51 protein-coding genes and 2 tRNA genes (2 of these 53 only partly in view) are annotated in these 57,671 nt (G+C 61.7%); 20 read left to right on the top strand and 33 right to left on the bottom strand.

Annotated elements, in window-relative coordinates; translation table 11 throughout:
- From glmS to GFJ39_RS01070, 4 genes are all read left to right on the top strand, one after another.
- Nucleotides 1-161 carry the 3' end of a glutamine--fructose-6-phosphate transaminase (isomerizing) gene (gene glmS / locus GFJ39_RS01085; RefSeq protein WP_153429163.1) on the top strand. The gene continues 1,666 nt to the left of window position 1, outside the view, so 161 of the gene's 1,827 nt are visible here — the last part of the coding sequence; its start codon lies beyond the left edge, outside the window; it ends in the stop codon at nucleotides 159-161.
- A 160-nt stretch (nucleotides 162-321) separates the two neighbouring features.
- Complete coding sequence (locus GFJ39_RS01080) at nucleotides 322-3,216, top strand: FAD-binding and (Fe-S)-binding domain-containing protein (RefSeq protein WP_325062768.1); 2,895 nt, start codon at nucleotides 322-324, stop codon at nucleotides 3,214-3,216.
- A gap of 116 nt (nucleotides 3,217-3,332) precedes the next feature.
- Nucleotides 3,333-3,953, top strand: a complete 621-nt coding sequence (locus tag GFJ39_RS01075) for a thiamine phosphate synthase (RefSeq protein WP_153429208.1) — start codon at nucleotides 3,333-3,335, stop codon at nucleotides 3,951-3,953.
- A gap of 49 nt (nucleotides 3,954-4,002) precedes the next feature.
- Nucleotides 4,003-6,579, top strand: a complete 2,577-nt coding sequence (locus GFJ39_RS01070; protein WP_153429161.1) for a cation:proton antiporter — start codon at nucleotides 4,003-4,005, stop codon at nucleotides 6,577-6,579.
- Between the two features lie 11 nt (nucleotides 6,580-6,590).
- Here GFJ39_RS01070 and GFJ39_RS01065 read toward each other — a convergent pair whose 3' ends face one another.
- Entirely contained in the window at nucleotides 6,591-8,018 is a 1,428-nt protein-coding gene (locus GFJ39_RS01065) for a peptide MFS transporter (RefSeq protein ID WP_153429160.1), read from the bottom strand.
- A gap of 586 nt (nucleotides 8,019-8,604) precedes the next feature.
- On the opposite strand from GFJ39_RS01065, the gene GFJ39_RS01060 reads away from it, so the two are divergent.
- A complete protein-coding gene (locus GFJ39_RS01060) occupies nucleotides 8,605-10,230 on the top strand; it encodes a porin (RefSeq protein WP_153429207.1) in 1,626 nt (541 codons plus the stop codon).
- A 526-nt stretch (nucleotides 10,231-10,756) separates the two neighbouring features.
- On the opposite strand, the gene GFJ39_RS01055 is transcribed toward GFJ39_RS01060, so the two are convergent.
- Genes GFJ39_RS01055 through GFJ39_RS01020 form a run of 8 tightly spaced genes read right to left on the bottom strand, consistent with a single transcriptional unit; the run spans nucleotide 10,757 to nucleotide 18,557 of the window.
- A complete protein-coding gene (locus GFJ39_RS01055) occupies nucleotides 10,757-11,554 on the bottom strand; it encodes an MBL fold metallo-hydrolase (RefSeq protein WP_325062767.1) in 798 nt (265 codons plus the stop codon).
- Nucleotides 11,551-12,336, bottom strand: a complete 786-nt coding sequence (locus GFJ39_RS01050) for a TatD family hydrolase (protein WP_153429159.1) — start codon at nucleotides 12,334-12,336, stop codon at nucleotides 11,551-11,553. Before GFJ39_RS01050 ends, GFJ39_RS01055 begins: the two co-directional genes overlap by 4 nt.
- Entirely contained in the window at nucleotides 12,333-13,868 is a 1,536-nt protein-coding gene (gene metG / locus GFJ39_RS01045; RefSeq protein ID WP_153429158.1) for a methionine--tRNA ligase, read from the bottom strand. Before metG ends, GFJ39_RS01050 begins: the two co-directional genes overlap by 4 nt.
- A gap of 30 nt (nucleotides 13,869-13,898) precedes the next feature.
- A complete protein-coding gene (locus GFJ39_RS01040; protein ID WP_325062766.1) occupies nucleotides 13,899-14,822 on the bottom strand; it encodes a DNA polymerase III subunit delta' in 924 nt (307 codons plus the stop codon).
- Nucleotides 14,819-15,463 (bottom strand): dTMP kinase, encoded by a 645-nt coding sequence (gene tmk, locus GFJ39_RS01035; protein ID WP_153429204.1) that lies wholly within the window; start codon nucleotides 15,461-15,463, stop codon nucleotides 14,819-14,821. The genes GFJ39_RS01040 and tmk overlap by 4 nt, the downstream gene beginning before the upstream one ends.
- A gap of 4 nt (nucleotides 15,464-15,467) precedes the next feature.
- On the bottom strand, nucleotides 15,468-16,742 hold the full coding sequence (locus tag GFJ39_RS01030) for a D-alanyl-D-alanine carboxypeptidase family protein (protein ID WP_153429157.1): 1,275 nt from the start codon (nucleotides 16,740-16,742) through the stop codon (nucleotides 15,468-15,470).
- Nucleotides 16,739-17,587, bottom strand: coding sequence for a septal ring lytic transglycosylase RlpA family protein (locus GFJ39_RS01025; protein ID WP_228391725.1), 849 nt, complete (start codon nucleotides 17,585-17,587; stop codon nucleotides 16,739-16,741). Before GFJ39_RS01025 ends, GFJ39_RS01030 begins: the two co-directional genes overlap by 4 nt.
- Nucleotides 17,574-18,557, bottom strand: a complete 984-nt coding sequence (locus GFJ39_RS01020) for a lytic murein transglycosylase (RefSeq protein ID WP_325062765.1) — start codon at nucleotides 18,555-18,557, stop codon at nucleotides 17,574-17,576. The genes GFJ39_RS01025 and GFJ39_RS01020 overlap by 14 nt, the downstream gene beginning before the upstream one ends.
- Before the next feature lie 182 nt (nucleotides 18,558-18,739).
- Here GFJ39_RS01020 and GFJ39_RS01015 point away from each other — a divergent pair, with 182 nt between their 5' ends.
- Both GFJ39_RS01015 and GFJ39_RS01010 read left to right on the top strand, forming a co-directional pair.
- A complete protein-coding gene (locus GFJ39_RS01015) occupies nucleotides 18,740-19,306 on the top strand; it encodes a DedA family protein (RefSeq protein WP_325062771.1) in 567 nt (188 codons plus the stop codon).
- Nucleotides 19,307-19,311: 5 nt separating this feature from the next.
- Nucleotides 19,312-20,376 carry an ATP-grasp domain-containing protein gene (locus GFJ39_RS01010; protein ID WP_153429155.1) on the top strand — a complete coding sequence of 355 codons (1,065 nt, stop codon included), beginning with the start codon at nucleotides 19,312-19,314 and terminating at the stop codon, nucleotides 20,374-20,376.
- Nucleotides 20,377-20,397: 21 nt separating this feature from the next.
- Here the strand turns inward: GFJ39_RS01010 and GFJ39_RS01005 are convergent, their stop codons facing one another.
- Nucleotides 20,398-20,862: an MlaD family protein gene (locus GFJ39_RS01005; RefSeq protein WP_153429154.1), complete on the bottom strand. Its 465-nt coding sequence runs from the start codon at nucleotides 20,860-20,862 to the stop codon at nucleotides 20,398-20,400.
- Nucleotides 20,863-21,035: 173 nt separating this feature from the next.
- On the opposite strand from GFJ39_RS01005, the gene GFJ39_RS01000 reads away from it, so the two are divergent.
- On the top strand, nucleotides 21,036-21,878 hold the full coding sequence (locus tag GFJ39_RS01000) for an undecaprenyl-diphosphate phosphatase (RefSeq protein ID WP_153429153.1): 843 nt from the start codon (nucleotides 21,036-21,038) through the stop codon (nucleotides 21,876-21,878).
- A 38-nt stretch (nucleotides 21,879-21,916) separates the two neighbouring features.
- Nucleotides 21,917-23,458, top strand: coding sequence for an amino acid permease (locus tag GFJ39_RS00995; RefSeq protein WP_153429152.1), 1,542 nt, complete (start codon nucleotides 21,917-21,919; stop codon nucleotides 23,456-23,458).
- Nucleotides 23,459-23,464: 6 nt separating this feature from the next.
- Here the strand turns inward: GFJ39_RS00995 and GFJ39_RS00990 are convergent, their stop codons facing one another.
- Entirely contained in the window at nucleotides 23,465-24,670 is a 1,206-nt protein-coding gene (locus tag GFJ39_RS00990) for a mechanosensitive ion channel family protein (RefSeq protein WP_325062764.1), read from the bottom strand.
- 214 nt (nucleotides 24,671-24,884) lie between these two features.
- Here GFJ39_RS00990 and GFJ39_RS00985 point away from each other — a divergent pair.
- A tRNA-Met gene (locus tag GFJ39_RS00985) sits at nucleotides 24,885-24,959 on the top strand.
- Between the two features lie 75 nt (nucleotides 24,960-25,034).
- Nucleotides 25,035-25,904 (top strand): glycosyltransferase family 2 protein, encoded by an 870-nt coding sequence (locus GFJ39_RS00980; RefSeq protein ID WP_153429151.1) that lies wholly within the window; start codon nucleotides 25,035-25,037, stop codon nucleotides 25,902-25,904.
- 57 nt (nucleotides 25,905-25,961) lie between these two features.
- On the opposite strand, the gene GFJ39_RS00975 is transcribed toward GFJ39_RS00980, so the two are convergent.
- Together GFJ39_RS00975 and prmC are read right to left on the bottom strand one after the other, a co-directional pair.
- Nucleotides 25,962-26,420 carry a DUF4167 domain-containing protein gene (locus GFJ39_RS00975; protein WP_228391729.1) on the bottom strand — a complete coding sequence of 153 codons (459 nt, stop codon included), beginning with the start codon at nucleotides 26,418-26,420 and terminating at the stop codon, nucleotides 25,962-25,964.
- Nucleotides 26,421-26,661: 241 nt separating this feature from the next.
- Nucleotides 26,662-27,543, bottom strand: a complete 882-nt coding sequence (gene prmC / locus GFJ39_RS00970) for a peptide chain release factor N(5)-glutamine methyltransferase (RefSeq protein ID WP_153429200.1) — start codon at nucleotides 27,541-27,543, stop codon at nucleotides 26,662-26,664.
- A gap of 30 nt (nucleotides 27,544-27,573) precedes the next feature.
- Here prmC and GFJ39_RS00965 point away from each other — a divergent pair, with 30 nt between their 5' ends.
- Nucleotides 27,574-28,044, top strand: a complete 471-nt coding sequence (locus GFJ39_RS00965) for a hypothetical protein (protein ID WP_153429149.1) — start codon at nucleotides 27,574-27,576, stop codon at nucleotides 28,042-28,044.
- A gap of 3 nt (nucleotides 28,045-28,047) precedes the next feature.
- On the opposite strand, the gene prfA is transcribed toward GFJ39_RS00965, so the two are convergent.
- The 6 genes from prfA to GFJ39_RS00935 form a co-directional block, all read right to left on the bottom strand.
- Nucleotides 28,048-29,109: a peptide chain release factor 1 gene (prfA, locus tag GFJ39_RS00960; RefSeq protein ID WP_153429148.1), complete on the bottom strand. Its 1,062-nt coding sequence runs from the start codon at nucleotides 29,107-29,109 to the stop codon at nucleotides 28,048-28,050.
- Nucleotides 29,110-29,113: 4 nt separating this feature from the next.
- Nucleotides 29,114-30,361, bottom strand: a complete 1,248-nt coding sequence (gene hisS, locus GFJ39_RS00955) for a histidine--tRNA ligase (protein WP_153429147.1) — start codon at nucleotides 30,359-30,361, stop codon at nucleotides 29,114-29,116.
- A complete protein-coding gene (ispG, locus tag GFJ39_RS00950; protein WP_153429146.1) occupies nucleotides 30,361-31,506 on the bottom strand; it encodes a flavodoxin-dependent (E)-4-hydroxy-3-methylbut-2-enyl-diphosphate synthase in 1,146 nt (381 codons plus the stop codon). The genes hisS and ispG overlap by 1 nt, the downstream gene beginning before the upstream one ends.
- A gap of 92 nt (nucleotides 31,507-31,598) precedes the next feature.
- A complete protein-coding gene (locus GFJ39_RS00945) occupies nucleotides 31,599-32,867 on the bottom strand; it encodes a helix-turn-helix domain-containing protein (RefSeq protein WP_153429145.1) in 1,269 nt (422 codons plus the stop codon).
- Between the two features lie 14 nt (nucleotides 32,868-32,881).
- Nucleotides 32,882-33,949 carry an NAD(P)H-dependent flavin oxidoreductase gene (locus GFJ39_RS00940; RefSeq protein WP_325062763.1) on the bottom strand — a complete coding sequence of 356 codons (1,068 nt, stop codon included), beginning with the start codon at nucleotides 33,947-33,949 and terminating at the stop codon, nucleotides 32,882-32,884.
- The gene (locus tag GFJ39_RS00935; RefSeq protein ID WP_153429144.1) at nucleotides 33,946-35,271 is read right to left on the bottom strand and encodes an aspartate kinase; all 1,326 of its coding nucleotides are present in this window, start codon (nucleotides 35,269-35,271) and stop codon (nucleotides 33,946-33,948) included. The genes GFJ39_RS00940 and GFJ39_RS00935 overlap by 4 nt, the downstream gene beginning before the upstream one ends.
- A 174-nt stretch (nucleotides 35,272-35,445) precedes the next feature.
- Between GFJ39_RS00935 and ubiG the strand changes: the two genes are divergently transcribed.
- Entirely contained in the window at nucleotides 35,446-36,201 is a 756-nt protein-coding gene (gene ubiG, locus GFJ39_RS00930; RefSeq protein WP_153429143.1) for a bifunctional 2-polyprenyl-6-hydroxyphenol methylase/3-demethylubiquinol 3-O-methyltransferase UbiG, read from the top strand.
- Nucleotides 36,202-36,264: 63 nt separating this feature from the next.
- Here the strand turns inward: ubiG and GFJ39_RS00925 are convergent, their stop codons facing one another.
- The 8 genes from GFJ39_RS00925 to GFJ39_RS00890 form a co-directional block, all read right to left on the bottom strand.
- Nucleotides 36,265-37,536, bottom strand: a complete 1,272-nt coding sequence (locus GFJ39_RS00925) for a lactonase family protein (RefSeq protein ID WP_153429142.1) — start codon at nucleotides 37,534-37,536, stop codon at nucleotides 36,265-36,267.
- 94 nt (nucleotides 37,537-37,630) lie between these two features.
- Nucleotides 37,631-38,119 carry a DUF2147 domain-containing protein gene (locus GFJ39_RS00920; protein ID WP_153429141.1) on the bottom strand — a complete coding sequence of 163 codons (489 nt, stop codon included), beginning with the start codon at nucleotides 38,117-38,119 and terminating at the stop codon, nucleotides 37,631-37,633.
- Complete coding sequence (gene grxC / locus GFJ39_RS00915) at nucleotides 38,120-38,377, bottom strand: glutaredoxin 3 (protein WP_153429140.1); 258 nt, start codon at nucleotides 38,375-38,377, stop codon at nucleotides 38,120-38,122.
- Nucleotides 38,378-38,384: 7 nt separating this feature from the next.
- Nucleotides 38,385-39,155 carry a ComF family protein gene (locus tag GFJ39_RS00910; protein ID WP_325062762.1) on the bottom strand — a complete coding sequence of 257 codons (771 nt, stop codon included), beginning with the start codon at nucleotides 39,153-39,155 and terminating at the stop codon, nucleotides 38,385-38,387.
- On the bottom strand, nucleotides 39,152-39,346 hold the full coding sequence (locus tag GFJ39_RS00905; RefSeq protein ID WP_153429197.1) for a DUF3553 domain-containing protein: 195 nt from the start codon (nucleotides 39,344-39,346) through the stop codon (nucleotides 39,152-39,154). Before GFJ39_RS00905 ends, GFJ39_RS00910 begins: the two co-directional genes overlap by 4 nt.
- Nucleotides 39,337-39,783 carry a hypothetical protein gene (locus GFJ39_RS00900; protein ID WP_407645844.1) on the bottom strand — a complete coding sequence of 149 codons (447 nt, stop codon included), beginning with the start codon at nucleotides 39,781-39,783 and terminating at the stop codon, nucleotides 39,337-39,339. The genes GFJ39_RS00905 and GFJ39_RS00900 overlap by 10 nt, the downstream gene beginning before the upstream one ends.
- A 111-nt stretch (nucleotides 39,784-39,894) precedes the next feature.
- Nucleotides 39,895-40,779 carry a UTP--glucose-1-phosphate uridylyltransferase GalU gene (gene galU, locus GFJ39_RS00895; RefSeq protein ID WP_325062761.1) on the bottom strand — a complete coding sequence of 295 codons (885 nt, stop codon included), beginning with the start codon at nucleotides 40,777-40,779 and terminating at the stop codon, nucleotides 39,895-39,897.
- Nucleotides 40,780-40,986: 207 nt separating this feature from the next.
- Nucleotides 40,987-41,072: transfer RNA gene (locus tag GFJ39_RS00890), tRNA-Leu, on the bottom strand.
- A 59-nt stretch (nucleotides 41,073-41,131) separates the two neighbouring features.
- Between GFJ39_RS00890 and lipB the strand changes: the two genes are divergently transcribed.
- Complete coding sequence (gene lipB, locus GFJ39_RS00885; protein ID WP_194285244.1) at nucleotides 41,132-41,833, top strand: lipoyl(octanoyl) transferase LipB; 702 nt, start codon at nucleotides 41,132-41,134, stop codon at nucleotides 41,831-41,833.
- Here lipB and GFJ39_RS00880 read toward each other — a convergent pair.
- On the bottom strand, nucleotides 41,814-42,407 hold the full coding sequence (locus GFJ39_RS00880; protein ID WP_153429138.1) for a LolA family protein: 594 nt from the start codon (nucleotides 42,405-42,407) through the stop codon (nucleotides 41,814-41,816). The genes lipB and GFJ39_RS00880 overlap by 20 nt on opposite strands.
- Nucleotides 42,404-42,718 carry a BolA family protein gene (locus tag GFJ39_RS00875; RefSeq protein WP_153429137.1) on the bottom strand — a complete coding sequence of 105 codons (315 nt, stop codon included), beginning with the start codon at nucleotides 42,716-42,718 and terminating at the stop codon, nucleotides 42,404-42,406. Before GFJ39_RS00875 ends, GFJ39_RS00880 begins: the two co-directional genes overlap by 4 nt.
- Before the next feature lie 69 nt (nucleotides 42,719-42,787).
- On the opposite strand from GFJ39_RS00875, the gene GFJ39_RS00870 reads away from it, so the two are divergent.
- From GFJ39_RS00870 to GFJ39_RS00860, 3 genes are all read left to right on the top strand, one after another.
- Nucleotides 42,788-43,408 (top strand): DnaJ domain-containing protein, encoded by a 621-nt coding sequence (locus tag GFJ39_RS00870; protein ID WP_153429136.1) that lies wholly within the window; start codon nucleotides 42,788-42,790, stop codon nucleotides 43,406-43,408.
- 85 nt (nucleotides 43,409-43,493) lie between these two features.
- Nucleotides 43,494-44,510, top strand: coding sequence for a cobaltochelatase subunit CobS (gene cobS, locus GFJ39_RS00865; protein ID WP_153429135.1), 1,017 nt, complete (start codon nucleotides 43,494-43,496; stop codon nucleotides 44,508-44,510).
- Between the two features lie 4 nt (nucleotides 44,511-44,514).
- Nucleotides 44,515-46,389 carry a cobaltochelatase CobT-related protein gene (locus GFJ39_RS00860; RefSeq protein ID WP_153429134.1) on the top strand — a complete coding sequence of 625 codons (1,875 nt, stop codon included), beginning with the start codon at nucleotides 44,515-44,517 and terminating at the stop codon, nucleotides 46,387-46,389.
- On the opposite strand, the gene GFJ39_RS00855 is transcribed toward GFJ39_RS00860, so the two are convergent.
- The gene (locus GFJ39_RS00855) at nucleotides 46,343-47,770 is read right to left on the bottom strand and encodes a pyridoxal phosphate-dependent decarboxylase family protein (RefSeq protein WP_153429133.1); all 1,428 of its coding nucleotides are present in this window, start codon (nucleotides 47,768-47,770) and stop codon (nucleotides 46,343-46,345) included. The genes GFJ39_RS00860 and GFJ39_RS00855 overlap by 47 nt on opposite strands.
- A gap of 78 nt (nucleotides 47,771-47,848) precedes the next feature.
- A complete protein-coding gene (locus GFJ39_RS00850; RefSeq protein ID WP_325062760.1) occupies nucleotides 47,849-48,670 on the bottom strand; it encodes a DUF1217 domain-containing protein in 822 nt (273 codons plus the stop codon).
- Between the two features lie 101 nt (nucleotides 48,671-48,771).
- On the opposite strand from GFJ39_RS00850, the gene GFJ39_RS00845 reads away from it, so the two are divergent.
- Complete coding sequence (locus GFJ39_RS00845) at nucleotides 48,772-49,635, top strand: DUF2125 domain-containing protein (protein WP_153429132.1); 864 nt, start codon at nucleotides 48,772-48,774, stop codon at nucleotides 49,633-49,635.
- Here the strand turns inward: GFJ39_RS00845 and mfd are convergent.
- Nucleotides 49,624-53,145, bottom strand: coding sequence for a transcription-repair coupling factor (mfd, locus tag GFJ39_RS00840; protein WP_153429194.1), 3,522 nt, complete (start codon nucleotides 53,143-53,145; stop codon nucleotides 49,624-49,626). The genes GFJ39_RS00845 and mfd overlap by 12 nt on opposite strands.
- Before the next feature lie 72 nt (nucleotides 53,146-53,217).
- Between mfd and recG the strand changes: the two genes are divergently transcribed.
- Both recG and GFJ39_RS00830 read left to right on the top strand, forming a co-directional pair.
- Entirely contained in the window at nucleotides 53,218-55,347 is a 2,130-nt protein-coding gene (recG, locus tag GFJ39_RS00835; protein WP_153429193.1) for an ATP-dependent DNA helicase RecG, read from the top strand.
- A 78-nt stretch (nucleotides 55,348-55,425) separates the two neighbouring features.
- Nucleotides 55,426-57,126: a putative bifunctional diguanylate cyclase/phosphodiesterase gene (locus tag GFJ39_RS00830; RefSeq protein WP_153429131.1), complete on the top strand. Its 1,701-nt coding sequence runs from the start codon at nucleotides 55,426-55,428 to the stop codon at nucleotides 57,124-57,126.
- A gap of 56 nt (nucleotides 57,127-57,182) precedes the next feature.
- Here the strand turns inward: GFJ39_RS00830 and GFJ39_RS00825 are convergent, their stop codons facing one another.
- Nucleotides 57,183-57,671 carry the 3' end of a lipid A deacylase LpxR family protein gene (locus GFJ39_RS00825; RefSeq protein ID WP_153429130.1) on the bottom strand. 513 nt of this gene lie beyond the right edge of the window, so the window shows 489 of its 1,002 coding nt (coding positions 514-1,002); its start codon lies beyond the right edge, outside the window; the stop codon is at nucleotides 57,183-57,185.

Raw genomic sequence — 57,671 nt, 5'->3', positions numbered from 1 at the left:
GCGTGGCGGAACAGGTTGTCATCATGCCGGATGTGGACGCTTTCGTGGCTCCGATCCTGTATGCCATTCCTGTTCAGATGCTGGCTTATGAAGTGGCCCTTCTCAAAGGGACGGACGTGGACCAGCCACGTAATCTCGCCAAATCCGTTACGGTCGAGTGAAGGCTTGCCCTGTCAGGGAAGTTTTTTGGCGGACATCACGCGGACATCACAATGGCATCATGCATGGCGGGCTGAAGGAGAGGCTAAGATGGGTGGGGACGCAGTATCCGGAAAACCGATCGGGAATTCAGGGCTCTCTCCCAGCGCCTCCGAAATCACTGTGCGCGAAGCTTTTGTCAGGCGACTGGACGAGCAGGGATTTGAAGGCGATATCAACCTTCAGGTCTCGTCGCGGCTGGTTTCTTCCACCGATAACAGCATCTATCAGCGCCTTCCGGCCGCCGTTATTCATCCACGCACGCAGGAAGATCTCAACCGGGCCGTCCGCGCTGCCGCAGGTGGTGAACTGACCCTTGCGATCCGTGGTGGCGGGACAGGCACCAACGGGCAGTCGCTGACGGATGGCATCGTCGTTGATGTCTCCCGCCATCTGGACCGGATCCTGGATTTCGATGCCGAGGCGGGAACGGTCACGGTTGAACCCGGCGTTATTCTTGCGCGCCTTAATGCCTTCCTGAAGCCTCACGGATTTTTCTTCCCCCCTACGGTCTCGACCGCCACGAGAGCCACGATCGGCGGGATGATTGCGACGGATGCGTCCGGCAAGGGGTCGCGCATCTATGGCCGAACTTCCAACTACATAGAAACGATGGACGTCGTGCTCTCGGACGGAACCGACCTGCAGGTCGGCCGACTGACTGCCCCACAATTAGAAGAGGCAATGAGCGGGAAAGGGCTTGCCGCCCGCGTCTATCGCGAAGTCCATCGGGTTGTCACGGAACAGGCGGACGAGATCCGACGCGTCTTTCCGGACATGAACCGTGGTCTGACAGGATACAATCTTCAGAACGTCCTGCTTGAGGACGGAAGCTTCCATATCGCACGGCTCCTGTCCGGCTCGGAAGGCACACTTGCCCTGACCAAGAAGGTCGTCCTGCGGGTCAGACGTCTGCCCAAATACCGGCAGCTTATCGTCGTTCGCTATGCCAGCTTCAACGATACCCTACGTGATGTTCAGACGCTTCTGCCAGCCAATCCGTCTGCGGTAGAAGTGCTGGATGACCGCGTTCTCGCCAAGGCCCAGCAGGACGTGACATGGCACGCACTGGAACGCGTTCTTGGCACCAGATCCGCGCTCCCGGTCAAGGGTATGAGCTTCGTCGAGTTTGTCGGGGATGATCTGGACGTCCTGCAGGAACAGATGGCCCATGCGGTCACCCTACTTGCGAACTCTCCGCACAAACCAATTGATAATAAAGTAATTTCTGATCCGGAAATCATCGCGAACCTCTGGACGCTGCGGGAAAAATCGGTTGGTCTTCTCGGACAGCCGGACGGTCACAAACAGGGTGTTCCGTTCGTCGAGGATACTGCCGTTCCTCCGGAAGTTCTCCCTGAATATGTCAGCGAATTCCGTGATATTCTGGATGGTTACGGACTGTCCTACGGCATGTTTGGACATGCCGATGTCGGCTGCCTGCATGTCCGCCCGTTTCTGGACATGCTCACACCGCAGGACCGTGCCCTGATCCGTCCGATTTCAGACGCGGTGGTTGCTCTGACGAAACGTCATGGCGGTCTGCTCTGGGGCGAGCATGGGCGGGGCTTTCGCGGCGAGTTCTCACCGCTGTTTTTCGGTGAAACGCTGTTTGCGGAACTCTGCCGGATCAAGGATGTCTTTGATCCCAAAGATATTTTCAACCGTGGCAAACTAGCACCAGGTGGCGCGGGCTATCCCGTGGACCGCATTGACGGCATCCCGTTCAAGGGCAGTTTCGACGAAGATATTACTCCCGCATTCCGTGAGCCTTACGCACTGTCGATAAGCTGCAACGGTAATGGCGCCTGTTTCAACCGTGAGCCGGACATGGCCATGTGCCCGTCCTACAAAGCCACGAAAGACAGGTCGCAGTCCCCGAAAGGGCGTGCCCTGCTGCTCCGGAGCTGGGCCAGGCTGCGCTCCCTGCCGGACAACGCGCCTGACCGGGGGATGCTCCCGGTTCTCACGGAAGAACTCAAGGCATCCCTGGACACCTGCCTGTCCTGCAAGGCCTGCGCGACGCAATGTCCGATCCGTGTGGATATTCCGTCCATGCGCTCGAAGTTCCTTGCAACTTACTTCCGCGACAACCGCAGGCCGGTTCGCGACTATCTTGTCTATTGGCTGGAGCCCCTGCTGACGGTCGGAAGAGAGGCTCCGGCGCTGGTCAATCTCCTGATGCATAATCCTCTCTCGCAGACGGTTCTGTCGCGGATCGGGCTGGTGGATCTTCCGCATCTGAAGCCTGCCCGACTGGGAGCCGACACTCGGGTCAGCCGCACCTGGCTGCGTCGCAACCGTCATAACCCGCGGGCGGTAATCCTGATGCAGGATTCCTTTACCGGCAGCTTTGACGGTGGCCTCATCGAGAAGGTTCATGCGCTTCTGACGTCGCTTGGGCTGGACGTGAAAGTCACGCCCGTCTGGAACAACGGCAAGGCCCGGCACGTTCTGGGCTTCCGCAGGGGCTTTGGCGTTACGGCCCGTCAGACCTTGCGGAAGCTGCGAGGTCTGGCGACTTTTGGTATTCCGGTCATTTCTCTGGATGCTGCTACCGGGCTCATGTTCACGCAGGAATACAGGGAAGTCGCAGGCGACACACCTATCCCGGCCGTTCTTCCGCTCGAAAACTATCTGCGTGGACAGATAGAGCGGGGGACGTTCGCGCAGGTGCAGGCTGTGGGCAAGGCGGAATCCCTGACGGTCATCTCGCACTGCACGGAGCAGGCTGTCCGTCCGGAAAGCGCGGGGGACTGGACCTTCATCCTTCGGCATTTCGGAGTGCCGGTCCAGGCAGGAAAGGCCGGATGCTGTGGCATGGCCGGACTGTTCGGACACCAGAAAGAGCAGGTGAGCCTCTCCCGCCTGATCTTTGACCAGAACTGGGCAGGGAAAGTGAAGCAGCCGGTCCTGGCGACTGGCTTTTCCTGCCGCTGCCAGACCGAGCGCATGGCCGGTCATCGCCCCTCCCACCCGGCGGAAGCATTGATCTCCGCGTTGCAGGAACGGTCCTGAAATCAGGGCGTTGATAACGGTAAAGCGCCTCTGGACGCGCCCCGTCCAAACTGTAACACTGTTACCTGTCCGATGATGCGCGGCTCCTCGTGCAGGCCCTGTGGAGTACGAATGTGATGTCTTCCCTTCCATCAAGGATTTACGCTGTCGTCGACCATCCGCGCTGGGTGGAACGGCTTGGTGGAGCGGGCCTGCGTTTCATCGAACTCTATCTGCGTGATCTGCCGGAAGAAGAGATCAGGGCGCAGGCCCTGCTGGCACAGGAACTGGCCGCACGTTTCAATGTTTCTCTGGCACTGAACCGCTACTGGCAGACGGCTATCGAACTGGGCTATGAATGGCTGCATCTTGGCCCCGAAGATCTGGAAACGGCGGATCTCGACGCGACCCGGACCGCTGGCATCAGATTTGGCGTCTCGACCCATACGCATGAAGAGCTGCAGACGGCACTCGCCTGCAAGCCGGATTATGTGTCCTTCGGCCCGGTCTGGTCCACGCAGCTCCGGGGCGTGCCACTGACCGGGCGGGGCCTGAAACAACTGGCAGAATGGCGCGGGCTGTGCGGCAATGTTCCGCTGGTTGCCATTGGTGGCATTACCGTGCCCCGGCTGGCGGAATGCCTTGAGGCCGGTGCCGATACCGTTGCCGTCATGAGCGACTTCATCGGTCACCAGGACCCGGAAGAGCAGGTCCGACGCTGGCTCGACGCCGTCTCCCGGGAGACGGCACCAACTTGAAACACGCCAAGTCGTCTGAAGACGACCACATGAAGGAGCCGAGACAACGATGATGGTGACAGGACTGGCAGCCGTACTCCTAGCGCTTGCGTTCCTGCTCACGCTTGTCAGCATCATCCAGCCCCTCGCGAAACGGCTCGAGATTTCCGAAGCTGTCCTGCTGGCATTGACCGGGATCGGGCTCGGCCTTGTCGCGTCCCTTATCGTGCGCTCATCTGCGACCGATCTGCTGGACGGGGCGGCCGAGGCGCTGATCTATTTCCCGGTCAACAGCGAAGCCTTCCTGCTGATCTTTCTGCCGGTTCTGGTGTTTCAGGGAGCCATGGCCATCGATGTGCGGCGTCTGGCCCATGAAACGGCAACCGTGCTTCTGCTGGCGGTCGTCGCTGTCATCGTTTCGACCGCCACCATTGGCTTCGCGCTTTATCCGTTTGCCCGGCAGAGCCTCGTCGTCTGCCTGCTTCTGGGATCGATCGTGGCGACGACCGATCCGTCCGCCGTGGCCGGGATTTTCCGTGAAATCGGTGCGGCTTCGCGTCTGACGCGCCTTGTCGAGGGGGAAGCGCTTCTGAACGACGCAGCCGCCATTTCGATCTTCTCGATCCTTCTGGCGGCGGTGACCTCGCATCACCAGATCCATCTGACCGATGCTCTGATGGACTTCCTCACCGCCTTCATCGGGGCCATCGTGGTCGGCGTCTGTCTGGCGCGTCTCACATTGCTGCTGATTGCAGGACTGGGGGGATCAGCGGCTGCCGAAGTCACGCTGACACTGGCACTGCCTTACGCCGTTTACATCCTGTGCGATGAGATGCTCGGCTTTTCCGGCGTGGTCGCAACAGCCGCCGCGGGGCTGACGGTCTCCGCTTACGGGCCATCGACTTTCCGGCCGCAGGTCTGGCGCTTCCTGAACGAGATGTGGGAGCAGCTCGTTTTCTGGGCCGGCTCTCTCGTGTTTCTTCTGGCCGCCATGCTGGTGCCCCGGCTGCTGATCGGCATGACGAAATGGGATTTCGTACTGATCCTAATCGCCAGCGTCGCGGGACTGATTGCACGTTCGGCCGTGATTTTCGGAATGCTGCCGCTTCTTGCCATCACGAAGCTCTCGCCGCCCGTTCCCAACCCCTTCAAGGCCACCATGGCCTGGGGTGGCATCCGTGGCGCCATCACGCTTGCGCTGGCACTGGCCGTGACCGAGAACCAGAGCGTTTCCAGCCCCGTTGCCCATTTCGTCGGCATCATCGCCACCGGCTTCGTCCTCATCACGCTTCTGGTCAACGGCACCACGCTGCGGGCACTCGTCCTGTTCTTCAAGCTGGATCAACTGTCGCCCATCGATCAGGCCATCCGCCAGCAGATCGTCGGCATCGGCCTCGGTGAGGTTGCGGAACGCACACGGGAGCTTTCCGAGGAACTGGGCTTCAGTGAGCAGACCCGCGCCGGCGTCATCAGCCGCCTTGAACGGCGCGCGGAAAAGGAGAGGGCGGCCAACAATTTCGAATCCGCCCTGAGCGACCGCAACCGCGTCAATATCGCCCTGATTACGATCGCCAATCAGGAGCGTTCCCTGCTGCTGGACCTGTTCCGCATTCAGGGTCTTTCCCGCCGCGTGATGGAGACCCTGCTGCGCACGGCTGAGGCCATGGCAGACGGGGCGCGTCTCGAAGGACGCTATGGCTATGTCCGGGCCCTCAAGCGCCGCCTTCAGCCCTCATTGCGCTTCCGGATCGCGCAGGAGCTTCACAGCCGCCTGCATATCGACGAGCCGCTGACGAACTGCATGATGGAGCGCTTCGAGATGCTCATCATCGCGCATCTCGTTTCGCTATCACTCCAGCGCTTCATCCGCCAGCGCATGGAGCCGACGCTTGGCCCGCGTATCACGGAAATCGTGTCTGAAGTACTCGGTCGCCAGCGCAAGCTTCTGGACGATGCGCTGGAGACGCTGCGCCTGCATTATTCCGGCTATTCCGAGGCGCTGGAAAGCCGCATCCTGCGCCAGATCGCCCTGCGTCTGGAGGATGAGGAATATGACGCACTCGAAGCGGATAACCTGATTTCCGAGGAGCTGCACCGCGAACTGCACCGGGAAATCGAACGTCAGCGCGCCCGCCTGGATGCGCCCCTGCGCTTCAATCTCAAGAGCGGCATCGAGCAGCGTCTCAGGGCCTTTCCGGCTTTCAACGGCGTTCCCGACAGCGTACTTCAGAAGCTTTCGGGCAAGGTCTCCATGCATTTCGTCTCGCCTGGGGAAGTCCTGTTCAAACGCGGGCAGCGCGTGCGCGTCGTCTATGCGCAGGTCGCAGGGCTGGCGGAAGTCAATCTGGCGGAACGGGACCTGCTGTTCGGAAGCGGAGACCTGATCGGCGCGGCCTCCGTCATCCGCGACGAGACCATGCCCGGAACCGTCCGCTCCCTGCAGTTCAGCCATCTGCTCGCCATTCCGCGTCCGGTGTTCGAAAAACTGCTGAAGGCGTATCCCATCGTTCAGCGTCTCATTATCCAGCGCAGCCAGCAAAGGGCGGACGGATTGCTGGCGCCCGTCACCGTCCGCACCTTGGATGGCGAGGCCATCTCAACGGCATCAGCTCCGGAAATGCGTCATCTGGTCTCACCCTCTTCTTGAGCACGGTCTTCTTAAGACACGGGCGGTAGGGTCTGCTTCCCGGGGGCCAGCAGGTCCCGGAAACGCACGGCACAGAAGCCCAGGATCGCCGCTGCCACAAACGCAGCTCCTGAATGTATCAGCCAGAACGAGACGTCGGAAATCCGTCCCAGCAACGTTGCCAGCTTTCCGATCAGCAGGTTGGACAAAAACAGATTGAGCGAGAAGCAGGCGACCAGAATGGTGTTCAGGCTCACGGGAGCGGCACGCGAAAAAAGCGCCATTCCGATCGCGTAATTCATCGAAAACCCGATGTCATTGATGATATGAAAGGCCAGTCCCCAGAACAGGCTGACCTCATGGGGACCCGGACTGATCCATGATCCCAAAGCCAGCATCAGCGGCCCGAAAGCTGCAATGAACGTCCCCAGCGCGACCTTGGAAATCTCCGACGGATCGGGCCTGCGACGCGCATAGGCCTTCCAGAACCAAAGTACCAGCACGGCGCACAGGGTGCTGATAAATCCGTCCAGGGAAATAAGATCGCTCACCGGCATTTCGTACCCCAGAAGGCGAAGCTGGAAATGCTCGCGCCCCCAGAGCAGATAGCCGTCGAAGATTTCCGAGTTTGGGACAGCGCCCACCGCCAGAACAGGCACAAGCGCCAGAAGCAGCAGGGTCGTCTTCTTTTCCTGCGACGTCAGGGCAGGACGTGCGTGCTTTGTGGTTGCGGCCGGGGCCTCAGACCGACGCACCGCAACAGCAGGAGCGGGGAGCCAGCGCCGCCCCACGAGATAGACCACAAGCCCGATCAGCATGCCCAGGCCCGCTGCCAGAAAGCCCCAGTGCCATTCGATCTGCGCCAGGCTCGCGCACAGGAGCGGGGACACGATGACGGCGATCTGAAGCCCCATCATGTAGATCTGATAGGCATCCGAACGCCGCCGGTCACCCAGTTCATACAATGCGCCGACCTGCGCGCGCAGACCGCCCGCCATGCCAAGCCCGGCCAGCAGAAAACCGAGAGCCAGTACAAAGCTCCAGTCAAATGACATCAGGAAATGGCCCGCTGTCATCAGGATGGCGCCCAAGAGGATGGTCCGTGTCTGGCCGAGGACGCGGTCCGCCAGAAAACCGCCGAGGAGAGGGGTGGCATAAATCAGCGCCAGAAACAGACCTGTAATGGCTGCGCCCATGGCGCGTGGTCCCACAGGCGCATAAAGGGCCGAAACAAACGCCTCAAGCGGCCCGAGACCCACAACGGTTCCTGAATGAGCCGGCTGCAGCAGATGGTCCGTCAGATACAGGGCCAGAATGGCCTGCATCCCGTAGAGCGAGAACCCGACCCAGCCTTCGGTCAGCGTCAGCACCCACAGTCCGATGGGATGCCCCCAGAGTTCCCGCTGTTTTCCGGCGGAAAACGGTTCGACAACAGGGGAAGCAGGAAGGATCTCGGTCATGCGGCCTCATTCGCGCAGGGGCGGGATAACCTGCGTAAAGGGAGAAAGCCGGTGAGGTAAAGGGGGAGAGAAGGTAGTGGCAAAATGCCATAGAGTGTATTTGTGGCGTTTTGCCATAGTACCACAGCAAGGTGAGCCAGCATCCGATCTATGGCAAAATGGCCTAATTCCTGAAGTTGGCATTTTGCCACAGACGCCAGGTTTGCCGTTACGGGAAAGCCTTGCATCCATCAGAAAGCAGCTGCTGGAAGCCGGAAAATCCGGGGCAAAACGGTGATGGCATTTTGCCATAAGCAGAAAATGGCTGAAAACTGCCGATATTATTGCTTCCAGAGCAATCTGACGGAGAGAAATCCGGACGCAGGTCAGGGGCCGGGTTCGCGCTCACACAAATGTCGTATAAGATATATTATGCCAACCAATATATCTGAAAATCTTGAATTTCTGACGTTTTCGTGAGAACACATCCTATTGTTGCGAAGGATGTCTCCATTCGCGCTAGGAAAAGCATTGTAGTCCATTCTATCGGTGAGCGCCCGCATTGCGCGCACCGGTGTATCCGCGGGAGCGGCTGTTTATGCCATCTATGTCCCTGTGCCGCCTGAGTCTCCTGGGAAGCACATTCTGCATTGCTGCACTCTCCATCCTTCCGAATGTGGCACGGGCAGATGATTATACGGAACTGCTCGACATTCTCCGGGCCAAGGGCAGCCTGACCAGCACGGAATACAATGTTCTGCTGGCCCATCATCAGCATCACTCGCATCCTTCCCTACAGCGCGACGATGACAGCGCCCCTGCTGCTCGGTCCCGTCACCGCAACCGCTACATGCGCTATGGGCCCCAGAATGAAGGCAGCAGCCTCGAGGCCCCCCCCGATGTCACGACCGTTGCTGCCGTTTCCGCAGCGCGCCGTGCCGCCATGGAGGCGTCGGCCAGTGCCCAGGATGCCCGCAATTCGCTTCTGGAAGCGCGACGCACCTACAATCCGGACAGCATCGTGCGCGTGAAGCCCTATGTCGCGGGCAAAGGCGTTACGATCCAGGCTGGCCAGATCGACATCAACATCTCGGGCTTCGTCAACGCCTACTACACCTATAACAGCCCAGCCGGTGGTCGCGCTGTTGCTGGTGGCGTCTCGACCGGCAGCAGCGGCTTTGATTCCTCATCCGTTCGTAACGGCCTGCTGCCGGGCGGCCTGATCCTCAAGCTGAATACGGTTCAGGACGGGATCAAGCTCGGCGCCGTCTTCGGCATGTATCCCGGCATCAACAACAACAATCCCAGTACCTTCAACGCCAATTCGGGCGGCAGTCCGGTGGGCCTCGGAACGGCCGGCCTCGATTTCCGTCAGGTTTACATGACCGCTGGCACGGACAAGTTCGGTACGGTCAAGCTGGGTCGCGACATTGCGCTGTTTGCGTCTGACGCCATCCTGAACGATGCCACACTCCTCAGCGTCGGCAGTACCGGCAGCAACGCCAATCCCGCCAACACGTCACTCGGTCGTATCGGCGTGGGCTATGTCTATACCGACTGGTTGCCGCAAATCACCTATATCTCGCCGAAATGGAAGGGTTTTCAGGCGTCCGTCGGTGTCATGACGCCGCTGGATGAATACAATTTTGCCGGTGGCGGCCTGTCCGCGACCACGACCCAGCACAGTTCGCCCATGCTTCAGGGCAAAGTCACCTATGATGGCAATATTCTCGGCTTCACGACCCGCTTTTGGAGCAGCTTCCTCGTCCAGCATCAGCAGAACCTGACCAGCTCAACACTGGGCAGCAGCAGCCGGAAAGGCACGACGGTCGAGGCCGGCGACGTTGGCGTGAAAGTCACGCGCGGCCCGTTCGAAGGCGTGGCCTATTACTACTATGGCAGTGGCCTTGGTACGACCGGCATCTTCTTCGATGGCGTATCTGCCAATGGACGCAAGCGTGATTCCGAAGGCTACTACGTCCAGGCAGCCTACAAGATCCTGCCCAAGCTCAAGCTTGTTGGAAGCTACGGCGTCAGCAACCTCTATCAGGCGCCTGGTGAGGACAATCCGGACATGGTCCGGCGCAACCAGTCGGAAGTCGGAGCGATCTATTACAACCTGACGGACTGGTTCACGATCGTCGGCGAGTATGCCCATACGGAATCGGATTCCCACAGCAGCGCCCACGAAAGCGATCACACCATGTCGGCTGGTGCGATGATGACGTTCTGACCCGAAGCGGACTGCCATGCGACGGTCGCTCGCCCTCCTCCTGTACGCCCTGTTCATGTTTCATGGACAGGGCGGCGCAGCGCCGTCCACCGCAATGATGGACTTCATAAGAGGAAAGCTCGGCCTACACTGCTTTCAGGGAGCGGACGTCGCACTGGACGCGACAGGAAAGACACGGCAGTACCTGGTTTATGCGCGGAGTGACGAATGGTGCGGCGTAACCGGTGGATGCATGCTCTTCATTCTTACCAGCCAAGGAGGCAAATAGCGGCTTCTGTCACGTATGACGCTGGTTCATCTGCCTGTTCGCGTCCTGCCCCATCTAGCCCATGGCTGGCACGATCTCGAAATTTCCTATTCCGGACAGGTGCCGGACGTGGGGCCCTGCCCTTCTCGTCAGTCGCATGCGGTTTGACGGAACGCGGTATCCGCTCAATCCGTCCGTTCCACCCGCCGTGCTGGTCGGACAGCCGACAGGGCGGACTGCTCTCTCACCGGACACTCCGGTACAGAACAGTCCGCCACACTAAGCCTCCAGTTCGAGAACCATTCCGTCATAGGCGGGTTCGACGCCCGCGGGCAATGTCTGGCGCAATGTCTGATAATCCATTTCTGGCCCCATATGGGTCAGGATGACGTGCCCCACACCGAGGCGCTCGCGCCACTCCAGCACGCGTTCGAGCCAGGCATGAGCCGGATGAGGCTCGTACTGGAAGCAGTCCACGATCCAGGTCCGCACGCCTTCAAGCAGCATCAGGGACTGCTCTGAAAGCGTCTCGACATCCGTGCTGTAGGCGAAGTTTCCGCATCGCACGCCCAGAGAGGTAATCCGACCGTGACGCTGCTCGAAAATCCGAGCGGTCAGACCGGGGAACGTGACTGTTTCTCCGGGCTGCACGACATGCTCGTCAAAAACCGGCCGATAGAACTCTGGTCCTTTCCACGGCGCGAACGCATAGGCGTAACGCAGGCGCAGTTCTTCCAGAACATCCGGCGTGGCCAGCAGCGGCAGAGGCGTTTCGATCACGCGGTTGATGGCCCGCAATTCGTCCAGACCACCGATATGGTCGCTATGCGGATGCGTGTAGAGAACCGCATGCACATGGCTCAGGCCACAGCTCAGCATCTGATTGCGAAAATCCGGCCCGGAATCCACCAGAAGCCGGAAACCGCCCTCACCTTCGATCACGACTGAGGAACGCGAGCGCCGGTTACGTGGCTCCGCTGGATCGCAGGCGCCCCAGATCCCCGTCCGTGGACCCTCCTCGCCCCCGATCATGGGAACGCCGGCAGAGCCACCACATCCAAGGATCGTCACTTTCACGCAGCGATCCTCGGGAACAGACGGCGAGCGTTTTCAGATGTGATCCGCGTGATTTCATCCAGCGACACTCCCCGCTCTTCAGCCAGCCGAGCCGCCGTGTGCGCGACGTAACCCGGCGTGTTGGGTTTTCCGCGTTTCGGGACAGGTGCCAGGAACGGACTATCCGTCTCGACCAGAATACGGTCTTCCGGCACCATCCGCGCCACTTCGCGGATTTCCTCGCATTTAGGGAAGGTCAGAAGGCCGGAGAAGCTGATATAGCCCCCCAGTTCCAGCGCCGCTTCCGCCAGTTTCGGACCTGACGCAAAGCAGTGGATCAGGAACGGAAACGCTCCCCTGGCGTGTTCCTCACGCAGGATGGCGATCATGTCGTCATCGGCGTTGCGGGTGTGGATGACGACGGGCAGTCCCGTCTGGCGTGCGGCCGCGATATGGGTACGGAAAGCTGCGTGCTGCGCTGGTTTGGCTTCATCTCCGCTATGGAAATAATCCAGCCCCGTCTCTCCAATTGCCACGACGGCTGGAGCTTCGGTCCTGGCGACGAGTTCCTCGACGGACGGCAGACGCTCCTCGCCCGCATAATCCGGATGAGTGCCGATTGCACACCAGATGCGCAGATCCGGCGTATCATGCTGCGTCAGGGCGATCTGGGTATCCGCCTGTGAAAAGCGCGTGCCAATCGTAATCATGCCAGACAGGCCGGACTCCCGCGCCAGTTCGAAAGCGGGCGCGAGATCATCGAGCTTGTCCAGATGACAATGCGTGTCGATCAGTCCCGTCATGCCTCTTCCTCGACAAAGCGCGGGAACAGACCTTCGGGTTTCGGAAGCGTGCGACCCGGTGGAAGCAGCGTTTCAAGAGCCGCGAACGTCCGCTCGTCGTCCTGCACACCGAGTTGGGTCAGCATCCGGTCCATCGTGTTCGGCATGTAGGGCTGAAGCATGGTTGCGATACCGCGGATCATGTCCACGAGGACACGCAGCACATCCGCCATCCGCTCCGGATCGGTCTTTTTCAGAGCCCACGGCGCCTGACGGTCGATATAGGAATTGGCGGCGCGGATGACCTTCCAGACTTCTTCCAGCGCATCGGTGATCGCCTTGCGCTCGATCTGCTCGGACATGATCGTCGGCAGCAGCGTCACCATCGCCAGCATGGCCTGATCGTCTTCGGTGAGCGTGCCGCGCTCGGGCAGAACGCCGCCCAGATTGCGGGCCACCTGGCTCAATGTGCGCTGGCACAGATTGCCGAGATCGTTCGCCAGCTCGACATTCGTGCGCGTAATCATGGAGCGGCGGCTGAAATTGGAATCGCCGCCAAACGGCACTTCGCGCATCAGGAAGAAGCGCAGCGCATCCAGCCCGAATTCGTCGGCCAGCGCCTTCGGATCAAGGACGTTACCGAGAGACTTGCTCATCTTCTCGCCCTCGACCGTCCACCAGCCATGGGCGAAGACGCTCTTCGGCAGATCAATGCCAGCCGCCATCAGGAAGGCGGGCCAGTACACGCAGTGGAAACGCGCGATTTCCTTGCCAACGACATGCACATCCGCCGGCCAGAACTTCGCGCGTGGATCGTTGAGGTCTGGATAGCCTACAGCCGTCAGGTAGTTCGCCAGCGCATCGAACCAGACATACATGACATGGTCCGGATCGTTCGGGACCGGAACACCCCATTTGAAGCTCGTGCGGCTGACGGACAGGTCACGCAGCCCCTGACGCACGAAGCTCTCGATCTCACGACGCGGGCCGACGGGGCCGATGAAGTCGGGATTGTCTTCATACAGCTTCAGAAGCCGGTCCTGAAAATCGGACAAGCGGAAGAAATAGGACGGTTCCTTGACGCGCTCGACCGGTGCACCAGACGGTGCCACGAATGTTCCATCCGGCTTTTTGACGAGTTCGTCTTCGCCGATGAAGGCTTCATCGCGGGTGGAATACCAGCCTTCATAGGCGCCCAGATAGATATGTCCGTTCGCCGCGACCTTTTCCCACAGCGCCCTGGCCGCGCCCTTGTGGCGCTCCTCGGTCGTGCGGATGAACTCATCGGTCGAGATCGCCATGTCCTTCTGCATCTGGCGGAAGGAGGCTGAAACCTCATCGGCATAGGCCTGCGGGTCCATCCCCTTGGCGACGGCCGTCTGCTCGACCTTCTGGCCATGCTCGTCAGTGCCGCTGACGAACAGCACCTCTTCGCCGTTCAGGCGATGGAAACGGGCCAGAACGTCGGCCGCGATGGAGGTGTAGGCATGCCCGATATGCGGAGCGCCGTTCACATAGAAGATCGGGGTCGTGATGGTGAAGCGCCGCGTCATGTCCACTCGTTTCATAACGCCCGGACCATCTCAGTTGCCGGAAGCGAGTTCCGCTGCCTGACGGATGGCCTGGGCCTTGTCCAGATTGAAGCCTTCGGTCTGACGCCTCAGCGTGTCCAGTTCGGAACACTGCCGCGCCGCCAGATCGGCCTTTGCCAGATCCCCGCGCCGCGCTGCCGAGCGCGCACGGTCTGCCAGTCCCTCGCCTAGCAAATCGCAGAGCAATGCGAAACCTTCAGCCTCCTTCGCAATACGCTCGCTCAGGGCCATGGTTTCCGACCCGCGCACCTGTCCGGCAAGGATTTCCGCCACAAATGAGGCAATCGCGCCGTCCCGGTCCTGCGCCAGAAAGAGTGCGCGGCCCGGCGATCCATGCGCCCGCGCCAGCACATCCGCAGAGATGCCCGGCAGTGCGACCCGCATATCCGCATCCGACAGCGCGGACAATGTGAGCATCCGGCAGCGGCTGCGGATCGTGGGCAGGAGCGCGCCCGGAGAGGAAGTGGTCAGCAGCAGGGCACAGCGCGGGGGCGGCTCTTCGAGGATCTTGAGCAGCGCGTTGGCCGCGAACCGGTTCAGATATTCCGCCCCGTCCACGATCACCACGCGCCATCCGCCTTCGGTCGCCGTGTGATGCAGAAACGTCTGGACCGGGCGCACATCTGCTGCGGTAATTTCACCGCGCAGACGGCCTTTTTTCTCGTCCACGGTCCGCGAGATTTCCAGCAGGTCGCCATGCGTTCCGGCCACGATACGCCGTGCCTGCGACGAGTCCGGATTTTCCGCATTCAGCAGCAGCCGGGCCAGACGGAACGCCAGCGTCGCCTTGCCGATTCCTGCCGGACCGCAGATCAGCCAGGCATGATGCAGCCTGCCACTGGCCAGAGCCTGCCGGAACGTCGCTTCCGCCTCGGCATGGCCATACAGGTTCAGAGTGTGCCGTGGATCACTCACACGCCCTGAACCGTCAGGATATTATGCACGGCTTGCAGGAGTGCCGCACTAACGGCCTCCGGCGTCTGGCCAGCATCGACCCGTTTCACGCGCGCCGGATCAGCCGACGCAATCGCATCGAACCCGGCCAGAACGCGCTCGTGGAATGCTTCCGCCTGAGCCTCGTAACGGTCCGTCTGGCCGCCCCGCGCTTTCAGACGCGCGAGCGCCTGCGTCCGGGGGAGTTCCAGCATCAGCGTCAGATCCGGCTCGAAATCCACGAGTTTGCGGGCACCATTCAGGAACGCCAGAACTTCGGACGCCCCCTGCCCGATGCCATAGCCCTGATAGGCCAGCGTCGAGTCATGGAAGCGGTCACAGACCACGATTTCGCCACGCGAAAGTGCAGGCAGAATGGCGTTGTCGAGATGGTCCGACCGGGCGGCCATGTGCATCAGGATTTCCGCCCGCCAGGACAGATCGACCTTCCCGAACAGCAGCAGGTTGCGGATTTCCTCCGCGCCCGGCGTACCACCGGGCTCCCGCGTCAGAAGGACGTCGTGCCCTTCCGCGCGCAGGGCCTCAGCCAGAAGGCGGGCCTGGGTGGATTTCCCGGCCCCCTCGCCGCCTTCCAGCGTAATGAACAGTCCTTTTCCAGCCATGCCCTTACTGCGCGGGACCATGGCCCAGACGCGTCATGGCGCGGGCGACCAGTCCAAGCTTTGCAACCGATTCGCCCGCCTCAAGCGGTACGCGGATGTCAGCCATGTTCGGCGCGGAAATCACCAGCGCACCGCAGACCTGGCCCTTCGTCACCGGCGCGATCACCGGAGAGGCATAGTCCACCCCGATATGGGAGCGCTGCTGCCAGCCCACCGGGAGCGTCATGACGATATCGGCCCCTGCGACCAGCGGGACCTGACGGTGTTCGCCCATCCAGACCGGCGCGGAATCCACAACCTGTCCGCGACGGAACAGCGTGGCGTTCTCGAAATTCGCAAACGCCCAGGACATCAGGCGCTCGCCCTCATGGGCACGTTCATTGCTCGACGCCGTGCCGTTGATGACGACGATGACGCGGTTGCCGTTGCGCTGAGAGCTTGCACAGAGTCCGAAACCACCCGCATCCGTATGACCGGTCTTCAGACCGTCAGCGAGGCCCTTGTCCACCAGCACGTTCCGGTTGCCCTGACGGATGTGGTTATAGGTGAACTCAAGCTCACCGAAATAATGATAATACTGCGGGAAATCGCGGATCAGATGCGACGCGATTGTCGCGACATCACGCGCCGTCATGTAGTGGCCGTCTGCCGGCAGACCCGTGACGTTGACGAAATGCGAGTTCATCATGCCGAGCTTCGGCGCTTCCTCGTTCATCATCGCAACGAAGCGCTCTTCCGAACCGGCGATACCTTCCGCCAGAACGATGCAGGCATCGTTGCCGGACTGGATCAGCATGCCCTGGATCAGATCGGACACCAGAACGCTCTGGCCCAGCGGCACGAACATCTTGGAGCCCTGCGTGCGCCAGGCTTTCTCGCTGACCGGCAGGCTCTGCTCCAGACGGATACGCCCCGTGGCCAGCATGCCGAACACGATATAGGCCGTCATCATCTTCGTCAGCGAAGACGGAGCCATGCGCTCGTCCGACGCCTTGTCGAGCAGGACTGCGCCCGTGTCGTAATCCACGACATAGGCCCAGCGCGCCACCGTATCGAACGGGCCGATCGGCGTATTCGCCGGCGTGCCGACAGGAGCGTCCGCCGCAGGAGCCGCAGCGGCTTTCGCAGCATGGCCTGCATGACGGTGCGGGCGCGCAAACGCCTTCAGGGGCCCCGCAAAAGAAGCACAGGCCGCAATGCCTGCCACCCCACCGAAAAGAGAGCGTCTAGTCCGCACGTTCGTCCCCAGTTCCACGGCCTTCAGACAATGGGCCGTCATTCCACAATGATCCGCGCGCCCTCTACCCCGCACAGGCGGGTGCGGTCCAGTGCCGCGTCCGCCTGTGCGGTATCGGCATAAGGACCACCAAGGGCACGCCATTCCAGTCCCGCGCCTTCGGAGGCGTGCTGAACCGTACCGCCACAACGCATGGCGACACTCGCCGCCGTCGCATGGCCGGAAAATATTCCCATCAGGACATACAGACCCAATGGCCCCGGACTGCCCTGCATCCATGTCGCGGGCAGCGGCCCCACGGCAACGGAGGACGCCGCCGCGGACGAGTCGTTGCCATAAACCCGCGAAGACCCGTCACTCAGGGATGTCTCGCGGACCTCCCCGACGGGAGCCGCGGAGATGTTCTGGGCCAGCGGCCTGCCCAGCCCTTCCGCCAGAGAGCGGCTGGCCGCTTCGTCTTCCGTGACCTCAACGGGCGTATCCGCGGTCATGCCCAGCAGATCGGCTGCCTTGGGAGAAAGCGCGATAATCCGCCCCGGATCGGCAGGTCCACGATCGGTCAGCCGGATACGCACGATCCGCCCGTTCAGCAGATTGCGGACACTGACGATCGCCGGAAGCTGGAGCGTCTGATGCGCGCCGGTCATGCCGTTCGCGGACCAGACCTCGCCATCCGCCATCAGTCCGCCAACCGGTGCGTGCTGCCGCGTTGCCAGACCTGTCACGTGATAGTCGAACTGTTCGGCGGGATAGAACCACCCGTGCGTTCCGCGCCATGCGCTTCCCAGTTCGTAATGCGGGTGCGCGGCAGGCGTGGGTTCCTCACGGTGACAGGCCGCAAGAAGCGGCAGAAGGGCCAGAGCGACCCCGTAATTACGCAGAGACAATGCCCGTCCCCAGAAGTCCGACGCCGAGCGCATAATAGTCCGAAGGGTTATAGCGGCGGATCACGTTGAAGTTGTGATAGACCATGAAAGCCTGCGTCCCCGGACCATCCGGCTGCACGACAGCGCCTTTAACGTCCGTGCGGGAGAACGCCGTGCCGTCCGCACGTCTTGCGCCCAGCGCCATCCACTCGCCGAGCGTCCGCTGCCGGGTCCGACCGATCTCGGCCTTGTCGAGCACTCTGGTCAGCGTGATCTCCTGTCCCCAGGGCTCGTTGACCTGCCAGCCGCATTTACCGAGATAATTGGCGATGGAGGCGAACACATCCGCTTCGGACGTCCAGATATTGCGTTTGCCATCCCCGTCTCCATCCGCCGCGTAGCGCAGATAGGCGCTGGGCATGAACTGCGCCTGCCCCATGGCGCCCGCATAGCTGCCGATCATGGCGGCCGGTGCGATATCGCCGTCATTGAGGATCTGAAGAGCCTTCATGAGTTCGTTGCGAAAGAAGGCAGAACGTCGCCCGTCAAAGGCCAGCGTCGCGAGAGCGTCGATAACGGAGTACGTCCCGTCATGTGCGCCAAATCCCGACTCGAGCCCCCAGATTCCCATGACGGCACGGTCGTCGCACCCAAAGCGCGCGCTGACGGGAGACATCACCGCCTGCTGCGCGGCATAGACGCTCCGTCCTTTTGCAAACCGCGACTCCGGCAGGACCCGATCCCGGTACTGCGCCCAGGTCAGGGTGAATTCCGGCTGGTGACGGTCGAGTTTGAGCACGGAGGCATTGGGCCGCGTCGTCAGGCTGAGCGCCTGGGAGACGATCGACGGCGAAAGACCCTGCGCGAGTGCCTGATTACGGATACTCCCGAGAAAGGCGGCGTAATCCTCAGCGCGGGCTGACGAAAGCCCGACTGCCGCCGAACCGGCAACGGAAGTCAGGGCGGCGAGCAGATGGCGTCTTTGAAGCACGGTCAGGACCAGTCCCTTACGGGGAGAAATGATAGGACATACGCTAGCAATCCGCAGCACGGACCGCCAGTCTCGGCGGGAGTGTCGCAGCTCATTCGCGCCGAAATATGGCACGGCAAGATTGTCGTTGACGCGCTGGCGTGCGAAACCGACGCCTCAATGTTCATGGAACCTCCCCACTCGTGATCGCCATCGGCCCCGCCATGGCCTCGCAGCCAGCCTGGCTGAAGGCAGCCACCATCATCGTCAGCACCTTCATTCTCGAAGACGTGGCAACGGTGCTGTCCGCCGTCGCCGCCCGCGCCGGAGAAGTCAGCATTCCGCTGGCGCTCGGGGCCCTCTATTTCGGGGTGGCAGTCGGGGATATGGGTCTGTACGGGCTTGGCGCCGCCGGTGCCCGCTGGCCCTATCTCAGGCGCTTCCTGACCCTTCCCAAACGCGAACGGACACAGGACTGGTTCAGCACGAACGTCGTCCGCATCGTGGCTATCTCCCGCTTCGTGCCCGGTGCCAGACTGCCCCTCTATACCGCATGCGGTTTCTTCCGCGCGCCGTTCCTTCCCTTTGCCATGACCGCGGTTCTGGCTACGCTGGTCTGGACGACGTGTCTTTTCCTGCTTGCCATGAAAATCGGGGGCTGGCTGCTCGCCCATCAGGGGGGCTGGCGCTGGGCCGGGCTGGCGGGGTTCGTCCTGTGTATCGTTGTCGTCGGGCGCCTGATCGCCCGTCTCCAGACCGTGAGCCAGTAACAGCAATGTCCAAGTCAGAAGCCGACCAGAACCCCCTCTCCCTTTTCGAATTCTGGCCTGGATCCATCTTCTACACCCCCATCGTCCTGTACTGGATCGCCATGGGGATCAAATACCGCGATCTCAGCATCTCGACCGCCGCCAATCCGCGTATTGAAACCGGCGGCCTGTGCGGCGAGAGCAAATCATCCATCCTCGACATGGGCGGTTCCACGGCACAGTCCTATATCGCACCTTACGTGGTCTTCCGCAGCGGCAGGGGTTCCGTTCGCCGGGCGCTGGACGCCATGGAGCGCAAGGGCCTGTCCTTTCCCGTCGTCATCAAGCCCGATATCGGCTGCAATGGCACAGGTGTGAAGCTCGTCCATAACCGCGAACAGCTCGAAACCGTCCTGCCGCAGTTCCCTGATGACGTGGACATGCTGGCACAGGACCTCATCACCTACCCCGTCGAGGCTGGACTGTTCTACATCCGCCATCCCGACGAGCCGCATGGCCGCATCACCTCGATCACCTACAAGGAGGCGCCGGTCCTGACGGGTGATGGCGTGTCCACGATCGAGGAACTGATCCTGCGCGATCCCCGCATGGGTCTCGTCCCGCAGATCTATCTGCCGCGTCTGGCCGGACGGGAGAAGAACGTCCTCGCCAAGGGTGAGGAAATGCCGCTGGTCTTCGCGGGAAACCACTGCAAGGGTTCCGTTTTCCGCGACGGCCGCGCCGACACCACGGACGCGCTGACCACACGCCTCGACGCCATCATGAAGGACATCCCGGATTTCCATTTCGGGCGCGTGGACGTGAAAGCCGCTTCCATCGAGGATCTGCGCCGGGGCGAGAACTTCCGGATCATCGAGATCAATGGCGTTGGTTCCGAAGCGACCCATATCTGGGATCGCCGCACGACGCTGTGGGAAGCCTATCGCGCCCAGTTCTCCCATTACCGTCAGACTTTTCTGATCGGGGCCGCCAACAGGGCGCGCGGCTGGAAGACGTCGGGCGCGTTTTCGATGCTGCATTCCTGGCGCAAGCAGCGCCGGCTGCTGGCGTCCTATCCGCTGAACGACTGAAGCCGGCGCGGCAAGCAGGCCCTACTGGCCCAGTTTGCCGCCACCGAAAATGTAATTGCTGACCTGCTGTTCGAGCGAAAGCTGATCCCGCGTATCGGTGATCCTGCCCCCACCGGACAGTGTCGTGCGGGAATGACCCGGCTGAATCTGCAAGGCGTTATCCGCGGTCATGGTCGGCGCGCCGATGCCCACGGCCGTATCAACGGGAAGGTGCAGGCGCTGGTCCACCGTAAAGGCGACATCGGCCATCTGCGTGCGCGGATCGAGCGTGATGGACACGACACGTCCCACTGGCACACCCGCGAGATCGACATTCGCGCCCGCATGAAGACCATTCGCGGAATTGAAGGCCGCGTGCAGGATCTCGCCCTGAAAATCGGGCCCTCTGCGCAAGGCATTGCCGTAGACAAGGAATGTCCCGGCAATCACCAGGACAAGACCACTGGCCAGGATGGCGCCCCCACGACCGCTCAATGTTGACTGCATGCCAGCCTCGCTCTTGCCGGAAAATCTTGAACAGAACGGGAGTTAGTCCCGCCATGACCGCCCGGTCAAGATGGAGACCGGGGCTGCGTCGAAGGTTGCGTCCGCTGGCACCATCAGGCAAGTGATCTGCTTTTCCGCCTTTGTGATGAAGGCTTAGACCCGAAACAGGCTCCATGACACTTCTCCAGGCCCTCATTCTCGCCATCATCCAGGGAATTACCGAACCCTTCCCGGTCAGCAGCCTCGGTCATGCCGTTCTGCTCCCCGCGCTCCTGCATTGGGATCTGGACGAACACGCCCCGATGTTCCTGCCATTCCTGACCATGCTGCATGTCGGAACGCTGGTCGCACTGGCCGGTGTGTTCTGGCGGGACTGGATGGCTATTCTGGGCGGCATGTTCGGCCGTTACGGGCGTTATGCGCAGATGGAGGCGATTCGGATCTTCGGGCTGCTCGTGATCGCGACCATTCCCGCCGTGCTGGTCGGCTGGCTGCTGGAACATCGTCTGCGCGCCGTATTCGGCACACCCCTCGCCGTTGCGGGGTTCCTGATCCTCAATGGCTTCCTGCTGATGGTCACCGAATGGCTCCGGCGCCAGAAGGGCCACCGCGACCACAAGCCCATTGCAACCCTTGCTCCGCAGGATGCCGTGATCATCGGCATCTGGCAGTGCCTGGCCCTGCTGCCGGGTTTGTCGCGTTCGGGAGCAACCATGAATGGTGGCCTTCTGCGCGGACTGGACCATGAAACAGCCGCGCGGTTTTCGCTCCTGATGGCCCAGCCCATCGTTCTGGCCGCAACAGTGCGCGAAGCCTGGCAGATGCGACACATGACGATTTCGCACGACGTCATGGTGCAATGTGTCGCCGGTGCCGTCATCGCGGGACTGACCGCGCTGATCTGCTCGCTGCTGATGCTGCGCTTCTTTCGTAACCATGATGGCTGGGCCCTGACACCGTTTGGTGTCTACTGCGTTCTGGCCGGCCTTTTCGCCGGTGCCGTCATTCTTCTCTGACCTTTCCAGCCGCCGTTTTTCGCGGCACATTGCGGATCATGCCAGCTTCGATACAATCTCCTCCCGATCTCCCCGGGCCAGACCGCCGAAAGACCCTTGAACAGGTCCTTTTCGAGAACGACACGAACGGCCTCAAGCGCAGCCTGACGGCGACGCAGTTGATCATCCTCGGGGTCGGGTCCACGATCGGCGCTGGCATCTATGTCATGACGGGCACGGCTGCTGCCGAATATGCCGGCCCCTCGGTCCTGATTTCGTTCGTCATCGCGGCCCTTGCCTGCCTGTTCACGGCCTTTTCATACGGCGAACTTTCCTCGACCCTTCCCGTATCGGGCTCGGCCTATTCCTACGCCTATATCTCGATGGGCGAGAAAGTGGCCTGGATGGTCGGCTGGCTCCTGCTTCTGGAATACGGCATCTCATGCTCCGCCGTCGCGGCTGGCCTGTCGGGTTATGCAAGCTCCCTGCTGGGCGTCACCGGCTTTCACATGCCGTCGGCACTGACCCACGCAACGCTCCAGCCCATGCCCGGCACAGCCGGGGCACAGATCAGCGCCGACTGGCGGATCGATCTGATCGGCTTTACCGCGACGCTGCTGGTGACCGTCCTGCTGGTGCGGGGGGTCGAGGAATCCGCCCGCATCAACACCATGATCGTGGCGCTCAAGGTCGGGGTGCTGTTCGTGTTCGTCGCGCTGGGCATCGGGGCCGTCAATCCGGCGAACTGGCACCCCTTCATTCCCGCCAGTGAAGGCGGTTTCCACTACGGGGTGCGCGGCATTTTCCGCGCGGCTTCAGTCATTTTCTTTGCCTATGTCGGCTTCGAGGCCGTTTCCACCGCCTCGGCCGAGGCCCGCAACCCCACCCGCGACGTGCCGATCGGCATCATCGGCAGCCTGCTGATCTGCACCATCGTCTACATGATCGTCGCGACCGTCCTGCTCGGCATCGTGCCCTATCGTGAACTGGATGTGCCCGATCCGCTCGCCATTGCCGTAAAGATCATGCACACGCCCTGGCTCTCCCTGCTGGTCAATATCGGCGCCACGATCGGCCTGTGCTCGGTCCTGATGGGCCTGATGTACGCGCAGTCCCGCGTCCTGCTGACCATCAGCCGCGATGGTCTGATCCCGCAGATCTTCAGCGTCATCCATCCGAAATTCCGCACGCCCTGGATCGGGACCATCGTTCTCGGCCTCGTGGTCGCACTCATCACCGCAACCCTGCCAATCGACATCATCAGCGATCTCGTTTCCATCGGGACGGCTGCGGCGTTCGGGATTGTCTGCTTCACCGTGATCTGGCAGCGCAACACGCGGCCTGACATCGTGCGTCCCTTCAGCGTCCCGCTGGGCGGTATCCGCATCCGCGGGATCTGGATCGGCACGACACCCGCGCTCGGCATCCTGTTCTGCCTGGTCATGACCATTCCGCTGGTTTCGGACATGGTCCATGCCGTTACCAGCGGCAACCCTGTGCCGCTGATCCTTCTGGTAACCTATCTGGCGCTGGGCATTGCAACTTACGCCTTCTATGGACAGCGCCATTCAAAAATGCGCCCCGCGCCCCCCTCAGCCTAGCACCCCTCAATCTGACGACATCGACGAACTGCCGGGCCCCATATCCGGGCCCATATAGCTTCCCGGTGGCGGCCGGCTGATCGGAGGCGCCATCCGTTCCCACGGGTCCTGCGCACCGACTGCTGGCGGCATCATGGAGAAACGCGAACGGGGCAGCGCCTCGGGGCATTCATCGCGAATGCGGGCAATGATTTTCTCGCGGATATCGCACCGCAGATCCCAGCTCTGAAGCGCCGTGCGGGCACTGGCGATAATGCGGATGGACATGACATGCGCGTCGCAATCCGCCACCTGCACGTCAAACACGCGCCCGTCCCAGAGCGGACAGCCGCGCACAATCTCGTTCAGCATCTCGCGGATCTTGTCCATCGGCGCCTGATAATCGACCCACAGGAACACGACGCCGATGATGGCCGCGGAATTATGCGTCCAGTTCTCGAACTGGTTCTCCAGGAAATACGAGATCGGCACGATATGCCGCCGCCAGTCCCAGACCCGCAGCACCACATAGGTCGCGTTGATTTCCTCGACCCAGCACCAGTCGCCATTGATGATGATCAGGTCTTCCATCCGGATCGGCTGGGTCAGCGCAATCTGCACACCCGCGATCAGATTCGTCAGCAGCCCGCGCGCCGACAGACCGACGATCAGGGACGCCGCCCCTGCCGACGCAAACAGGGATAGCCCGTACTGCTTGACGGAGGGAAACAGCATCAGCGCCGAGGCCACGGTCACAATCCCCACCAGGATTTCCGTCAGCCGTCGCAGAACGCGGATCTGCGTCTGATGCGAACGGATCATGATGTCGTCCGTCTCCTCGCGCGCCGCGAGACGGTTGAGATAAACCTCCGTCATGATCCGGAAGACCATGATGGTCGAGAAACCGAAAGTCAGGATCAGCAGGAACAGAAAGAAAAGCTGAAGATCGTCTTCCTGCGCCGCCGTGAATCCTGTTGCGGCCGGCAGTGCGGACAGCATGGCCAGAAGGGCCACCATCAGCCGTGTCGGCCTGCGCAGAGACGAGACGATCCGTCGGATCAGCGCCGCCTTGCGCGAACCGGGTATCCGCAGAAGCTGTGTCGTAACCAGATTACCACAATAGAACGCCAGCACCCCTACGACCACCAGCATCAGTACCGAAACGACGGAAGCGGGAAGCCAGGTGAAATAGGACCGTATGGCAAACAGTGTGCTGACGAAATGTTGCGTCACCAGATGAAGGGCTCCTTGCATCAAAAGGAATTGCGGGCCTGAAGAGGCCGAATTGATTTGAAAACCATTATATCTCGAATGCCACGGGCAGCACGGCCAACGCGACCCGTAAAAACATCTTATTTTACATCGTATTTTCCTGGGACTAACGTGTTGACACCCTGAAAGATCCCCCTTAAAACCCCGCGACAACGCCGGTTAACCCCGGCCGGATGGCGGTGTAGCTCAGTGGTAGAGCAGGGGAATCATAATCCCTTGGTCGGCGGTTCAAATCCGTCCACCGCTACCATCCCTTTTCCAAAAACAGAAAATTTATTGCGGCAATGCCTGCTGTACGGGACCACTTTCCTGTATTCTGCAACGCATGATCAAGAAACCCCTCGCCGTCGTGACGATGGTCTATAATGAGCCGGAACATCTTCAGTTCTGGTGCCGTCATTATGGTGCTCAGGTCGGAGAAACCGCCTGCTATGTGGTCGATCACGGATCGGATGATGGCTCGACAGAGCATCTGCGGCAGGTGAACGTCGTGCGGATCCCCCGCTCCCCGCAGGACGATGAGCGCCGCGCCCGAGCCATCGGAAAATTCTGCGACAGCCTGCTCGAATGGTATGACAGCGTCATCTATACGGACGTGGACGAAATCCTGCTCGCGGACCCGGCGTTTGTCCCTTCCCTGACGGAATTCGCGCTTCTCAACCGCTCCCCGGTCGTCACCGCCACCGGCTTTGACGTCATCCATATCCCGGACGAGGAAGCGCCGTTCGACTACAGCCGCCCCTTATCCTTTCAACGCCGACATCTCCGCTTTTCCAGTGCGATGTGCAAACCGGTCCTGACCCGCATTCCCATTACATGGGCTCCCGGCTTTCACTGCTGCGAAGAAGCCGTCCCCAGTCTTGCCTCCCCACTTTTCCTGTTCCATCTCCGCTACGCGGATCTGGCGTCGGGACTGGAGCGGCTGGACCGCACCCGCAGGCAGCCCTGGATCTCCGAAGACGTCGGACGTCACCAGCGTCTGGAAAACACGGATTGGGAGAATATGCTGCGCAGCATGGCGGGACTGCCCCGGACGGACAGTACGCTCGATAACCGTGACGCGCGTCTGGCTCAGTGGCGCCAGCAGGTCGAGGATAGCACGCAGACACGTCTGCACGACCGTTACCGCCTCGATCTCCATCTGAGCGGCACCGAACTGTGGAGCCTTCCCGAGCGGTTCGCAGGACGGGTCTGAGACACAAAAAAAGCCGCCCCTTTGGGGGCAGCTTTTTTATCCGTCCGAAACGAGCCTTCAGTCCGCTTCGACCTCGGTCGCGCGATGATCCTGTTCCTCGTCCGAGGAGCGCTCGGCGTTATATTCGACCTCCTGCTCCTGCGACGGCTGCTCCTCTTCAGAGCGTTCGCCACGCGCCTCACGCCGGTCTTCATAAGCGCGCTGGCGCTGCTGCTGACGCTCCGTGCGTTCCTGCTGGCTCTTCTCGGCAGCCTGGTTCATGGCATTGAGAATACGGAAATAATGCTCCGCGTGCTGGAAATAGGCCTCTGCAAGAATGCGATCGCCAGTTCCGGTCGCGTCGCGGCCAAGCTGGAGATACTTCTCGAACAGCTGCTGCGCCGTACCACGGACCCGCAGATCGGGTCCGGTACTGTCAAACACATGGTTGCGGTTCAGAGGTGTCTGGGCATTGCTGCTGCGTGATGGCCCACTACCCGCACGATGATGCCGGCCTCTTATGCGCTTCATATTCATCGACCCGTGATGCACTTTCATGATGACGTGGACCGTTCTGCAAGCACAGAAAATCCAACCGCCGCTGTCGAAAAAGACGTCTGTCTGTTCCGCTATGGCTGAACCCGGCCCAGCCAGTCTTCCATCGTCAGTTCATGATGACCAATGCATGATGACATGAGCGATGGGCAAAGATGCGCCTGACAGCGTTGATAAAACACTCTCAGTTCGCATGCGTTGGCATTAGCAATACCAAGTTCCGTCAGTCAAGCCAAAGGTTTTTCGTCACAATCCGCCCTCCCCCGTCCGATTGCAGGACCAGGGCCCTGTCCACGCCACCCAGGTCGGCCCTGCGACCGACTTCCCGCAATCCATTTTCCGCCCCAAGCGTAGACACCGCATCAATCTGGCCAATTCCCATCTCCAGGATCGCAAGACCACCAGACACCAGAAGACCCGGCAAAGCCCTGCACAGGATACGATAGGCGTCTAGCCCATCCGCCCCGCCATCCAGAGCCCGGGCGGGCTCATACCGCACGACTTCCGGCATCAGCCCCGCCAGATCTCCGCTCTCGATATACGGCGGATTGGACAGAACGACGTCAAAGCGGGCGTTCAGCGCATCCACCCAGCTACCGGCCAGAAAGGCACTGCGTTTCTCCAGTCCGCTACGAATGGAATTGCGTCGTGCCAGCGCTGCCGCCTGCGGAGACAGATCCACGCCCACACCCGTAGCCTGGGGATATTCGGACAGGGCCGCCAGCAACAGACAGCCTGTTCCGGTTCCGAGATCGAGAATGGAGAGCGGCGCGTTGCGGTCCGGACAGACATCCAGCAGGGCTTCGATCAGGGCTTCACTGTCGGCCCGGGGGATCAGCGTGTCACGCCCCGTCTCCAGATCCAGCGTCCAGAAACCCGTCTCTCCGGTGATGAATGCCAGAGGCTCCCGCTCCAGCCGCCGTTTCAGAGCCTCTGCGAATCGTAGCTCCTGCGCAGGCTCCACACCGTCCAGAGAGAGCAGACCGCCCAGGTCCCGCCCTGTCGCCCAGCACAGCAGAAGCCGGGCTTCACGGCGCGCATCCTCGATCCCGGCCTGCTCCAGCGCCTGCGAGGCCTCGCGCAAAAGATCATCTTTGGCCATCATCATTCAAGCGAACCTGTTATAGTTGGTGTCATGAAGTCCAAACGCGCCGTCCTCTATTCCGCCCTGCTGCTTGGCTGCACGCTCAATCCCCTTCACGCGCAGTCGGAACTGTCCACGGAGCTGCCCCCGTCCTTTACCGTGACGGACGAGCGCGCGCCCGAAGAAATTTCGGAAGTCTCGCGCCTTTATCTGGACGGCAATCTGGTTGCGACCTTCAGACTGGGTCTGTCCAAAGCCCATGAGACACGGACGATCCCGCTTCCGGTTGGCCGCTTCGATGTCGATTATGCCCTGTGTGGCGAAATCACCATCGTCCGTAACGGCCATCAGGAAACCCATCAGGTCAGCAGCGAAGGCCAGCTCCACCACCCCGAAGGCCATTCGCTCGATGCCGTGGGGAGCAACAACTTCACCGACTTCTTTCTGGTCGATTACGACGATTCCGCTGTTGCGACACACCGGCATGGCCGCGCCGCCGTCTGCGCAACGCCCAATACCTGACGCTCAGAACCCTTCAGCGGCGAGCAGTTCCGTCTGCTCCTCGCGGGTCAGGGCGTCGATAATCTCATCGAACTCCCCCCCCATGATCCGGTCAATTTTATAGAGTGTCAGATTGATCCTATGATCCGTCACGCGGCCTTGCGGGAAATTGTACGTGCGGATGCGCTCGGAGCGATCGCCCGTCCCGACCTGTGATTTCCGGTCCGCGGCCCGGGTGGCATGAAGCTGCGCGCGCTCCCGCTCATAAAGCCGGGCACGCAGGATCTTCATGGCTTTGGCCTTGTTCTTGTGCTGGCTTTTCTCTTCCTGCATCGCCACGACAATGCCGCTGGGCATGTGTGTAATACGAACCGCACTCTCGGTCTTGTTGACGTGCTGGCCACCGGCCCCCGAAGCGCGATAGACGTCAATCCGCAGATCATCGTCATTGACTGTCACATCGACTTCTTCGGCTTCAGGCAGTACGGCCACGGTCACGGTAGACGTATGAATCCGTCCCTGACTTTCCGTCGCCGGAACACGCTGCACCCGGTGCACACCGGATTCGTATTTCAGACGCGCGAAAACCGACCGGCCGGAAATGGTCGCCATGCCTTCCTTGAGGCCGGCCACCTCGTTCTCGGCATATTCCATGACCTCGAAACGCCAGCCATTCTGTTCGGAAAAGCGGCGATAGGCATCAAACAGTTCCGCCGCAAACAGTCCCGCCTCATCACCGCCCGCTGCCGGTCGGATTTCAAGGATGGCACTGCGTTCATCCGCCGCATCCTTCGGCAGAAGCGCAAGACGCAGGGCATGCCGAAGATCGGGCAGGGTCGCCTCGATCTCCGCAAGCTCCATCTGGGCCAACTCACGCATTTCCGGATCATCAAGCAAGGCCTGCGCTCCGGCTTTCTGCTCTTCGGCGCTTTTCCAGGCCTGAATGGACGCGACCACCGGTTCCAGTTCGGCATATTCCTGCGACAGACGGGTGAAATCCTCACCCGTCAGCTCGCCGGACGACATCAGAGCCTGAACTTCCTCCGAACGCGCGACAATCCGCTCAAGCCTGTCGTCAAACGCCATCTGTTCAGGCGCGTCCTGCGCTCAGAACCCGCGCCAGATCCACAACCGGCACTTCCTGCTGCTCGCGGCTGGAGAGGTCCCGAAGCTGCACGACGTCTTTGGCGATTTCCTCATCGCCCAGAACGATTGCATGGGATGCGCCGGACTTCACCACGCGCTCCATCCGCTTCTTCATGTTGCCACGGGTCTCGATCTCGGCCCGCAGACCCGCAGAGCGTAGAGCGCGCGCAATGGATGCGGCCTTGAGAACGGCTTCATCTCCCATCGGCACCAGCGCAATTCCGGCCGGAAGCTCAGGAACACTATCCAGCAGCATCGCCAGACGCTCGATCCCGCCAGCCCAGCCGATCGCCGGGATGGCCGGACCGCCCATCTGCTCCACAAGCCCTTCGTACCGACCACCGGCCAGCACCGTGCCCTGCGCGCCAAGCTTCGAGGTCACGAACTCGAACGCCGTGTGGCTGTAGTAATCAAGGCCACGAACGATGCGCGGATTTTCCACGAAATCCACGCCAAACGCCTGAAGGCTGGATCGCAATCCGTCCCAGAACTGCCGGGAGTCGTCGTTCAGATAATCCGCAAATGCCGGAGCATCGTCGAGCAGTTTGCGGTCCTGCTCGGACTTGCTGTCCAGAATTCGCAGCGGATTGGCTTCGAGCCGGATACGGCTCTCTTCGGACAGCGCATCCGCATGATCGCGGAAATACGCCACCAGCGCCTCCCGCCAGGCCTGACGGCTGGCCAGATCGCCAAGTGTATTGAGTTCCAGCGTGACATGATCGCCCAGACCCAGTTCGCGCAGGATGTCCTGCGCCATGGCGATCGTCTCGGCATCCCGCAACGGACTTTCCGCGCCGATCAGTTCCGCGCCGATCTGGTGGAACTGGCGGTAGCGTCCTTTCTGCGGACGCTCATAACGGAACATCGGCCCGTGATAGAATACCTTCTGCGGCAGGGACTGCGTCAGGCCGTTCGTGACGAGCGCGCGGCAGATCGCCGCCGTGCCCTCGGGACGCAGGGTGATGCTCTCACCGCCGCGATCCTCGAACGTGTACATCTCCTTGGACACGACATCGGACGTCTCGCCGAGCGTGCGCGAAAAGACGCGCGTGTCCTCGAAGATGGGCGTGCTCCACTCCTCGAAACCATAGGTCCGCAGAACCCGGCGCGCCGTCTCCACGACATGCTGATGACGGCGCATGGTCTCGCCGATGAGGTCGTGGGTCCCGCGAGGCGGTTGAAGTCCGGACATCAGTGCGCCGCCGGGTCCATCTGCTTGGCTGTCGTGCCTTCTTCCTTGCTGGCTTCGATGTCAGAGACCTTTTTCTCCACCAGTTCCACGATATGCTCGATCATGTCGCCAGCCGGCATCGTGTGATCCTGACGGCCTGCGGCATAAACCATGTGACGGCCATTGCCACCGCCGGTCACGCCGATATCGGTCATCAGAGCCTCACCCGGGCCATTCACCACGCAGCCGATGATGGACAGCGTCAGTGGCGTCTTGATGTGCTGGAGGCGGTCTTCCAGCGTCTGCACCGTTTCGACGACATTGAAGCCCTGACGGGCGCAGGACGGGCAGGAAATGATCTTCACGCCGCGATGACGCAGGCCGAGGGACTTCAGGATATCCCAGCCGACCAGAACTTCCTCTTCCGGAGCGGCGGAAAGCGACACGCGCATCGTATCACCCACACCGGCCCAGAGCAGATTGCCCAGACCGATGGAGGACTTCACGGTGCCCGCGCGCTTGGAGCCTGCCTCGGTGATACCGATATGCAGCGGATGGTCACAGCAGTCCGCGAGCTGCTGATAGGCCGCGACCGCCATAAACACGTCAGACGCCTTCACGCTGATCTTGAACTCGTGGAAGTCGTGATCCTCAAGGATCTTCGCGTGTTCCAGAGCGCTCTCGACCAGGGCTTCCGGGTTAGGCTCACCGTACTTCTCAAGCAGATGCTTTTCGAGCGAACCGGCATTCACGCCGATACGGATGGAGCAGCCATAATCCTTGGCGGCGTTGACGACTTCACGCACGCGCTCGGCGCTGCCGATATTGCCCGGATTGATTCGCAGGCAGGCCGCACCGGCCTTGGCGGCTTCGATGGCGCGCTTGTAGTGGAAGTGGATGTCCGCGACGATGGGGACGTTCACTTCATGCACGATCTCCGCCAGCGCAGCCGTGCTGGCCTCATCCGGGCAGGACACGCGCACGATGTCCACACCCGCCAGCTCGGCCAGGCGGATCTGGTCGATCGTGGCCTGCGCATCGGATGTCAGAGTGTTGGTCATGGTCTGCACGGAGATCGGGGCATCACCACCGACCGCAACCTTGCCGACATGGATCTGGCGCGACTTGCGACGCTCGATGTGCTGATAGGGACGGTAGCTGCTCATGATTTACCTCTTCGTGCCCGGAAAGGACCGGGAGCTCTGACCCAAGGGGCTGTATTCAGGGGACACTGAGTCCCCCTGATGGATATAAGGGTTTAATGCGATGGCGACGATTGTTCCAGCGGCTGATGTTCAAGCTGCCGGGCATTGAGGTCATCGGCCGAGACTTCAGGTGCTGCCGGTGCCTTCCGGGGAACGGAAACAGGCGGTGCTCCGGGGGGCGCGGGCACAGGCGCGACGGCCGGCTGCGCAGCGGCTGCTTCCGGTACGGGAACCGGCGCTCTGGGCTGCACCGGCAACGCGATCCCCGATCCGAACGCTCCCGAGCGGATGGCATCGGCCGTCACCTCGACATTGCGCCTGACCTGTCCTTCCTTCCCCAGCGGCGCACTGGTTGCTCCGGCCGTGGTCAGGACGATACCACCGGCATTGCCGAACGACATCCGGAACGGAGCGCCGGCGGGATCGCCCTGCCAGCTTTCACCCGGCTGCATCACACGCGACATGAGAACATGCCCGTCCCGGTCCCTGACCTGCGTCCAGACGGGAGCCAGCGCCCGGAGCACAACAGCTCCCTCGGGCACAGCCGGCGGCAGATCCGTGGCAGGCTGGCCGATCGCTCCAGTCTGCTGCGAAGGCGGGGCTTCGGCTACCGGAGGCGTCTCTGAATCGTCATCCGAAGCCGACGAAGCCACAGATGGCGCGGCAGTCGGGGGCGTGGATTGTGCAACTGAAGACGCTTCGGGGACATCCGGAGCAGCATTTTGCATCGGTGCGGCTGCCGGTGCAGGCGTCGTGGGAGCAGAAGACACTGTGACAGGAGTATGAGGCTCCGGCGTCGGAGCGCGTCCGGGCATCACGGATGCGACCTGCGGAGAGGTCATGGCAGGGGTGGCCGCACCCGGCATCAGTTCCGCCACAGCCGGGACCTGCCTCTGGGCCAGGTTGTCATGTTCCGTAAAGCGGTACCAGCCCACGTAAGCCGCGACCACGACCACAAGCCCCGCCCCGACGAGCACGCCGATCGGCAGACCTCGGTCCCCCTCAGGCTGCGGAAAGACCAGTTCCGGTTTGCGGGTTACGGCCCCGCGCGTGTCACGACGGAATCGCTCGACCAGCGCATCCGCATCAAGCTGCATGGCGTGGGCATAGGTGCGGAGAAATCCTACCGCGTAAGCCACGCCAGGCAGCTTCGACAGATCGTCTGTCTCAAGCGCTTCCAGCAGTTTCGGGCGGATTCGCAGCCACTCCGCGACATCTTCAAGCCGCCAGCCCAGCTCCTCGCGACGCGCACGCAGCACCGTTCCGACACTTGGCTGGTCGGACGGTTGCGAAAACGGGCGGTTCGAGGACGCTGGGGACATGATCGGACAATCCGTTAGCTTGGTGCGTGGATGCGGGTTTCGCGCTGCCTGATGGCATCCACGGCCTGCTCAACCAGCATCGCGATGATTTCGGCGACAGGACGGACTTCCTTGACCATGCCGACAGACTGACCTGCCATGACCGAACCGGTCTCCACGTCGCCTTCGATGACGGCGCGGCGCAGCGCACCGGCCCAGTAATGCTCGATCGAAAGCTGGGCTTCTTCCTTGGTCAGTTCGCCGCTCTGGAACTTCCGGAGCGCCTCGCCCTGAAGCCGCGCGAAGTTCCGGCCCCCTTCGTTCGAAAGACCACGTACCGGGATGACCGGGAAAAGCTCATCGAGCTGCACGGTCGTCACCGCGTCACGGGCATTGGCGCGAAGAAAGGCCTTCTTGAAGTTCTCATGCGCGATACTCTCTTCGGACGCCGCAAACAGCGTTCCAAGCTGCGCACCCGCCGCCCCCTGTTCCAGATAGGACAGGATCGCATCGCCACGCCCAAGCCCGCCGGCAACGAACACGGGGACATCACGGATATGCGGCAGGATTTCCTGCGCCAGCACCGTCAGCGAAACCGGGCCGACATGGCCGCCGGCTTCCGAACCCTCAATCACGAGAGCCTCAATGCCCATACGCACCAGACGCTTGCCCAGAGCCAGTGCCGGTGCAAAACCGATCGCCCTCGCCCCGCCATCGCGCACCTTGCGGATCGTGGCGCTGTTCGGCACACCGCCTGCCAGCACGATATGCGAAACATCATGCGCCAGACAGACATCCACCAGCCGATCCAGTTCGGGATGCATGGTAATCAGGTTCACGCCGAACGGGCGCTTCGTCAGCGCCTGTGTCGCGACGATTTCCTCTTCCAGCCGCTCGGGCGACATCGCACCGCAGGCGATGACACCGAAGCCTCCGGCATTGGAAATCGCGGAAACCAGATGCCGCTCGCTGACCCAGGACATGGCCCCGCCCAGGATCGCGACTTCGCTTCCCAGAAAGTCACAGCCCGGCTTCCACAGCCGGTCCAGCGTCGCACGGGCGTCCAGGGTCTCGCTCGGAATCTCGCTCAGGGTTTCGCTCACGCGTCGGCTCCCTCTCTGGCATCAAGGCCATATGCCGTGTGCAGAGCGCGCATGGCCAGTTCGGTATATTCGGAATCGATCAGGACCGAGATCTTGATCTCGCTCGTGGAAATAACCTGCACGTTGATCCCGCGATCGGCCAGCGTGCGGAACATCCGCGCGGCCAGACCGGCATTCGAGCGCATGCCGATGCCCACGACGCTGATCTTCACCACGTTATGGGACGTGATCAGTTCGCCATACTGGACGTATTCCCGGGCCTTCTCCAGCACGGCGCGGGCGGCGGCCTCGTCAGCCTTGCTGACCGTGAAGGTCATGTTCGTCATGTTGTCCACACCGACGCTCTGGACGATCATGTCGACATTGATGTTCGCGGCGGCCAGCGGATCGAAAATCGCGGCGGCAATGCCCGGACGGTCCGGAATGTTCCGTACGGAGATTTTCGCTTCGTCATGCGAGTTGGCAATCCCCGCAACCAGTTCCTTCTCCATGATCTCGTCCTCATCAACCACAATCGAACCGCTCTCATCATCCGTCTCGGCGAATGATGAGAGCACCCGCACCCGGACGCCCTCGCGCATGGCAAGACCGACACTGCGGGTCTGAAGTACCTTGGCGCCTACCGAAGCCAGTTCAAGCATCTCTTCATATGTGATGCGATCCAGCTTCTTGGCGCGTTTCACGATGCGCGGATCGGTCGTGTAGATCCCGTCCACATCGGTATAAATATCACACTGGTCGGCATTGATGGCAGCAGCGACGGCCACGGCGGACGTATCCGATCCGCCACGTCCCAGCGTCGCGATCCGCCCGTCCGGCCCCACGCCCTGAAAACCGGCGACCACGGGAATGAACCCGTCGTCCAGACAGGCCAGCAGCGCCGTGCCGTCCACGCTTTCAATGGCGGCCTTGCCATGTGCGTCGTCCGTCACAAGCGGGATCTGCCAGCCCTGAAACGACCGCGCCTTCACACCAAGCGCCTGAAGCGCGATGGACACAAGCCCGCTCGTCACCTGCTCACCCGCTGCGACAACAGCATCATATTCCTTCGGATCGGCCAGCGGGTCCAGTTCGGCACAGTAGCCGACCATCCGGTTCGTGACACCGGCCATGGCGGAGACCACGACGGCCACACGGCGGCCACGGTCATGTTCCGCTTTCACGCGTTTTGCAACGTTCCGGATGCGCTCGATATTCCCGACGGACGTGCCGCCGAATTTCATGACAACCGTCTTCCGTTTCCCGCTTTCGCCCTTGATGGCAGCATGGGGATCGGCACGACCGGAAACCTGGTCGTGGACGGGCGTATCGGGCATGGACATCGCGGATAAGGCTCCAGTACGTGTCTGGCGTTGCGCGCTCGGGTCTGGCATCGGGTAGGGCAAAGACATGCAAACCACCCGGCACCTGGACAGACTCTGCCGGTCCACATACTCGTCTCGCTCCGCCACGTCCAGATGACGCGCGGCAGACAGGCACACAGAAGGAGAATTCTGATGCCCACAGAAACATCCCCGGGACAGGATTCCAGACGCTCGTCCGTATCGGAATCCGAGATCGCCCATTTCAGCGCGCTGGCGGAAGACTGGTGGAATCCGCGTGGCCCCATGGCCCCGCTGCACGCCATGAACCCGCTCCGCACCGAATGGGTCAGCCGTCATGTCGTCCCCCTGCGCAAGGCAGCCACCGGTCCTCTGAGCCTGCTCGATATCGGCTGCGGCGCCGGCCTGGCCAGCGAGGCCTATGCCAAACTCGGCTTCAACACACTCGGAATCGATGCCAGTGCGGCGGGCATCCGCGCGGCAGAAGCCCATCTGGCCGCCCACCCCCTGCCACCAGAGGCAGCGTCCCTGTCCTATCGCAATGGCAGCGCGGAAGATCTCGTTGCGGAAGGCGCGCGCTTTGATGTCGTCAACGCCCTGGAAGTCATCGAGCACGTCAATGACCCGCAGGATTTCCTGATCATGCTGGCCACGCTGACGAAACCGGGGGGCATGGTCGCAGTATCCACCCTCAACCGGACTCCGCGTTCCTTTGCCGTCGCCAAGCTGGGCGCGGAATATCTGCTGCGGATGTTGCCCGTAGGCACGCACGACTGGAAGAAGTTCATCAAGCCCGACGAACTCGCCGCCATGGCCCGCCGTGCAGGACTGCGCATTCTGGACATCGCAGGGATGAGCTATGTCCCGTTCCAGTGGCGCGAAAGCCGCGATACCGGCATCAATTACATCGCGATTTTCCGCAAGGACTGAACAAAAAAGGGCGGTTGCAGCACATTACTTCGCTGCAACCGCCCTTTTCGGATTAGCGCCCGATCAGACCTGCGTGTTCATGAACGCAAAGGTCGTCGGGCTGCCAACGGGAGTGAAATTGTTCGTAAACGCAATTTCGCCCGTCTTCTTATCCACTTTGAAAGAGGTCACGGCATCCGAACGCTGGTTGGCGCAGAACAGGAACGCGCCGGACGGATCGAACATCAGCGCACGGCCGTAATCCGCATGCATCCAGACCTCATCCTGAAGCGTCAGGGTCCCGTCCGCGCCAATCGCGAATACGGCCAGAGAATCACCCAGACGGTTGGAGACATAAACGAACTTGCCGCTGGCCGAGATCAGGATTTCCGCAGCCAACGTCGAGCCCCGGAAATGCGACGTGACGGTGCTGACGGTCTGGATGTCGCTGATCGCGCCCGTTGCCGGGTCGAAATTGGAAACGACAACCTTCGAATCCTGCTCGCACAGATTGTACAGGATGCGGCCGGAATGATTGAACTGGAAGTGACGCGGCGCCGAGCCCGGTTCCATATCGTAATAGGGCGTCTTGGCAGGGATCAGCTTGCCGGTGTCGATGTTCAGCGTCCAGACATAGACGCGGTCCAGGCCCGCATCATCCACCAGCACGAACTTGCCGCTCGGATCGGAGTGGATCATGTGCGGGTGCGAGCCCGAATGGTCGGATACGGCGAAATTGCCCTGCGGATTGTCCGACGCCCGCTCCGGCTGGCGCGGTCCCGTGTTGTGAACAACGTCCGATGCCTCCCCCAGCGATCCATCCGAGCGGATCGGCAGAACGGCAACGCAGCCCCCCATATAGTTGGCGACCAGCACGTAGCGTCCCGAATGGTGGATGCTCAGATGGGCCGGAACGGCACCTTTCGAACTGACAACGTTCAGTTTGCTCAGCGACCCCGTTTTTGGATCGATGGCAAAAGCCGTGACGGAGCCGTCACCCTCCTTGTTGAAATCGTCGATCTCGCTCAGCGCGTACAGGAAGCGCTGGTTCTTCGAAATCGCAAGGAAAGACGGGCTGGCAATGTCCGTGAAGGTCGTGATCGGCGTCAGAACACCCGTATCGCGATCCATATCGAAAACGGAAATCCCCTGCCCGTTCCCACTTCCACCTCCCGGCGGCCCATGTTTCGTATATCCGCCGACAAAGCAGATCGTTCTGGAAACGGGCTTGGGCGGCGGAGGCGGCGTAGGACCCGTCTTTTCAGGGTCAGCGGCACCAGCAACACCGGTACCGGCCGCAGCAACGCCGGCAACCAATCCGACCGCAAAACTACGGCGGGAAACAGGGTGGGACATGATGGATCTGCATTCCTTTCAATATGACAGGGTAACGCCTGCGACCAGAAAAAGACGCATTCCCGACCCCGGCACCGGTTTCCCGGCCAGCAGTTCAGTGGGCGTCCTTCGGCAGTTTGCATTGCGGCCCTACGGGGGGGCCGGCATAACGGGTCCAGGTCTGGGTTTCCCCCAGAAGAGGCATTCCCAGAACGAATCCGCGCAGTTTCAGGACATTGGGCTCGGACACCCATATCCGCGCCTGATAGACCCGTCCGGTCCGCGGATCAAGAATATGACCCTGCCACTTGCGATCCTCGATTGGGGCAAAATCTGTCAGCATACGGATTCCGCACTGCGACCGCCCCCAGACATCCTTTGGAACAACCCCGTCATAAACCATGCCAATCAGCTGTCCGCAGAGCATATGGCCGCAGGGCTCGATGGAAAACAGGCCGTCATGCGCCTCGGACAGCCATAACCCCTCTTCGGGAATATCCGGGGGAGCCGCGCCTGTTGGACCAGAGGTCTGGGCCCGTGCCGGGACACAGCAAAGTGATGACAGCGCCAGCAGGACAGCCGCGAAAAAGCCTGCTCCCCGCATTCAGGCCTTACCCAGCAGGGCATCAAGACGCCCCGCACGATCAAGCGCCATCAGATCATCACAGCCTCCCAACCTCTTGCCGTCCACAAATGTCTGCGGCACGGTCCGACTGCCGGATCGACGGATGGACTCCTCGCGCTCTGCCGATCCGCGGGGGGCGTTGATTTCCTGAAACTCTACCCCCTTGGAGCGAAGCAGGCTGATGGCATGCACGCAGTAAGGACATCCAGGCTGGGTATAAATCTCGATTTTCGACATAGGATCCTCATTCCTGGACAAAGCGCGGGTTCTGTTCATCCACTCTCCCGGTCCGGGCTGCAACCAAAATATCCACGCTCGCCGCGCCAGCCTTCATCAGGGCCATCGTACAGGCCGATGCCGTGGAGCCTGTCGTCAGCACGTCATCCACCAGCAGGACGGCCTGCCCCTCTATCCGTCTCCCGCGTCCTTTTCTCACCCGGACCGCGTATTCCATTTCACGTGCGCGTTCCCCGGCAGACAGACGGGCCAGCGCGCGCGTGGAGCGGACACGCTGAAGAGCATCCACCACACAGGGCAGGCCCGCAAGCCGTGAAACGCCCTGAGCCATCAGAGCCGCCTGATTGTAACGCCGTTTCCACAGACGGGTGCGATACAGCGGAACGGGGACGACAAGCGTGACGTTCTGCAACATGTCCTCGGCAGCCGATGTCATCTGACGGGCCAGAACGGCGGCATTTTCAGTATGATCGGCATATTTCAACGGCAGGATCAGGCGCCGCGACCAGGCATCGTAAACGAAAGCCGCCCGCGCCGAACGCCAGACCGGCGGATGGGCCTGACAGGCCGCACAGCAACTCTGACTGCCGCCAAGGCCCTCGTTTTCCAGCTGAACACCGCATCGGTGACAACAGGGAGAAACAATCCGGTGAGCGGCCTGAAAACAGGTGCCGCAGAACGCGCCCTCCGTCATGACTTCTGTTCCGCAGGCGGCACAGGTGGGAGGCAGAAGCGTATCCAGAACAACGCGCGCGCTGCGGGTCAGAAGCCGTTTCACCCTGTGCGCGGTAGCAGTTTGAGCGTGATTTGGGATGCGTCGATCAGGACCTTGCCCTGATGCTGAAAATTGACGGTCACCCGCTCTCCCACGGCCGACTGGACCTGGCCCCAGCCCCATTCGGGGTGATCGGGATGCTGGACGATCTGTCCTGGCTCAAGAAACGACTGAAAGGGCCCGGTCACGGACAGCGATGCTTCAAGACCGAAAGCCGCAAGCTGGACGACCTGCGTGCTGGAGACCCAAAGCAGCCACCACCCACCAGGCGTACTGACGCGGACACCGTCGATTCCAGACACATTCGCATCCGCTTTTCGAAGACGTGCGACCAGACGGCTGAGCACGGCACCGGCTGCGGAATTACCGTTGTCCCGGACGCCCCGCAGCGGCCGGTTTCCATCGTAATCCTGCATAAGCCGGTCAATATCTCGGCCCTGACCTCAGTCCCGTTCGTCGCAGGAAGAACGTCGCCGGATGCGGGCAGACGACCCAGTTCGCGAATCTGGTCGCCGTAAAACGGCTTGCCGCCCATCATCAGCTTGAAGCCGTTGTGGTCGGGCGGATTATGGATTCCCGTGACCATGACAGCACCATCAGCGTCATCCAACACGGCAGCGAAATAGAGCATGGACGTCGACCCATACCCGATCCGTGCCGGCGGAATGCAGCCTCTTTCCGACGATCCCGCGGATATCGTATTCCCTCAGGCCCGTCGGATCGACTTCATGCCGCAAGAGCATCAGGGCGCATCAACATACTGCTTGTACTTTTTGAGGAACGCCTTCACGGACGCGCCAAGATCCTCGCGATCGATCGAGAACGCGATCTGCGCTTCGAGGAAGCCCGCCTTGTCACCGCAGTCATAACGCGTACCTTCATAGCGGAGACCATGGAACGGGACTTCACCGATCGTCTTGGCCATTGCATCCGTCAGTTGGACTTCATTGCCCGCACCGCGTTCCAGCTTCGCCAGATATTTCATGACATCCTGTGTCAGCACATAGCGACCGATGATGGACAGGTTCGAAGGCGCGTCTTCCGGGGCCGGCTTCTCGACCAGTCCCTTGACCTCGACCAGCTTGCCATCGTCACTGCCGACATCCAGGATGCCGTAACGGTTCGTATGCTCGCGCGGAACTTCCGTGACTGCCACGACATTGCCGCCGGTCTGATTGTAAGCCTCAACCAGCTGGCCGATGCAACTGCGTCCCTTGACGATATCGTCCGGGAGCAGGATGGCAAACGGATCGTCCCCGATAAACGAACGCGCACACCAGATCGCGTGCCCCAGGCCCAACGGCTCCTGCTGGCGCACGGCGACGAGAGAGCCCGCCTGCATCCCACTGGGCGCAAGTGCTTCAAGCGCACTCTTCTTGCCACGTTCCCTGAGCGTTGCTTCGAGTTCATAGGCAATGTCGAAATAATCGATCAGACTGTCTTTGCCGCGGCCGGTCACCAGACAGAACTCTTCGATCCCGGCCTCGCGGGCTTCATCGATCGCGTACTGAATCAGCGGCTTATCGACGACAGGAAGCATTTCCTTCGGCATGGCCTTGGTCGCGGGCAGGAAGCGCGTACCGAGACCGGCAACCGGAAGGACAGCTTTTTTCAGTGGCTTGATCACGAAACCTCACACATCAGCCGAAAATGACGCCCGATCGTCGAACCGAAAGTCCGGACGCTCTCAAGGACGCAAGAGCAATACCCCTGTCTCAGTAGTCTGGCAACAAAATGGCGCAGACCAGAGAACTGACAGGAAACGCTTCATTCCCCAGTGGGGTTTATTTGTGATGTCTGATTTTTACTGAATACACCGACATCTGAATGTCAGTGGTGCGGCCGAGAAGACTCGAACTTCCACGGGGTTGCCCCCACAAGCACCTCAAGCTTGCGCGTCTACCATTCCGCCACGGCCGCCCCGTGACAAACGATCCTGCTTCGTGCATGACCGTCCGGTGTGGGAGGGGCTATAGCTGATGCCGAAAACGAGGGCAATGACCCGAAATGAGATTTGTGAAGAAATTTTGTGGAAATCTTCTCCGGGACTGATCCCCTACCCCGAAGCCCTGACCTTCATGGAGGAGCGTGCGCGGGCCATTCATCAGGGCATAGCAGAACCGCTGGTCTGGCTTGTGGAGCATCCTCCCGTCTTTACGGCAGGCACCTCCGCCAAAGACGCGGACCTCTATAATCCTCACGGTTATCCGACCTATTCCGCCGGACGCGGCGGCCAGTGGACCTATCACGGGCCGGGACAGAGGCTCGGTTATGTCATGATGGATCTGACGAAGCCCAACGGCACCGTCCCGCCCCGCGACCTGCGCGCTTTTGTCGCGGGACTGGAAGGCTGGATGACCGACGCCCTCGCCCGGCTCGGCGTCACGGCCTTTACCCGCGAAGGCCGGATCGGCGTCTGGACGATCGATCCTCTCACAGGTCTGGAAGCCAAGATCGGGGCTCTGGGCATCCGCGTCAGCCGCTGGGTCAGCTGGCATGGCGTTTCGATCAATGTCAGTCCCGATCTGACCGATTTCGATGGAATCGTGCCCTGCGGCATCCGCGAGTTCGGCGTCACCAGTCTCCAGCGATTCGACAGCAGCCTGACGATGGCGGATCTTGATAACGCTCTTGCCGCCGCATGGCCGGGACGGTTCGGTTCTATCCCGCGGGCGGCGTGAAGACGGACGGAGTGATTGCCACGCCCTGCCGCACAGCGGAAAGCTCCACACCGAAATGATGCTGTCGGGCGTCCACACCCTGCAACCCGATCAAACCGAGCTGACCGTTCACATCCGAAAACTGGATCGTCAGCAACCCCTGCGACGGATTATCCGCCTGCGCGACCGAAATCTGCAGCGATCCGTCCCCATGCCGCACATCCGTAACCTGAACGTCACCATCAAACCGGATCGGATATTTCAGCAGCAGACCGAGCGGATTGTGCCGAAGCGACAGATGCGTCACTGCGCCCGTTGCCCGGTCGTCGAGCACGAGGTGCCCGTCACCCGCGACGAGTTCCATCGGATGCGGCGCCACATAATCCAGCCTCAGATGCCCCGGAATATAGGAAAAACGTCCCGCACTCTCCCCGGCATCCGGTCCATGTTGCAGGAAGGCGGCCTGCAATCCCTGAAGACCGTTCAGATAGGCCTCGATACGATGCACGTCGTTCTGCTCGGCCACAGGCAGGTGGCCATAGCCACCCGTCGCGCAGCCTGACAGCAGAAGGAGGGCCAGCAGAGCACGTTTCATGGGTTTTTCTCTCCATGCACGACCAAAGACAGCGCATGCAGCCCGGAACTGAACTCCTCGGCCAGCAGAGCATTGACCAGCCGATGGCGCGCCACCCGGTTCAGCCCATCAAACCGCGCGCTCGTGATGGCCACATTGAAATGCGTCTCCCCTCCACCCCCAAGAGCCTTCGCCCCGGCATGATGGGCATGACGGGCGCTGTCATCCTGGATCTCGAGTGTCGTGGGCGACAGTTCCCGTCGAAGGATCGCCTCGATCCGTTCCCGTCGGGTGGAGTGTGGCGCGGAAGAGCGTGAAGCTGTTTCAGACATGATGAAAATCGTCCGGCTGGAGGAATGGCCGCTTGCATCGTGCGGCTGTGATTGCCCATATCAGACACCATGCAGCGCAAATCCACCAGACACCGGGCCTTCGATCCCGATCCTGACGCGCCGGAACAGGTCTGCGACCATCCGGGCTGCAACGAACCTGCGGGCTACCGTGCGCCGCGTGGACGTGATGCCCTGCGCTCGTATTTCTGGTTCTGCCTTGAGCATGTCCGCGAGTACAATTCCCGCTGGGACTTCTATCGCGGTATGACGCCGGGCCAGATCGAAGCGCATCTGCGGGCAGACGTCTCATGGCAGCGCCCATCCTGGAAGCTCGGCACCGGCACGGCCAACAAGGCCGAGTTCAACGAGGACGACATCCTCGACCCGCTCGACATTCTCGGCACGACCCGTCACAGCCGGGCCGAGCGGGCGAAAGATGCGGCCCGACAGCGCGCGTCCGCCCAGGCCAGCGGAATCCCCGAGCCCCTGCGCCAGCCGCTTGCGACACTGGATCTGACCTGGCCCGTCTCTTTCGATGACGTGAAAACCCGTTATCGCACCCTCGCCCGCCAGCATCACCCTGACGCGAATATCGGCGATGCGAAATCCGAAGAGCGTTTCAAGGCCATCGGTTCCGCCTATGCCGTGCTGAAAGGCCATTTCACGCGGCAGGGTGATTTCGTTTCCTGAATTTTTAGACTGGAACACAGGACGCCGAGGCTCCATCTTCTCCAGAACGTCCTGATCCAAGAGCCAGAGAAAGCCCAAAAGTCCCATGAGTGATTTCGCGACGATCGATACCCCGGAAGCCGTGACCACCGCTGAAAATGCTGCGGTCCCGACCAGCGTTCTCGGCGCGCCCGATCTCATGGTCTCCTCGGCAGAAGTCTTCGGCATCCGCACGGACATGCAGGTCCCGGCCTATTCCGTGCGCACGGAACATGTCCCCGACATCGACCCGTCCTACAAATTCGACGAGGACACCACACGCGCCATTCTGGCAGGGTTTGCCTTCAACAGGCGCGTCATGGTCCAGGGCTTCCACGGTACCGGAAAGTCCTCCCATATCGAGCAGATCGCCGCGCGCCTGAACTGGCCCTGCGTCCGGATCAATCTCGACAGCCATGTGTCGCGGATCGACCTGATCGGCAAGGACGCGATCGTGCTCAAGGACGGCAAGCAGATCACGGAATTCCGTGAAGGCCTGCTGCCCTGGTGCCTCCAGCATCCCTGCGCCCTGATCTTCGACGAATATGACGCCGGCCGCCCGGATGTGATGTTCGTCATCCAGCGCGTGCTGGAAGCCGAAGGACACCTGACCCTTCTGGACCAGAACCGCGTCATCCGTCCGAACCCCGCTTTCCGCCTGTTCGCCACCGCCAACACGGTGGGTCTGGGTGACACGACCGGTCTGTATCACGGCACCCAGCAGATCAATCAGGGTCAGATGGACCGCTGGAACATTGTCGCAACCCTGAACTATCTGCCGCTGGAGCAGGAAGTCGGCATCGTCACGTCCAAGCTGAAAATCCCCGCAAAGGACAAGGACGCCACGACGCTGGTCGAGCGCATGGTCGCCCTGGCGAACCTCACGCGCTCCGGCTTCATGGCCGGAGACATCTCCACGGTCATGTCCCCGCGCGCCGTCATCGCCTGGGCTGAGAACAACCGCATCTTCAACGACGTGGCATTCTCCTTCCGCCTCACCTTCCTCAACAAATGCGATGAGGCCGAGCGCGGAATCGTGGCTGAATACTACCAGCGCTGCTTCAACGCCTCACCGCTGGCCTGATCCCTTGTCTGCTCCCAAGACTTCCCTCACCGACGAAGAGCGGCAGGAACGCTTCCGTCAGGCCACCATCGCCACCCTGCGCGCCATGGGCGGAGCGCCGGAACAGGGCGTGGATTTTCAGGGTGCCGTCAACGAAAGCCGTCAGAACGCCACCGCTGCCGGCAATGTGGAACTGCCCTATCTGTCGCGCCATATGCACGACTGGGAAATCCGCAAGATCCGGGGGGCCGCCGATTCCGCTGCCCTGCGAATGCGGCATCATGCCCAGAAAGAGACAGGCGCACCGGCTGAACCCGTAGCCCGCCAGGCGTTCGATGCGCTGGAACAGGCCCGTTGCGAAGTCTACGGCTCACGCCACATGGCAGGCGTACGCGCCAATCTGGAACAGCGCGTCGCCCAGCATTGCGCCGAACTGGGCTGCAACCGGATGAAAACGCGCGAGGACATGCCGGCTCCCGTCGCGCTGGATCTCCTTGCCCGAGAAGCCATGAGCGGCCAACCCATGCCTGTTCAGGCCGGCGCGGCTCTGGACGAATGGCGCGCGTCCCTGACGCCCGCCGCAAAAGCCGCGCTTGCCGACATGGCCCGCACCCAGAGCGACCAGACGGCCTTCGCCCGCGCCACAACCCGCTTCCTCGGCGCCTGCAAGCTCACCACTGTCCCCGATGAGGACGAAGAGCAGATGGCACCGTCTGATCTGCCATCCGACGAAGAGGAAACAACGGACAGCGACGCGCCTGAGACAGAAGGTCAGGACCAGCAGGCTCCTGCCGCCACCGAAGAGGAAGAAAACGGCTACCAGCCCGAGAGCGGAGAGACCGGCCTTTCCGGCGAAAGCGAGGCCACGGAATCCGCCGAGATGTCGGAAGACGGCACCGAAGAAGCTGCCGGACCGTCAGACCAGCAGGCCGACACCGGACCTTCCGAAGCCCCCAATACCTACAAGGCGTACACCACCGATTTCGATGAGGAAGTGAACGCGTCCGATCTGTGCGACCCTGACGAACTGGACCGCCTGCGCCAGAAACTCGACCAGCAGATGTCCCAGCTCCATGGCCTGGTCTCACGCCTTGCGCACCGGCTGCAACGCCGCCTCATGGCGCAGCAGCAGCGCCGCTGGGAGTTCGAGCAGGAGGAAGGCATTCTCGACGCCGGGCGCCTGTCGCGGGTCGTGACCAATCCGACCCTTCCGCTATCGTGCAAGCATGAATGCGAGACGAAGTTCCGCGACACGGTCGTCACCCTTCTGATCGACAATTCAGGTTCCATGCGGGGTCGACCGATCGGCACGGCCGCCATCTGCGGCGACATTCTGGCCCGCACGCTCGAACGCTGCGGCGTGAAGGTCGAAGTTCTCGGATTCACGACCCGCCAGTGGAAAGGTGGCCAGAGCCGTGAGCGCTGGCTCAAAAACGGGCGCACGCCCCAGCCGGGACGCCTGAACGATCTGCGCCACATCATCTACAAGGATGCGGACACACCCCTGCGGCGCGCCCGGCGCAATCTGGGCCTGATGCTGCGTGACGGATTATTAAAGGAAAACATCGACGGCGAAGCCCTGCTCTGGGCCTGGAAACGGCTGCGCCGCCGCCCGGAACACCGCCATATCCTGATGGTGATTTCCGATGGCGCGCCGGTCGATGACAGCACGTTCTCCGCCAATCCGCACAACTATCTGGAAGACCATCTGCGCAAGGTGATCGCCCGGATCGAGGCGGATCGCGGGACGGAACTTCTGGCTATCGGTATCGGCCATGACGTCACGCGCTATTACCGCAACAGCGTCACCATCAGTTCCGCCGAAGACCTCGGCGGAACCATGATGGCCCAACTCAGCGCCCTGTTCGCGCCTTCAGGCGCTCGTCGCGCAGCGCAATAACAGCGTCCAGCATCCGGTCGGTATGAACGGTCGTGGTCCGGTGATTGACGATCGCCGCCCGCACCGCCAGCCGGCCATTGATTCTGGTTGTGGACGGCGCGGCGATCCCGCTTTCATGCAGGTCCTGCACCAGTTCCGAGACTTCGGCATCTTCAAGTCCGTCGATCCCGAAGCAGACGATATTCAGCGTCACCGGCGCCAGCAGGACCAGCCCGTCCGTCCGCTCCACACGCCTGGCCAGATCTGCGGCCACGTCACAGCATGTCTCGACCATTTCTCCCATGCGCCCGGCCCCGTAATGGCCCAGCGTCATCCAGACCTTGAGCGCCCGGAAACCGCGTGACAGATCCGGCCCGAAGTCACAGAACCAGGGTGCCCCGGCCGCAAGCCCGCGCTCTTCACGCACGAGGTAATCCAGGGACTGCGCAAAAGCCGCCGCATGTTTGCGACTGTCGCGCACCAGCACGCAGCCCGCGTCATAGGGAACCTGCGCCCATTTATGGAAATCAAAAGCCAGACTGTCTGCTTTCCCGATCCCCGCAAGCTGCGGCTGAAACCGCGCTGAAAGACAGGCCAGCGCCCCGAATGCCGCATCCACATGGAACCAGAGCCCGGCCTCACGGGTGACCGCCTCGATCGCCACCAGATCGTCAATCGCCCCGCAGTCGACGGTTCCGGCCGTGCTCGCAACCATGAACGGCACGAAACCGGCCTTCCTGTCCTTTACGATCATGTTCCGCAAGGCGCTGACATCCATGCGATGATCCGCCAGCACGGGAACACGACGCAGCGCCTCGCTTCCCAGCCCCGCCAGATCAAACGCCCGCGGCAGACAACCATGAGCGGTCGTCGCGGCATAACCCACAAGCCTGCGACCACCGATGCCTTCCTTCCGGATGGACGGATCCTGCGCCCGGCTTGCCGTAATCACGCTGATGAAGTTGGCCATGGACGAGCCCGTTACCAGACAGCCCGAGCCATCCTGCGGCAGGCCGACCATCTGCAGGGCCCAGCGAATAACCTCACGCTCGACCTCAACCGGCGCATGATCGCGCCCGCCACAATTGGCATTCAGGCCACCAGCCAGCATTTCCGCCAGCATCCCGACCGGCGTTCCCGCGCCATGCACCCATCCCATAAAACCGGGATGGGTATTCCCCACACCATAAGGCACGACCAGATCAAGATAACGCCCGTACAGATCGTCGAGGGAATGTCCCTTTTCCGGGAGTCCCTCCTTCAGGGCCTGCCGGGCAGAAGAGGGCATGGGTCTCCAGACGGGCCCCTCTCCCACATGCTCCATGCGGTCAAAGACCTCGTCCAGCATCCGGTGTCCGATGTCGCGAATATTGCGCCAGTCGGTGGGGTCCAGTCCGGCCATGAATTATCCCTTCACCTGAAATCCGTCAGGTGTCTGCGATACAGGCCCTCCCGGTTGATGTCACGTCAGGAAAGAGGCTCAGAACAGGGCGGAATACAGTGACGCACTACTGTCGCTGCTCGAATTGCCGGTAAAGAGGGACAGAATGCTCGTACCGGAGCCGCTCCCGCCATAGAGGGTCAGCATGCTTGCCGGCGTCGTGCTCGTAACGGGATGGATCTGCAGCAGGGCAAGATATTGCTGCGCGAACTGCTGGATTCCCTGCTTCGTGCTGAGTTTGGACAAATCCAGCTTCGATCCAAGCAGACGGACCTGCTGGTCATAATCCAGCGCGCCAAACTGCGTCGTATCAAAACCGGAGACAACCTCAGCCACCTTCAGAAGCTTCGGGTCTGACATCACATTGGCGAGCGTCATGTCTGTCGTGGCCGTCCGGGTGAAATACAGCGCATCCCCCAGACCCGGCGTCTCTGTCTGCAGGCTGTCTTCGTAACTGTTGGTCAGGTAACTCTGCGTGATGCTCTGCACGGTAGCGGAAGATGCCAGAGGCGAGGTCGACCAGTTGGAAAAGGCATTTGCAAACGCCTTCCAGGCCGAATTTCCGCTGGTCTGGGCCAGGGATTTGGACGAGGTCGGATCCTGCGTCATGAGATCCTTGATGACCGCCGTCTGACCGATGACAGAAGACATTCCATAGGCCCCGAGCACCACCGTGAGGGCCTTGTAGTTTTTCAGAAGCTGCTCCGGCGTCTTGATCGACGCGGCATCCTTCTGGAAGGCCGTGACGGCCTGCTGGGCAGAGACGCTTGTTTTTTCCCACCTGTTCGCCGAAGACTCTTCATCCTTGATGATGGAGACATACTGCGGAATGGCGGGCATGGCGGAAATGGAGGAAGACACGCACGTTTCTCCGAAAAAGGAGTAGGTCCGTCACTCTATCTCCCCATTCCCTAATACAGTCTTAACGTCTCTTGTCCTTCTCCACAGTCCGGAACCCCCTCATGTCCACTCGCCTGTCCCTGCTCGCCGCCACTGCCGCGCTTCTGATGCCGGTCATGGCCAGCGCCTCCACCCTGTCCGGTCTGCCGGAATCCTGCTTCACGTATGAAGTTTCCGGTACGAAAACCGCCCCGCATGGTCTGAAGGCAAAAATCATGCACGCGACCCTGACCGGCACCGACATCACGCTCGACATCCGCGGCGTGAGCCTGTCCGATCCGTCCGGTCACGTTGAAAACGCCACCCTGGAGCGTTTTAACGCCGTCGCCGCCTATGCCGCGCTCAGCGCCTTTCGCGGCGGCATCAGTCCCGCCTGCAAGGACCAGGGTCTGACAATCAACAGCAGCGACATCCGCGGCGGCACCCCGCAGGCCACATGGACAGACGTCACGCTGGCCCGCCCCGGTCACGACATGACGATCCGCAAGGCGTCGATCCAGGCGGTCCAGACAACGCCGGACCTGCGTCTTAAGGTTGAGGGTAGCGGCATCCACGACACCAAGCAGCCGCTCATGCCCACGCAGCTTTCGGCAGACCTGACGGTTCAGGGCCTCGACACTGCCCGCCAGCAGATCACGATCAATGCCCTGCATGCCGTTACGGGCAGCAGCGCCGTCGACGGCAGGGGCACCATCGAGCCCGGCGCCACGGCATCCACGTCGGCTGCGGACCTGCATATCGGCGTGACCAATGTTGATACCCTGATCGGCCAGATCCGTGACACAGCCCCCAAGAAAGTCGTGGCCGCGCTCACGATTGCCCGGCTGATGGGCCGTCAGAGCGGGGACGCGACCCTGTGGGACGTCGGACTGAGCGGCGGTGTCGTGACCGTCAACCGTATCCCGCTGCCGTTCTCAGTCCCCTGATTTCGACGCCTCAAGCTTGCGGATCATCTTGCACAGGACCGTCGTGACCTTCTTGGCATAACCGATGCGGGTCGCGTTCGTCATTTCGCGGATGACCGCAAGCTTGTGATCGGGGCGGATTTTCACGCCCGATTCCTTCTTGCGCGTGACCCAGTCGATCAATGCGGCCGGATTGCCGAAACGGTTGCGGCGGAACTGGATCACCATGCCCTTCGGCCCGGTCTCCAGACGCTCCACCCCGGCCTCACGGCACAGACGCTTGATCAGAACCACATCTAGCAGATTGCCCACTTCAGGCGGGAGCGACCCGAAACGGTCCACCAGTTCCGCCCGCATCGCTTCGACTTCGGCCTCGTTCGTCAGCGATGCAATGCGCCGGTACAGCCCCAGACGAACCGGCAGATCCGGCACATAGGTTTCGGGGATCAGCACCGGCAGGCCCAGAATGATGGTCGGAGTCCAGCTGTCTTCTTCCTCCAGGCGTTTGCCGCGCTCGCGACGCATGTCGATTACGGCGTCTTCCAGCATCTGCTGATAGAGTTCGATCCCGACTTCCTTGATATGCCCGGACTGCTCATCCCCCAACAGGTTACCCGCGCCACGCAGATCCAGATCGTGGGACGCCAGCGTGAACCCGGCCCCGAGCGAGTCCAGCGTCTGCATGACCTCAAGCCGCTTTTCCGATGATGCCGAGAGCGGGCGCGTCTGCGGCCAGGTCAGATAGGCATAACCGCGCTGCTTGCCACGCCCCACGCGCCCGCGAAGCTGATAAAGCTGCCCCAGACCGAACATATCCGCGCGGTGGATGATGATCGTATTCACGCTGGGCATGTCCAGCCCGCTTTCCACGATATTGGTGGAGAGCAGGATGTCGTATTTCCCGTCCGCGAACTCCGTCATGACCCGTTCGAGTTCGGTCGGCGTCAGACGGCCATGCGCCTGTACGGTCCTGGCGTCCGGCACGATTTCCGCCAGACGCTCGGCCATTCTGTCCATATCCGCCAGACGTGGTACGACACAGAAGACCTGACCGCCACGGAACCGCTCACGCTGGATCGCCTCACGGATCATAACGCTGTCGAACGGCGTGATGAATGTGCGCACCGCCAGACGGTCTGTCGGCGGGGTTGCGATCAGGCTCATTTCCCGCACGCCGGACAGCGAAAGCTGAAGCGTTCTGGGCAGCGGTGTGGCCGACAAAGTCAGGACATGCACATCCTCCCGCAGTGCCTTCAGACGCTCCTTGTGCGCCACGCCGAAATGCTGTTCTTCGTCGATAATCAGCAGACCCAGGCGATCAAACGCGACACTCTTGGCCAGCAGCGCATGAGTGCCGACAACAATATCGACCGTACCGTTCGCCATGCCTTCGCGGACCTTCGTGGCCTCCTTGGGCGTTACAAGGCGCGAAAGCTGCACCACATTGACCGGAAAGCCTTCGAAACGTGCCGTGAAGCTTCGGAAATGCTGGCGGGCGAGCAGCGTCGTCGGCACCACGACCGCGACCTGCATGCCCGAAAGCGCTGCCACGAACGCCGCCCGCAGGGCGACTTCCGTCTTGCCGAAACCAACATCGCCGCAGACCAGTCGATCCATCGGGCGCCCGGCGCTCATGTCTTCCAGAACGTCGGCAATCGCGCGGGACTGGTCTTCGGTCTCCACGAACGGGAAGCGTGCGCAAAACTCGTCCCACAGCCCCTCGGCCGGTGCGAGCATTGGCGCATCCTTCATGGCCCGGGCCGCGGCCGTCTTGATCAGCTCACCCGCCATCACGCGGATGCGGGACTTCATTTTGGCCTTGCGCGCCTGCCACGCCGTCCCGCCCAGCTTGTCGAGCTGAACACCCGCCTGCTCGGAACCGAAACGGCTCAGAAGTTCGATATTCTCGACCGGCAGGAGAAGTCGCTGTTCTCCGTCATAGAGGATCGACAGATAGTCATGCGCGACCCGGCCTTCGACGACCGTCTCAAGCCCGACATAGCGCCCGATCCCGTAATCGGAATGAACGACCAGATCCCCTTCCGCGATCTCGCCGACCTGCGAGATGAACTGCTCTCCACGCTTGCGGCGGCGCGGCGGTCGGGAGATCCGCTCACCCAGAAGATCCTGCTCGGAGACGAAACACAGACGGTCCGAAACGAACCCGCGCTCCAGACCCAGCGTCAGCAGACCGGTCGTGCCCTTCGGCATTCCCGCCGCAGCCGGCCAGTCCTCATAGGACGTCGCCGTGACACCATGCTCGGCCAGAAGGTGCGAAATCCGCTCCCGCGAGCCACGGCTCCAGGCCGTGACATAGGTCCTGCGTCCTGCCTCGGCCCAGGTTTTCACCTGCTGTCCGAAGGCTTCGAACATCCCGGCCCGACTGCCATCCTTGGCGCGCGCGAACAGCGGTCCGGGGCGATAGCCTGCGTCCACGCCCTGAGCTGTATCCGGCATGGCGAATGCGTTCAGAATGACGGACGGGACATCCGCCAGCATCGACTCCCAGCCGTGAGCATCCAGATACAGCCGGTGCGGCGGCAGCGGACGGTATGGAATCTCGCCCTCGCGCGTCGGGACACGGCGGGCCTGATAATGATCGGCGATCATATCCAGCCGCGCTTTCAGGATCTCCGGTGCGTGCTGGTCAAAACTGACCGCACCACCCGGCAGATAATCCAGCAGCGTCTCCATCTGGTGCCCGTCCCCGTCATGGAACAGCGGCAGATAATGCTCCAGCCCAGGATACCGTCGACCGTCAGAGACATTCTCGTAAATCGTATCGGATGTTGCGGCAGGACCGAACGAATCGCGCCAGCCGGTGCGGAAGCGGCTGATACTGTCGGGCCCCAGAGAGAACTCGGACACCGGGCGCAGCTCGAAGCACTTCAAGGTCTCGGTGGAACGCTGCGTACCGACATCGAACGCACGGATGTTCTCGACCTCGTCCCCGAACAGATCCAGCCGGATCGGATCGCTTTCGCCAGCCGGGAACAGGTCGAAAATCCCGCCCCGTGTCGCGAACTCGCCCGCTTCCATGACCGTATCGGTGCGCGTATAGCCATTGGCGACCAGCAGTTCGATCAGCATGGCCTGATCGAGGCTCTCCCCCGTCTGCACGCTGATGGACTGCCCGCGGAACGCCGAGCGCGGAGGCACGCGCTGCACCAGACTGTGCACGGTCGTCAGAACAATGCGGCGTGCCTTTGTGGTCTCCAGCAGCCGGCAAAGCGTCCCGGCCCGTTCGGCAATCAGAACCGGATTGGGTGAAACGCGGTCGTAAGGCAGGCAGTCCCAGGCTGGCAGACGCAGAACCTCCACTTCCGGCATGAGCCAGGCCAGCATGTCGGCCAGCGCGGCCACGGCGGCGTCATCGCGCGCAACATGCAGCAGAGGTCCGTCATGCTCGGCGAGGCGCTGACGGAGAAGAAAGGCCACACTGCCATCCGGCACGCCCCAGACGGTCGGTCCGAAAGACCTGCCGAAGGACGTTGTGGACATTTCACGGGTCATGGTTTCGTTTTGTTCCATCCTGCTCATGCCCTATACCTGCCGTTCCATCGCCTGTCAGCCCGAGGAGCACGGGAAGCGCCCGTTGTCACGATGCCGTCCGAACCGTCCCCGCCCCCTGCCGCCGCCCGTTCCGAATCAGAGCATGTGCTCGCGCCGCTTTTCGCGCCGCTGACGAGCCTGCCCGGAATCGGTCCACGGCACGCCAGCCTGCTGGAAAAGATCGCGGGAGGGCGACGCGTGCTGGACCTGCTGTTCACCCTGCCCGAACGGGTGGTTGACCGGCGCATTCTGCGCACAGTTGCGGACGGACACAATCTCGCCCCCGGCGAAATCCTGACGGCCCATGTCCGGGTCGTGGCCCTGCGCAAGGCCGGGCGCCCCGGACAACCCTCCATCATCCGTACCGAAGATGACACCGGAAAGCTCGATCTGGTCTTTTTCCAGACGCGCAACATGCCCAACCCGAGCGTGGGTGCCGAACTTCTCGTCTCCGGCAAGACCGGCAGCTTTCAGGGAGAACTGACGATGCCACAGCCCGATCATGTCGTGAGCTGGGCCAAACGTGACAGCTTTCCCTCGCTCGAACCCGTCTGGCCCCTGACGGCCGGACTGTTTCCCTATACGGTCCGCAAGGCCATGCGTGCCGCGCTGGCGCTTCTGCCCGATCTCCCGGAATGGCTGGACCCCGCCCTCGTCACCCAGCGCAGATGGCCGTCCTTCACGCAGGCCCTGCGGCTGATGCAGTCCCCCGAGATCATTCCACCGGAAATCGCCTGGGAACCTGTCCGCAACCGCGCCCTGTCCCGTCTTGCAGCCGATGAACTGCTGGCCGATCAGCTCTGCTTCGGTCTCGCCCGCCTCAAGGCCCGTGAGAGACACGGACGCAGTTTCCCCGGCACCGGCGAACTCCAGGCCGAAATGCTGCGCCGCTTCGGCCACAAACCCACCCACGCGCAGACCATCGCCATTGCGGAAATTGCTGCCGATCTTTCGGCGTCAACACCCATGATGCGTCTGCTTCAGGGCGATGTCGGCGCGGGTAAGACCTTTGTCGCCATGAACGCCATGCTCCAGACTGTCGAATCCGGCGCGCAGGCTGCCCTCATGGCGCCCACCGAAATCCTCGCCCGACAGCATTTCGAGACTCTCTCCCGCCTTTGCCCGACGGAATGCGTCTATCTGAGCGGAACCATCAAAGGAGCAGCCCGGCGCAAGGTACTTGCGGCCATCGCGGACGGGACTGCAAAGATCGTCGTCGGTACCCATGCCCTGTTTCAGGATGGCGTGACGTTCCATGATCTCGGCCTCGCCGTCATCGATGAGCAGCACCGATTCGGCGTCCGCCAGCGCATGACCCTGAGCGCCAAGGGCGAGGCGACCGACATTCTCGTCATGACGGCCACGCCCATTCCCCGCACGCTCCAACTCATGGAATGGGGCGAGATGAGCGTCAGCCGTCTGGACTCGAAACCGCCGGGACGCCAGCCGATCCGCACGACCCTGCACAGCATGGATTCGCTCGACAGCGTACTCGCCGGTATCAGCCGTGCCCTGCGCGATGGTGTGCAGGTCTTCTGGGTCTGCCCCCTCATCGAAAACAGCGAGACACAGGCCGCGGCCGCAGCGGAAGAGCGCTGGGCTTCGCTGGAACAGCGCTTTGAAGGAATCGTCGGCCTCGCCCACGGCAAGCAGGACATCACCGTCCGTCAGGAGGCATTGGACACGTTCCGCCTGGGCAAAACGCGCCTTCTCGTCGCTACCACCGTCATCGAAGTGGGCGTGGACATCCCCGCGGCTTCCGTCATGGTCATCGAACAGGCCGAGCGCTTTGGTCTGGCACAGCTTCACCAGCTTCGCGGGCGCGTCGGGCGGGGCTCGAAACAGTCCTTCTGTTTGCTGCTTCATGACCGTGCTGCCACACCCACCGCTGTCCGGCGTCTCAGCCTGCTGCGCGACACCAATGACGGCTTTCTGATCGCCGACGAGGATTACAGGATCCGCGGCGGCGGCGACATCGCAGGAGACCGGCAGTCCGGCCTCCCCGGCTTCCGACTGGCGCAGGGCGCGCGCCTCAGTCTGCTGCTGACCGCCATGCAGCAGGACAGCGAGCGTGAAATCGCTCGCAATCCACGCCTGAATGCCCCCCGGGGCCACGCACTCAGACTTCTACTGGAAATATTTGACCGGAATGATACGGACAGACTTCTGATTTCCGGTTAGACAGACAAGCTCGCGCGGATATAATGTCGCCACTTTATCAATAATGCATTCAACTGAATTTCATGGAGTACACACGTGATGAGCAGTCCTGCCAGAGACGCTCAGAAAGAGATTTCACACGAATATTCTGGCAACTCCTCGGACCGCCGATCCTTTCTCTTTCGTCTTCTTCTTCCCGCGACAGGCGGGTCGGCAGTCGCGTTGCTGGATCTCTCGGCCAGCGGCATCCCGAGTATCCTGCAATCCGTCGGTCCTCTTCCATCCGGACTGCAGAAAGCCTCTACGGGAGAGATCATTCTTTCATCGGAACAGGCACGGACTGGGGAAGAGCCTTTTTTCTGTTCCCTGCCCGATAAGTTCTCCCTGATCGGATGCCCCCTCCCCATCAGTTCGGATGAGGGGAAGCGCGGACGGTTTCTCGTCGCCTTCTGTCCCTCGGGCGGGAGTTTCTCTGCCACGGCTGGCCGCGTCCTGCAGGACGTGGCAGCCGAGCTAGCCAACGGATCCGCGGGACATGCGGGAAAATCCGCCCTGCCCGACCGGGAGGAAAGCCTCCGCGTCCTGCATCAGTTCATGGAACGTACGGGAAGCCTCTCACGCCGCGCCGTCTTCAGCCTGATCCATCTCACTCTGGATCATCTCTCGCTGATCAACGACCGCTATGGATGGGACACGGCCGACCTGATCCTTGCGGAAATGATCCGCCGTCTCAGATCCGTTCTACCGGAAGGCTGCTTCCTGAGTGCGATCGGTGGCGGCCATTTCATGGTCCTGACACCGCCCGGCACCACGGCTGTCACGACACGATCCCTGGTCCAGACGATCCTGCAGATCTCCAGAACCCCCGTGTTGCTGGATATGGGTGCCATTCCGTTCTCAGTCTCGGCAGGATGGAGCATGTATCCGCAGGATGCGGAGAATGCGAACCAGCTCATCCTCGCCGCCCGCGCCGCCCTGACCGAAGCCAATCGTACCGGCGGCGGCCATGAGCGCCGCGCCAGTGCGGAACTCACCAAGACCTATGCCATCACCTCGAACCTCGAGAAGGACCTGCTCAAAGCCGTCGAAGACAATGCCCTTTTTCTGAAATGGATGCCCATTGTGGATACGGCATCCCAGAAGATCATCGGGCATGAGGCACTTCTGCGCTGGAGCCGACCCGGTCATGGCGAAGTCGCTCCCCATCTCTTCATCCGCTATGCCGAGGAAGTCGGCATGATCGAGGCACTCGACAGCTGGAGCCTGCGCAACGCCTGTCTGGCCGCCCTGCGCTGGTCGATTCCGCTGCGGGTTTGCGTGAATGTCTCGCCGGTCTGGCTGGTTAATGAGCGACTTGCCCCGCTCGTCGATACCGTCCTGACCGAAACCGGGCTTCCGCCCGGACGCCTGCAGATCGAACTGTCCGAATGCAGACCCTTCGGTCCTTCCGATATCGCCTTTCGCGAACTCTCCCGCGTCCGCGCGCTGGGTGTGCGCCTTGCCATCGACGATTTCGGGGCCGGCTATTCCTCCCTGGAAAGACTTCGCATCTATCCGCTGGACCAGATCAAACTCGACCGCGCCTTCGTCCAGTATCTGGGCGAAAACATGCGCGCCGACGAGATCATGTACGCCATTCTCTCCCTTGCCCGCTCCCTGAACATCACCTGCTGTGCAAAAGGCGTTGAAACAGAGCACCAGATGGCGCTCCTCGATGCCAATGGCTGCGAGGAAGTCCAGGGTTACCTGCTGGGGGCTCCCGTCCGGGACAGCCACGTCCCGCATCTCGCCCGGGCATGAAAAAAGACCGCTTCCCGTAAGGAAAGCGGTCTTTATCAGTCCTTGCTCCGGAAACGTCAGAACTTGACCGAGAGCTTGAGCGATCCGTAGTTGAAGAGACCCGCTTTCTGCGTCTCGAACTGCGCCGTCTGCCAGTTCTGGCTGTAGGACAGACGTACGCCGTGCCACATCACGGCAACACCGGCATGGATCTCACCCACATCCCAGACCTTCCCGACATGGGGCGCATTGGGGCGGACCGTACTGCCCTGAAGCGTCACGTCATAACCCACCGCCTGGCCTTCAACACCGCCATAGAAATACCAGGCAAAAGGACGGGTCGCGCGGAACGCATCCGTGCCGTCGAGTCCCGGTCCGATGGTTGCATTGCCGAAGTCACTGTCCAGACCCTGACCGATGCGGAACGTCGTCGCCACATCCGCGTAGGTTCGGTAATCACCCGCCGCACCCGAGATCGCCGGCAGCACGTCGGCATGAATGCCATAGACATTCAGGACAGGCACGCGCCAGATCCGGCCGGCCTGAACCTGAAAGATCGGCTGATT

The organism is Gluconobacter aidae, from assembly GCF_009547075.1.
GTDB classification, from domain to species: domain Bacteria; phylum Pseudomonadota; class Alphaproteobacteria; order Acetobacterales; family Acetobacteraceae; genus Gluconobacter; species Gluconobacter aidae.
The sequence above is the reverse complement of the archived record's forward strand: the minus strand, read 5'-3'. Positions and strand labels throughout refer to the sequence as shown.

Coding starts and splice junctions, on each gene's coding strand:
- GFJ39_RS01070 (WP_153429161.1), top strand. CDS start 4,003: ATGATGGTGACAGGACTGGCAGCCGTACTCCTAGCGCTTGCGTTCCTG.
- GFJ39_RS00995 (WP_153429152.1), top strand. CDS start 21,917: ATGCCAGCTTCGATACAATCTCCTCCCGATCTCCCCGGGCCAGACCGC.
- recG (WP_153429193.1), top strand. CDS start 53,218: ATGCCGTCCGAACCGTCCCCGCCCCCTGCCGCCGCCCGTTCCGAATCA.
- lipB (WP_194285244.1), top strand. CDS start 41,132: ATGCCGAAAACGAGGGCAATGACCCGAAATGAGATTTGTGAAGAAATT.
- prfA (WP_153429148.1), bottom strand. CDS start 29,109: ATGGCGTTTGACGACAGGCTTGAGCGGATTGTCGCGCGTTCGGAGGAA.
- GFJ39_RS00870 (WP_153429136.1), top strand. CDS start 42,788: ATGCAGCGCAAATCCACCAGACACCGGGCCTTCGATCCCGATCCTGAC.
- hisS (WP_153429147.1), bottom strand. CDS start 30,361: ATGTCCGGACTTCAACCGCCTCGCGGGACCCACGACCTCATCGGCGAG.
- GFJ39_RS00965 (WP_153429149.1), top strand. CDS start 27,574: ATGAAGTCCAAACGCGCCGTCCTCTATTCCGCCCTGCTGCTTGGCTGC.
- GFJ39_RS00900 (WP_407645844.1), bottom strand. CDS start 39,783: ATGCTCTATTTCGCTGCCGTGTTGGATGACGCTGATGGTGCTGTCATG.
- GFJ39_RS01065 (WP_153429160.1), bottom strand. CDS start 8,018: ATGACCGAGATCCTTCCTGCTTCCCCTGTTGTCGAACCGTTTTCCGCC.
- GFJ39_RS01060 (WP_153429207.1), top strand. CDS start 8,605: ATGTCCCTGTGCCGCCTGAGTCTCCTGGGAAGCACATTCTGCATTGCT.
- GFJ39_RS01000 (WP_153429153.1), top strand. CDS start 21,036: ATGACACTTCTCCAGGCCCTCATTCTCGCCATCATCCAGGGAATTACC.
- GFJ39_RS01030 (WP_153429157.1), bottom strand. CDS start 16,742: ATGACGGCCCATTGTCTGAAGGCCGTGGAACTGGGGACGAACGTGCGG.
- GFJ39_RS01010 (WP_153429155.1), top strand. CDS start 19,312: ATGTCCAAGTCAGAAGCCGACCAGAACCCCCTCTCCCTTTTCGAATTC.
- tmk (WP_153429204.1), bottom strand. CDS start 15,463: ATGGCTGGAAAAGGACTGTTCATTACGCTGGAAGGCGGCGAGGGGGCC.
- GFJ39_RS01075 (WP_153429208.1), top strand. CDS start 3,333: ATGTCTTCCCTTCCATCAAGGATTTACGCTGTCGTCGACCATCCGCGC.
- GFJ39_RS01050 (WP_153429159.1), bottom strand. CDS start 12,336: ATGACGGGACTGATCGACACGCATTGTCATCTGGACAAGCTCGATGAT.
- GFJ39_RS00945 (WP_153429145.1), bottom strand. CDS start 32,867: ATGTCCCCAGCGTCCTCGAACCGCCCGTTTTCGCAACCGTCCGACCAG.
- GFJ39_RS00830 (WP_153429131.1), top strand. CDS start 55,426: ATGAGCAGTCCTGCCAGAGACGCTCAGAAAGAGATTTCACACGAATAT.
- cobS (WP_153429135.1), top strand. CDS start 43,494: ATGAGTGATTTCGCGACGATCGATACCCCGGAAGCCGTGACCACCGCT.
- ispG (WP_153429146.1), bottom strand. CDS start 31,506: ATGAGCAGCTACCGTCCCTATCAGCACATCGAGCGTCGCAAGTCGCGC.
- GFJ39_RS00980 (WP_153429151.1), top strand. CDS start 25,035: ATGATCAAGAAACCCCTCGCCGTCGTGACGATGGTCTATAATGAGCCG.
- GFJ39_RS00920 (WP_153429141.1), bottom strand. CDS start 38,119: ATGCGGGGAGCAGGCTTTTTCGCGGCTGTCCTGCTGGCGCTGTCATCA.
- metG (WP_153429158.1), bottom strand. CDS start 13,868: ATGACGCGGCGCTTCACCATCACGACCCCGATCTTCTATGTGAACGGC.
- ubiG (WP_153429143.1), top strand. CDS start 35,446: ATGCCCACAGAAACATCCCCGGGACAGGATTCCAGACGCTCGTCCGTA.
- GFJ39_RS00845 (WP_153429132.1), top strand. CDS start 48,772: ATGTCCACTCGCCTGTCCCTGCTCGCCGCCACTGCCGCGCTTCTGATG.
- GFJ39_RS00875 (WP_153429137.1), bottom strand. CDS start 42,718: ATGTCTGAAACAGCTTCACGCTCTTCCGCGCCACACTCCACCCGACGG.
- GFJ39_RS00880 (WP_153429138.1), bottom strand. CDS start 42,407: ATGAAACGTGCTCTGCTGGCCCTCCTTCTGCTGTCAGGCTGCGCGACG.
- mfd (WP_153429194.1), bottom strand. CDS start 53,145: ATGGAACAAAACGAAACCATGACCCGTGAAATGTCCACAACGTCCTTC.
- GFJ39_RS01005 (WP_153429154.1), bottom strand. CDS start 20,862: ATGCAGTCAACATTGAGCGGTCGTGGGGGCGCCATCCTGGCCAGTGGT.
- grxC (WP_153429140.1), bottom strand. CDS start 38,377: ATGTCGAAAATCGAGATTTATACCCAGCCTGGATGTCCTTACTGCGTG.
- GFJ39_RS00935 (WP_153429144.1), bottom strand. CDS start 35,271: ATGTCCATGCCCGATACGCCCGTCCACGACCAGGTTTCCGGTCGTGCC.
- prmC (WP_153429200.1), bottom strand. CDS start 27,543: ATGATGGCCAAAGATGATCTTTTGCGCGAGGCCTCGCAGGCGCTGGAG.
- GFJ39_RS00925 (WP_153429142.1), bottom strand. CDS start 37,536: ATGTCCCACCCTGTTTCCCGCCGTAGTTTTGCGGTCGGATTGGTTGCC.
- GFJ39_RS00975 (WP_228391729.1), bottom strand. CDS start 26,420: ATGAATATGAAGCGCATAAGAGGCCGGCATCATCGTGCGGGTAGTGGG.
- GFJ39_RS00855 (WP_153429133.1), bottom strand. CDS start 47,770: ATGGCCGGACTGGACCCCACCGACTGGCGCAATATTCGCGACATCGGA.